General features: G+C 63.6%; 54 protein-coding genes and 1 pseudogene (1 of these 55 cut by a window edge). 28 read left to right on the top strand and 27 right to left on the bottom strand.

Annotation, left to right across the window (positions count from 1 at the left end):
- The 7 genes from fabI to DQW77_RS05855 form a co-directional block, all read left to right on the top strand.
- Window positions 1–760, top strand: partial view of an enoyl-ACP reductase FabI gene (gene fabI, locus DQW77_RS05885; RefSeq protein ID WP_113257272.1) — the 3' portion only. 47 nt of this gene lie to the left of the window's left edge; 760 of the gene's 807 nt are visible here — the last part of the coding sequence; its start codon lies off the left edge, out of view; its stop codon occupies window positions 758–760.
- 10 nt (window positions 761–770) lie between these two features.
- On the top strand, window positions 771–1,259 hold the full coding sequence (gene gpt / locus DQW77_RS05880; RefSeq protein ID WP_113257271.1) for a xanthine phosphoribosyltransferase: 489 nt from the start codon (window positions 771–773) through the stop codon (window positions 1,257–1,259).
- Window positions 1,260–1,265: 6 nt separating this feature from the next.
- On the top strand, window positions 1,266–2,471 hold the full coding sequence (locus DQW77_RS05875; RefSeq protein WP_113257270.1) for an aminotransferase: 1,206 nt from the start codon (window positions 1,266–1,268) through the stop codon (window positions 2,469–2,471).
- Window positions 2,472–2,515: 44 nt separating this feature from the next.
- Window positions 2,516–4,357 carry a peptidyl-prolyl cis-trans isomerase gene (locus DQW77_RS05870; protein ID WP_113257269.1) on the top strand — a complete coding sequence of 614 codons (1,842 nt, stop codon included), beginning with the start codon at window positions 2,516–2,518 and terminating at the stop codon, window positions 4,355–4,357.
- 12 nt (window positions 4,358–4,369) lie between these two features.
- Entirely contained in the window at window positions 4,370–5,881 is a 1,512-nt protein-coding gene (gene trpE / locus DQW77_RS05865) for an anthranilate synthase component I (protein ID WP_113257268.1), read from the top strand.
- Window positions 5,882–5,980: 99 nt separating this feature from the next.
- Complete coding sequence (locus DQW77_RS05860) at window positions 5,981–6,598, top strand: rhodanese-like domain-containing protein (protein ID WP_113257267.1); 618 nt, start codon at window positions 5,981–5,983, stop codon at window positions 6,596–6,598.
- Between the two features lie 40 nt (window positions 6,599–6,638).
- On the top strand, window positions 6,639–7,193 hold the full coding sequence (locus DQW77_RS05855; protein WP_113257370.1) for a pseudouridine synthase: 555 nt from the start codon (window positions 6,639–6,641) through the stop codon (window positions 7,191–7,193).
- A gap of 74 nt (window positions 7,194–7,267) precedes the next feature.
- Here DQW77_RS05855 and DQW77_RS05850 read toward each other — a convergent pair whose 3' ends face one another.
- Window positions 7,268–8,698: a divergent polysaccharide deacteylase family protein gene (locus tag DQW77_RS05850; RefSeq protein ID WP_258523713.1), complete on the bottom strand. Its 1,431-nt coding sequence runs from the start codon at window positions 8,696–8,698 to the stop codon at window positions 7,268–7,270.
- Window positions 8,699–8,834: 136 nt separating this feature from the next.
- On the opposite strand from DQW77_RS05850, the gene DQW77_RS05845 reads away from it, so the two are divergent.
- The 6 genes from DQW77_RS05845 (at window position 8,835) to lexA (ending at window position 13,736) form a co-directional block, all read left to right on the top strand.
- Window positions 8,835–9,416: an aminodeoxychorismate/anthranilate synthase component II gene (locus DQW77_RS05845; protein ID WP_113257265.1), complete on the top strand. Its 582-nt coding sequence runs from the start codon at window positions 8,835–8,837 to the stop codon at window positions 9,414–9,416.
- The gene (gene trpD, locus DQW77_RS05840) at window positions 9,413–10,435 is read left to right on the top strand and encodes an anthranilate phosphoribosyltransferase (RefSeq protein ID WP_113257264.1); all 1,023 of its coding nucleotides are present in this window, start codon (window positions 9,413–9,415) and stop codon (window positions 10,433–10,435) included. Before DQW77_RS05845 ends, trpD begins: the two co-directional genes overlap by 4 nt.
- Window positions 10,432–11,250, top strand: coding sequence for an indole-3-glycerol phosphate synthase TrpC (gene trpC, locus DQW77_RS05835; RefSeq protein WP_113257263.1), 819 nt, complete (start codon window positions 10,432–10,434; stop codon window positions 11,248–11,250). Before trpD ends, trpC begins: the two co-directional genes overlap by 4 nt.
- Before the next feature lie 2 nt (window positions 11,251–11,252).
- Window positions 11,253–11,729, top strand: a complete 477-nt coding sequence (moaC, locus tag DQW77_RS05830) for a cyclic pyranopterin monophosphate synthase MoaC (RefSeq protein WP_113257262.1) — start codon at window positions 11,253–11,255, stop codon at window positions 11,727–11,729.
- Window positions 11,726–12,898 (top strand): gephyrin-like molybdotransferase Glp, encoded by a 1,173-nt coding sequence (glp, locus tag DQW77_RS05825; protein WP_113257261.1) that lies wholly within the window; start codon window positions 11,726–11,728, stop codon window positions 12,896–12,898. Before moaC ends, glp begins: the two co-directional genes overlap by 4 nt.
- A 136-nt stretch (window positions 12,899–13,034) precedes the next feature.
- A complete protein-coding gene (gene lexA, locus DQW77_RS05820) occupies window positions 13,035–13,736 on the top strand; it encodes a transcriptional repressor LexA (protein ID WP_113257260.1) in 702 nt (233 codons plus the stop codon).
- Here lexA and DQW77_RS05815 read toward each other — a convergent pair.
- Window positions 13,730–15,772, bottom strand: a complete 2,043-nt coding sequence (locus DQW77_RS05815; RefSeq protein WP_113257259.1) for a ComEC/Rec2 family competence protein — start codon at window positions 15,770–15,772, stop codon at window positions 13,730–13,732. The two genes, lexA and DQW77_RS05815, sit on opposite strands and share 7 nt — an antisense overlap.
- Window positions 15,773–15,851: 79 nt before the next feature.
- Here DQW77_RS05815 and gltX point away from each other — a divergent pair, with 79 nt between their 5' ends.
- Complete coding sequence (gltX, locus tag DQW77_RS05810; protein WP_113257258.1) at window positions 15,852–17,267, top strand: glutamate--tRNA ligase; 1,416 nt, start codon at window positions 15,852–15,854, stop codon at window positions 17,265–17,267.
- A gap of 70 nt (window positions 17,268–17,337) precedes the next feature.
- A complete protein-coding gene (gene gltA, locus DQW77_RS05805) occupies window positions 17,338–18,633 on the top strand; it encodes a citrate synthase (RefSeq protein ID WP_113257257.1) in 1,296 nt (431 codons plus the stop codon).
- Between the two features lie 58 nt (window positions 18,634–18,691).
- On the opposite strand, the gene DQW77_RS05800 is transcribed toward gltA, so the two are convergent.
- The 10 genes from DQW77_RS05800 to DQW77_RS05755 form a co-directional block, all read right to left on the bottom strand.
- Window positions 18,692–19,471 carry an enoyl-CoA hydratase-related protein gene (locus DQW77_RS05800; RefSeq protein ID WP_113257256.1) on the bottom strand — a complete coding sequence of 260 codons (780 nt, stop codon included), beginning with the start codon at window positions 19,469–19,471 and terminating at the stop codon, window positions 18,692–18,694.
- Window positions 19,472–19,546: 75 nt separating this feature from the next.
- Complete coding sequence (locus DQW77_RS05795) at window positions 19,547–20,026, bottom strand: cytochrome c-type biogenesis protein (RefSeq protein ID WP_113257255.1); 480 nt, start codon at window positions 20,024–20,026, stop codon at window positions 19,547–19,549.
- 5 nt (window positions 20,027–20,031) lie between these two features.
- A complete protein-coding gene (locus DQW77_RS05790; protein ID WP_113257254.1) occupies window positions 20,032–22,014 on the bottom strand; it encodes a heme lyase CcmF/NrfE family subunit in 1,983 nt (660 codons plus the stop codon).
- A gap of 58 nt (window positions 22,015–22,072) precedes the next feature.
- Window positions 22,073–22,657: a holin family protein gene (locus DQW77_RS05785; RefSeq protein ID WP_113257253.1), complete on the bottom strand. Its 585-nt coding sequence runs from the start codon at window positions 22,655–22,657 to the stop codon at window positions 22,073–22,075.
- Window positions 22,648–23,259 carry a holin-associated N-acetylmuramidase gene (locus DQW77_RS05780; protein WP_113257252.1) on the bottom strand — a complete coding sequence of 204 codons (612 nt, stop codon included), beginning with the start codon at window positions 23,257–23,259 and terminating at the stop codon, window positions 22,648–22,650. Before DQW77_RS05780 ends, DQW77_RS05785 begins: the two co-directional genes overlap by 10 nt.
- A gap of 60 nt (window positions 23,260–23,319) precedes the next feature.
- Complete coding sequence (ccmE, locus tag DQW77_RS05775; protein ID WP_113257251.1) at window positions 23,320–23,766, bottom strand: cytochrome c maturation protein CcmE; 447 nt, start codon at window positions 23,764–23,766, stop codon at window positions 23,320–23,322.
- An 18-nt stretch (window positions 23,767–23,784) separates the two neighbouring features.
- Complete coding sequence (argC, locus tag DQW77_RS05770; protein WP_113257250.1) at window positions 23,785–24,813, bottom strand: N-acetyl-gamma-glutamyl-phosphate reductase; 1,029 nt, start codon at window positions 24,811–24,813, stop codon at window positions 23,785–23,787.
- An 85-nt stretch (window positions 24,814–24,898) separates the two neighbouring features.
- Window positions 24,899–25,711 carry a glutamate racemase gene (locus DQW77_RS05765; protein WP_113257249.1) on the bottom strand — a complete coding sequence of 271 codons (813 nt, stop codon included), beginning with the start codon at window positions 25,709–25,711 and terminating at the stop codon, window positions 24,899–24,901.
- A gap of 24 nt (window positions 25,712–25,735) precedes the next feature.
- On the bottom strand, window positions 25,736–26,599 hold the full coding sequence (locus DQW77_RS05760) for a lysophospholipid acyltransferase family protein (RefSeq protein WP_113257248.1): 864 nt from the start codon (window positions 26,597–26,599) through the stop codon (window positions 25,736–25,738).
- Window positions 26,600–26,680: 81 nt separating this feature from the next.
- The gene (locus DQW77_RS05755) at window positions 26,681–30,100 is read right to left on the bottom strand and encodes an indolepyruvate ferredoxin oxidoreductase family protein (protein ID WP_113257247.1); all 3,420 of its coding nucleotides are present in this window, start codon (window positions 30,098–30,100) and stop codon (window positions 26,681–26,683) included.
- Between the two features lie 166 nt (window positions 30,101–30,266).
- Here DQW77_RS05755 and DQW77_RS05750 point away from each other — a divergent pair, with 166 nt between their 5' ends.
- Complete coding sequence (locus DQW77_RS05750; protein ID WP_113257246.1) at window positions 30,267–31,172, top strand: LysR family transcriptional regulator; 906 nt, start codon at window positions 30,267–30,269, stop codon at window positions 31,170–31,172.
- Window positions 31,173–31,465: 293 nt separating this feature from the next.
- On the opposite strand, the gene DQW77_RS05745 is transcribed toward DQW77_RS05750, so the two are convergent.
- The 3 genes from DQW77_RS05745 to prfA form a co-directional block, all read right to left on the bottom strand.
- The gene (locus tag DQW77_RS05745) at window positions 31,466–32,089 is read right to left on the bottom strand and encodes a DUF4167 domain-containing protein (protein ID WP_113257245.1); all 624 of its coding nucleotides are present in this window, start codon (window positions 32,087–32,089) and stop codon (window positions 31,466–31,468) included.
- 244 nt (window positions 32,090–32,333) lie between these two features.
- A complete protein-coding gene (gene prmC, locus DQW77_RS05740) occupies window positions 32,334–33,194 on the bottom strand; it encodes a peptide chain release factor N(5)-glutamine methyltransferase (protein ID WP_113257244.1) in 861 nt (286 codons plus the stop codon).
- On the bottom strand, window positions 33,191–34,240 hold the full coding sequence (prfA, locus tag DQW77_RS05735) for a peptide chain release factor 1 (protein WP_113257369.1): 1,050 nt from the start codon (window positions 34,238–34,240) through the stop codon (window positions 33,191–33,193). The genes prmC and prfA overlap by 4 nt, the downstream gene beginning before the upstream one ends.
- Before the next feature lie 74 nt (window positions 34,241–34,314).
- Between prfA and DQW77_RS05730 the strand changes: the two genes are divergently transcribed.
- Window positions 34,315–34,584, top strand: coding sequence for a hypothetical protein (locus DQW77_RS05730; protein ID WP_113257368.1), 270 nt, complete (start codon window positions 34,315–34,317; stop codon window positions 34,582–34,584).
- On the opposite strand, the gene DQW77_RS05725 is transcribed toward DQW77_RS05730, so the two are convergent.
- From DQW77_RS05725 to DQW77_RS05715, 3 genes are all read right to left on the bottom strand, one after another.
- Window positions 34,525–34,947, bottom strand: coding sequence for a DUF1499 domain-containing protein (locus DQW77_RS05725; protein WP_113257243.1), 423 nt, complete (start codon window positions 34,945–34,947; stop codon window positions 34,525–34,527). The genes DQW77_RS05730 and DQW77_RS05725 overlap by 60 nt on opposite strands.
- 115 nt (window positions 34,948–35,062) lie before the next feature.
- Window positions 35,063–36,049: an agmatinase gene (gene speB, locus DQW77_RS05720; protein ID WP_113257242.1), complete on the bottom strand. Its 987-nt coding sequence runs from the start codon at window positions 36,047–36,049 to the stop codon at window positions 35,063–35,065.
- A 22-nt stretch (window positions 36,050–36,071) separates the two neighbouring features.
- Window positions 36,072–37,235 carry a M20 aminoacylase family protein gene (locus tag DQW77_RS05715; protein ID WP_113257241.1) on the bottom strand — a complete coding sequence of 388 codons (1,164 nt, stop codon included), beginning with the start codon at window positions 37,233–37,235 and terminating at the stop codon, window positions 36,072–36,074.
- Window positions 37,236–37,297: 62 nt separating this feature from the next.
- Here DQW77_RS05715 and mazG point away from each other — a divergent pair, with 62 nt between their 5' ends.
- From mazG to DQW77_RS05700, 3 genes are all read left to right on the top strand, one after another.
- A complete protein-coding gene (mazG, locus tag DQW77_RS05710; RefSeq protein ID WP_113257240.1) occupies window positions 37,298–38,128 on the top strand; it encodes a nucleoside triphosphate pyrophosphohydrolase in 831 nt (276 codons plus the stop codon).
- A gap of 115 nt (window positions 38,129–38,243) precedes the next feature.
- Window positions 38,244–39,185, top strand: coding sequence for a nucleoside hydrolase (locus DQW77_RS05705; RefSeq protein ID WP_113257239.1), 942 nt, complete (start codon window positions 38,244–38,246; stop codon window positions 39,183–39,185).
- Between the two features lie 66 nt (window positions 39,186–39,251).
- Window positions 39,252–40,673: a YdiU family protein gene (locus tag DQW77_RS05700; protein ID WP_113257367.1), complete on the top strand. Its 1,422-nt coding sequence runs from the start codon at window positions 39,252–39,254 to the stop codon at window positions 40,671–40,673.
- 7 nt (window positions 40,674–40,680) lie between these two features.
- Here the strand turns inward: DQW77_RS05700 and DQW77_RS05695 are convergent, their stop codons facing one another.
- A complete protein-coding gene (locus tag DQW77_RS05695) occupies window positions 40,681–41,313 on the bottom strand; it encodes a hypothetical protein (protein WP_113257238.1) in 633 nt (210 codons plus the stop codon).
- A 37-nt stretch (window positions 41,314–41,350) separates the two neighbouring features.
- On the opposite strand from DQW77_RS05695, the gene DQW77_RS05690 reads away from it, so the two are divergent.
- The 4 genes from DQW77_RS05690 (at window position 41,351) to DQW77_RS05675 (ending at window position 45,623) form a co-directional block, all read left to right on the top strand.
- Complete coding sequence (locus tag DQW77_RS05690) at window positions 41,351–42,055, top strand: endonuclease/exonuclease/phosphatase family protein (protein WP_113257237.1); 705 nt, start codon at window positions 41,351–41,353, stop codon at window positions 42,053–42,055.
- A 58-nt stretch (window positions 42,056–42,113) separates the two neighbouring features.
- Window positions 42,114–43,361, top strand: coding sequence for a sodium:proton antiporter (locus tag DQW77_RS05685; RefSeq protein WP_113257236.1), 1,248 nt, complete (start codon window positions 42,114–42,116; stop codon window positions 43,359–43,361).
- A 286-nt stretch (window positions 43,362–43,647) separates the two neighbouring features.
- Window positions 43,648–44,823, top strand: coding sequence for a patatin-like phospholipase family protein (locus tag DQW77_RS05680; protein WP_113257235.1), 1,176 nt, complete (start codon window positions 43,648–43,650; stop codon window positions 44,821–44,823).
- 239 nt (window positions 44,824–45,062) lie between these two features.
- Window positions 45,063–45,623: a YSC84-related protein gene (locus tag DQW77_RS05675; RefSeq protein WP_113257234.1), complete on the top strand. Its 561-nt coding sequence runs from the start codon at window positions 45,063–45,065 to the stop codon at window positions 45,621–45,623.
- A gap of 19 nt (window positions 45,624–45,642) precedes the next feature.
- On the opposite strand, the gene DQW77_RS05670 is transcribed toward DQW77_RS05675, so the two are convergent.
- The gene (locus DQW77_RS05670) at window positions 45,643–45,912 is read right to left on the bottom strand and encodes an usg protein (RefSeq protein WP_113257233.1); all 270 of its coding nucleotides are present in this window, start codon (window positions 45,910–45,912) and stop codon (window positions 45,643–45,645) included.
- A 233-nt stretch (window positions 45,913–46,145) separates the two neighbouring features.
- Here DQW77_RS05670 and gyrA point away from each other — a divergent pair, with 233 nt between their 5' ends.
- Window positions 46,146–48,848: a DNA gyrase subunit A gene (gene gyrA, locus DQW77_RS05665; RefSeq protein ID WP_113257232.1), complete on the top strand. Its 2,703-nt coding sequence runs from the start codon at window positions 46,146–46,148 to the stop codon at window positions 48,846–48,848.
- A gap of 168 nt (window positions 48,849–49,016) precedes the next feature.
- Complete coding sequence (locus DQW77_RS05660; RefSeq protein WP_147094932.1) at window positions 49,017–49,676, top strand: hypothetical protein; 660 nt, start codon at window positions 49,017–49,019, stop codon at window positions 49,674–49,676.
- 9 nt (window positions 49,677–49,685) lie between these two features.
- Here the strand turns inward: DQW77_RS05660 and DQW77_RS05655 are convergent, their stop codons facing one another.
- From DQW77_RS05655 to DQW77_RS05645, 3 genes are all read right to left on the bottom strand, one after another.
- Complete coding sequence (locus DQW77_RS05655; RefSeq protein WP_181711204.1) at window positions 49,686–51,161, bottom strand: carboxypeptidase M32; 1,476 nt, start codon at window positions 51,159–51,161, stop codon at window positions 49,686–49,688.
- Window positions 51,162–51,186: 25 nt separating this feature from the next.
- Entirely contained in the window at window positions 51,187–52,329 is a 1,143-nt protein-coding gene (gene ctaA / locus DQW77_RS05650) for a heme A synthase (RefSeq protein WP_113257366.1), read from the bottom strand.
- A 107-nt stretch (window positions 52,330–52,436) separates the two neighbouring features.
- Window positions 52,437–53,183, bottom strand: a complete 747-nt coding sequence (locus DQW77_RS05645; protein WP_113257229.1) for an RNA methyltransferase — start codon at window positions 53,181–53,183, stop codon at window positions 52,437–52,439.
- Window positions 53,184–53,544: 361 nt separating this feature from the next.
- Here DQW77_RS05645 and DQW77_RS05635 point away from each other — a divergent pair, with 361 nt between their 5' ends.
- Window positions 53,545–54,168, top strand: a complete 624-nt coding sequence (locus DQW77_RS05635) for a thiamine phosphate synthase (RefSeq protein WP_113257227.1) — start codon at window positions 53,545–53,547, stop codon at window positions 54,166–54,168.
- Here DQW77_RS05635 and DQW77_RS05630 read toward each other — a convergent pair.
- From DQW77_RS05630 to DQW77_RS05620, 3 genes are all read right to left on the bottom strand, one after another.
- Window positions 54,165–55,001, bottom strand: a complete 837-nt coding sequence (locus tag DQW77_RS05630) for a 1-acyl-sn-glycerol-3-phosphate acyltransferase (protein WP_258523712.1) — start codon at window positions 54,999–55,001, stop codon at window positions 54,165–54,167. The genes DQW77_RS05635 and DQW77_RS05630 overlap by 4 nt on opposite strands.
- The gene (locus DQW77_RS05625; RefSeq protein ID WP_113257226.1) at window positions 54,998–55,777 is read right to left on the bottom strand and encodes a GNAT family N-acetyltransferase; all 780 of its coding nucleotides are present in this window, start codon (window positions 55,775–55,777) and stop codon (window positions 54,998–55,000) included. Before DQW77_RS05625 ends, DQW77_RS05630 begins: the two co-directional genes overlap by 4 nt.
- 125 nt (window positions 55,778–55,902) lie before the next feature.
- Entirely contained in the window at window positions 55,903–56,085 is a 183-nt protein-coding gene (locus DQW77_RS05620) for a DUF3553 domain-containing protein (RefSeq protein WP_113257225.1), read from the bottom strand.
- A 33-nt stretch (window positions 56,086–56,118) separates the two neighbouring features.
- Between DQW77_RS05620 and DQW77_RS05615 the strand changes: the two genes are divergently transcribed.
- Window positions 56,119–56,715 (top strand): histidine phosphotransferase family protein, encoded by a 597-nt coding sequence (locus DQW77_RS05615; RefSeq protein ID WP_113257224.1) that lies wholly within the window; start codon window positions 56,119–56,121, stop codon window positions 56,713–56,715.
- A 13-nt stretch (window positions 56,716–56,728) separates the two neighbouring features.
- On the opposite strand, the pseudogene DQW77_RS18460 reads toward DQW77_RS05615, so the two are convergent.
- A pseudogene (locus DQW77_RS18460) lies at window positions 56,729–56,839 on the bottom strand (IS5/IS1182 family transposase); the annotation flags it as partial.

The raw sequence follows: 56,839 nt of genomic DNA, 5'->3' as shown, positions 1-56,839 counted from the left end.
GGCCAACGACAAGTCCATTGCCTGGGGCATCGCCAGGTCATGCGCCGAGGCGGGGGCCGAACTGGCGTTCACCTACATGGGAGACGCGTTCAAGAAAAGGGTGCAGCCGCTGGCCGATCAGTTGGGTGTGACACAGCTTTTCAATTGCGACGTTTCCGACCCGGCCTCCATCGACGCGGCTTTCGCGGAAATCGAAAAGACCTGGGGCAAGCTGGATTTCATCGTTCATGCCATCGGCTTTTCCGACAAGTCCGAACTGCGCGGCCGCTACATCGACACCAGCCGCGAGAATTTCGCGATGACGATGGATATTTCGGTCTATTCCTTCACGGCCGTCGCACAGCGGGCGGAAAAGCTGATGACCGACGGTGGCTCGATGCTCACCCTGACCTACTACGGGGCCGAACAGGTGATGCCGCACTACAACGTGATGGGTGTCGCGAAGGCAGCACTCGAAGCCAGCGTGATGTACCTGGCCGAAGACCTGGGACGAGACGGCATTCGCGTCAACGCGATTTCCGCGGGCCCCATACGCACCCTCGCGGCCAGCGGCATCGGCGATTTCCGCTACATCCTGAAATGGAACGAGCTCAACTCTCCGCTGCGCCGCAACGTGACGATCGAGGATGTCGGCAAATCGGCGCTCTATCTTCTCAGCGATCTGGGCAGTGGCACGACCGGGGAAACGCTGCACGTGGACGCGGGATATCACATCGTGGGTATGAAAGCCGTCGACGCACCGGACATCGACGCCACCTGAGGATCACCGCATGACCGATCGGCTGCCGCACGAGAAGGGCTTTCACGTAAGCTGGGATCAGCTTCACCGCGATGCGCGGGCTCTGGCCTGGCGGCTTCAGGACACCGGTTCGTGGAAGGCGGTTGTGGCCATCACCCGCGGCGGCATGGCCCCCGCGATGATCGTCGCACGAGAACTGGATATTCGCACTGTCGATACGATCAGCGTAAAAAGTTACAACCACCAGACCCAAAGCGCCCCCGAAGTGATCAAGTCCCCAGACCCGGATGTCGTGAAAGATGGCGAGGGCGTGCTGATCGTCGACGATCTGGTCGACACCGGCCGAACCCTCGAGATCGTTCGTGAAAAACTGCCGCGCGCCCATGTCGCCACCGTCTACGCAAAGCCCCTTGGGCGCGACCAGGTCGATACCTTCGTGACCGAGGTCAGCCAGGATACCTGGATCTTCTTTCCCTGGGACATGGCACTCCAATATGTCGAACCCTATCGCGGCGCCTGATCGCGAATGGCATGGATTTCCCGCACCGCGACAACCTTCAGCCCACCTGTGATGGAGGCCCGGCGCTGGCTTGACGGTGTGACGCTCGCGCCGGACATGCCGCTCATCAATGTCAGCCAGGCCGCCCCGGTGGAGCCACCGCCGGAACCTCTGCGCCGGGTTATCGCGGAGGCGGCGCTGGAGACCCCGCAGGCACATCTTTACGGGCCCGTGCTGGGCCGGTCGGACCTGCGCGAGGAAGTGGCCAGGCAATGGACCGAAGCCTATGGCGGCCCGATAGGCGCCGACAATGTCGCCATAACCTCGGGCTGCAATCAGGCATTCTGTGCAACGATCGCGTCCCTCTGCGCCGAGGGGGACGAAGTGATCCTGCCGACTCCCTGGTACTTCAACCACAAGATGTGGCTCGACATGACCGGCGTGCGGGCCGTGCCGTTGCCCGCCGGCGCCGGTCTTCTGCCCGATCCTGAACGCGCGGCGGCACTGATCGGGCCGCGCACCCGCGCGATCGTCCTTGTGACGCCGAACAATCCCGGCGGCGTCGAATATCCCGCCGGGCTGGTGCGCGCGTTTTTCGACCTCGCGCAGCGCCGCGGCCTCACCCTCGTCATGGATGAGACCTATCGCGACTTCGATGCGCGGGAGGGCGCGCCGCACGATCTTTTCGAAACCCCCGACTGGGGCGAGACCCTGATCCAGCTTTATTCCTTTTCCAAGGCCTACCGGCTGACCGGACACCGGGTTGGCGCCATGCTGGCGGCGCCCGCGCACCTGGCCGAAGCCGAGAAATTCCTCGATACGGTGACGATCTGCCCGAACCAGCTTGGCCAGATCGCGGCGCTTTGGGGGTTGCGCAATCTTGGTCGGTGGCTGGCCGGGGAGCGGGCCGAGATCCTTGACCGGCGTCAGGCGATCGCCGAAGCCATGCCGGTGCTCGAAACCGAGGGTTGGTCGCTATTGGGGTGCGGCGCCTATTTCGCCTATCTGCACCATCCCTTCGCCATGTCATCGCGGGAGCTGGCACCTCTTCTGGTGCGTGAGGCCGGCATTCTGTTGCTTCCGGGGACGATGTTCATGCCCGAGGAGGATCCGGCGGGCAGCCGTCAGGTCCGGGTCGCGTTCGCAAATATCGACAGGGCCGACATCGGCACGCTGTTCCGGCGCCTGACGGGCGTGGGCTGGCCTCTTGCCCCTGCCGGTGACAGCGCGTAGACAGTTGCGGATCATTCTCCGCGCGCGGACTCACGAGGGCATCAATGGCATCCAACAACGTCTCGAAAACCCTGGTCTGGATCCTGATGGGCCTGTTGATTCTGGGCCTCGGCGGTTTTGGCGTGACCAACCTGTCCGGCACCATCAGGACCGTCGGATCGGTCGGAGACGCCGAGATCACCGTGGACGAATATGCCCGCGCCCTGCAGAACGAAATCCGCGCGCTGGAGGCCGAGCGCGAAGAGCCGGTATCCTTCGCGCAAGCCGAGGCTCAGGGGATCGATCAGAGGGTGCTTTCCCGCTTGATCGCGAATGCGGCGCTGGACCACGAGGCACAGCGGCTTGGCATATCGATCGGCGACGAGAACCTTCTTGAGCAGATTGTCGACATCCGGGCCTTTCAGGGGGTCAACGGAGAATTCGACCGCGAAGCCTATGGTTTCGCGCTGGATCAGGCCGGAATGAGTGAGGCGGAATTCGAGTCAGACATCCGCGCGGAAACCGCCCGGACATTGTTGCAGGCGGCTGTGGTGTCGGGCGTGTCCGCACCGCCGGAGCACACCGAGATCCTGCTGCGTTACCTTGCCGAACGGCGCGATCTGACCTTCGCGGTGCTCGACCGTACGGACCTGGACAGCGAGCTGCCGGATCCCACCGACGCCGACTTGCGGACCTACCACCAGTCACATCTGCCCGATTTCACGACGCCGGAGACGCGCGCGATCACTTATGCGTGGCTCACGCCCGACATGCTTCTTGATACGGTCGAGGTTGACGAGGGCGCATTGCGCGACGCGTACGAGGCGCGCGCGGACGAGTTCCGGCGGCCGGAGCGGCGACTGGTCGAACGGCTTGTATTCGCGGACCGCGCCGCCGCGCGTGACGCGAAGGCCCGTATCGAGGCCGGAGAGACAACCTTCGAGGATCTCGTGGAAGACCGCGGACTGGACCTTGCCGATATCGATCTGGGCGATGTTACCCGCGATGCGCTTGGCGACGCTGCCGAACCGGTCTTCAGCGCCGCAACCGGCGATATCGTGGGTCCGGTCCCAACATCGCTTGGCCCTGCGCTTTTCCGGGTGAACGGCGCGCTGGCCGCGCAGACCACAAGTTTTGACGAGGCGCGCCCCGATCTGCGCGAAGCATTGGCCGCGGACCGCGCGCGCCGCGCCGTGGACGCCCGGATCGAACGGATCGAGAATCTGCTGGCGGGTGGCGCGACCATCGAGGACCTGGCTGCCGAAACGGACATGCGGATGGGGCAGATCGACTGGCATGAGGGGCTCCGCGACGGAATCGCCAGCTACGCGGGGTTCCGCCGCAAGGCACAATCGATCACGCCCGAGGATTTCCCCGAACTGGAGCAGCTCTCCGATGGCGGCATATTCGCGCTGCGTCTTGACAAACTGCGCGACCCCGAGATCCGCCCCCTCGAAGAGGTTCGCGATCAAGTTGAAAGGGCATGGCGCCGCCAGGCGGTGACCAAGGCCTTGCGCGCGCAGGTCGATGCGCGGATCGCGGGCCTTCCGGGGGGCGCGGAGTTCGAGGCGCTGAACCTTGAGGCCACGGAGGTGACCGACCTTACCCGGCGGGGGTTTCAGCCCGACACCCCCCCTGAGTTCATCGACACCGTCTTCGGCATGGAGGCGGGTGGGTTGCGCATTCTGGACGGCGAGGGCCGTGTATTCGTTCTCAGACTCGATGACATCGAGGCGCCCGACACGGATGATCCCGATGTCGGGGCACTGCTCCAGAACCTAGAGGACAGCACCGCCGCCAGCCTGTCGCAGGACCTCTACCAGGCGCTTGCCAACGACATACGCAGCCGCGCCGGAATCGAATTGAACCAACAGGCGTTGAATGCTGTTCACGCAAATTTCCAGTAGGGGATCGCACGGTTGGAACTGACCCCTGGCTTCGCGGATTTCGCCCCGGGCTACGCGGAAGGCCGCAACCAGGTGGTCTATGCCCGATTGGCCGCGGACCTCGATACTCCGGTTTCGGTCATGCTCAAGCTCGCGGGCGCTGGACGTGATGCGTTCATGCTCGAGTCGGTCACGGGCGGCGAAGTGCGCGGGCGCTACTCGATCATCGGAATGAAGCCCGATCTCATATGGCAGTGTCACGGCAATGCCAGCCGCATAAACCGGCAGGCACGCTTCGATCCGGACGGGTTCGAGGATCAGGACGGCGCGCCATTGGACACCCTGCGCGCGCTGATCGAGGCCAGCCGCATCGACCTTCCGGAAGACCTGCCGGCGGCGAGTGCGGGACTTTTCGGATATCTGGGATATGACATGATCCGGCTGGTCGAGCATCTGCCTGATGTCAATCCCGATCCGCTTGGCCTGCCTGACGCGCTCTTGTTGCGGCCTTCGGTCGTCGCGGTGCTGGACGGGGTCAAGGGCCAGGTCACGGTGGTCTCGCCTGCCTGGGTCAGTGAGGGCCAGTCCGCCCGTGCGGCATATGCACAGGCGGCAGAGCGGGTCATGGATGCGGTGCGGGATCTGGAACGTGCCCTCCCGCAAGCCAGCCGCGATCTCGGCGAGGCCCATGAAGACGCGCCGCCAGTGTCCAATTTCACCCGGAAGGCCTACAAACAGGCCGTCGAAAAGGCGAAGGAATACATCCGTGCCGGTGATATTTTCCAGGTTGTTCCCAGCCAGCGCTGGACCCAGCCGTTTCACCAGCCACCGTTCGCGCTTTACCGCAGCCTGCGCCGCACCAACCCTTCGCCTTTCATGTTCTATTTCAACTTCGGCGGCTTCCACGTGGTCGGCGCGAGTCCGGAAATCCTTGTCCGGGTTTTCGGGCGCGAGGTGACGGTCAGGCCGATCGCCGGCACCCGTCCGCGCGGGGCGACGCCGGACCAGGACCGTGAGCTTGAGGCCGAGCTTCTGGCAGACGCCAAGGAACGGGCCGAGCATCTGATGCTGCTGGATCTGGGCCGCAACGACGCCGGTCGGGTCAGCCGGATCGGCACAGTGCACCCGACAGAGGAGTTCATAATCGAACGCTACAGCCACGTGATGCACATAGTCTCGAACGTGGTGGGGGAACTGGCCGAGGATCAGGATGCGCTTAGCGCGTTGCTGGCCGGCCTTCCGGCCGGCACGGTCAGCGGCGCGCCAAAAGTCCGCGCGATGGAGATCATCGACGAGCTCGAGCCCGAGAAACGCGGTGTTTATGGTGGTGGCGTCGGATATTTCAGCGCCGGCGGCGACATGGATGTCTGCATCGCGTTGCGCACCGCCGTGGTCAAGGACGAAAAACTGTACATACAGGCCGGCGGCGGCGTCGTCCATGACAGTGATCCGGAAGCGGAATACATGGAAACCGTCCACAAATCCAATGCGATACGCCGCGCAGCTGCAGACGCGGCCCGGTTCGGGAACGGCGGCAACGGGTAAATCCGGGTTTGACCTGCGTCAAAGATGGGATGGGTATTCACCTTTAGACAGGAATTATTACATTCAATTCCACGAATGTCTTTGGAGAAAGGATCCGCCATGACCAGACGACTAGCACAGATTGCCGCCACGCCGGCCCTTGCGCTGAGCCTCGTGTTTTCCGCCCCGCTGATGGCTTCGGCCGACAATCACGGCGCCGCCATCGAAACCACCGTCACGGCCAAGGAACTGCCCGGCAAGAAACAGACCGAAACCGGCCTATACATCACCGCGGCCGAAAGCGGTGCCCTTCTGGACCGTCGCGATGACGTGGTCCTGATTGATGTCCGGTCACCTGAAGAAACCATGCTCGTGGGCTATCCCGGGGCGGCGGATGTGAACATCCCGTTCAAGCTGATTGACCCGACCCACCCCTTCAACGCGAAGAAGGGGCGCTATGAAATGATGCAGAACCCGTCCTTCATTCCCGCCGCGAAGGCCTATATCCAGGCCGCGGATCCGGAAGCGGTGTTGATCATGTGCCGCTCGGGCGGGCGCAGCGCGCAAGCGGTTGACGCCCTGACAGCCGCGGGGCTGGACCTGCCGCTCTATTCCGTGGTTGACGGGTTCGAGGGCGACAAGTCCGATGCCGGCAAGCGCAGCGTGAACGGATGGAAGAATGCCGGTCTCGACTGGACCTACAAGGTTCGCGAAGGGTACTGGCCCGCCGCCGAGTGACCCCTTGCCAATGCATGGCGCCCTCGGGCATGAGGGCGCCATGGCGCGGCTGATCCTGTTCAACAAACCTTTTGGTGTCCTGTCGCAATTCACCGACAGGGGCAATGCAGGATCGCCGCGCGCCACGCTTTCGAATCATATCGCCTTGCCGGGGGTCTACCCGGCCGGACGGCTGGACCGAGACAGCGAGGGCCTGCTTGTCCTGACCGACGATGGCAAACTTCAGGAGTGGATTTCAAACCCTCGTTTCAAAAAAGAAAAATCATACTGGGTGCAGGTCGAGGGCGTGCCGGATTCCGCCGCGCTGGAGGCCCTGCGCACCGGCGTGACCCTGAAGGACGGACCAACCCGGCCGGTCCGCGTGACGGCCATACCGGAGCCGGATATATGGCCGCGCGACCCGCCGGTGCGCTACCGCAAGTCGGTGCCCGACACCTGGCTGGAAATCACTCTGACGGAGGGGCGCAACCGACAGGTGCGGCGGATGACGGCCCATGTGGGGCACCCGACGCTCAGGCTCATCCGTAACCGTGTGGGCGATTGGTGTCTCGGAGACCTGAAACCGGGGACGTGGCGTCAGGTGAGGGCCCACTGACCCCGCAATGCGTCAAGGTTCCGCACCCGTCGCAGAAGCGACGGGTGGGTGACTCCGACATGGCGCAGCGCACGCTAGTTGCCCGCCCGGAGAACCGCCGAGACGGGGGCGAGCGCGACAGAGGCGGCGCGATCCTGCAAGCCCCAGAGCAGCAGCGCCGAGACGGTATCGGCGCGCAACCGGCCCAGCATGACGATCCCGTCCTCTTCCTGCCGGGCCTTGAAGGCAGCCTGATCGAGAAACCGACGGATCACCGTGGCGTCCTGACCCTTGCTGTCGAAATCACGGAACACGGTCGCCGCGGGCACCCCTTCGCGCTCGGCCAGTTTGCGCGTTGTATCCAGCCCCTCGGGCAGCAGCACCAGCCCATGGCCGGTATCCAGAAGGATCGGCGCGAGTTGCCCGGCGGCTTCACGGGTGGATTGCAGGCCGCTATCCGTCCCCTCCATTACCGCCACTGCGCCCGGCACGGCATCCAGAACCGTCTGCATTGCAACCTCGGCATCGGCGGCCGCGGCGCCTTCGGGAAGGTTGGCCATGACCAACACCTCGAAACCCGCCTCACGGTAGCGTTGTGCCGCGGCTGTCGCACCGCCCCATGAGGCGTCGACTGCGAAGCTGAGCGGATACGGGAAGCTTTCCAATGCCTCGAACCCGATCGGGCTGTCGCCGTTGTCGATGAGAATGATCGACATCAGCGGCTTGCCTTCCGGATTCTCGAAAGGGGCGGCGTTGACCTCGATCGCGGGACGCCGTGAAGAATCGTCACGCGCGGCGTCGGCATCCTCGGCGGGATCTTCGCCCACTGTGGGCAACCTGTCGGTCACGACATCCGTCGCCCCTTCTTCATCGCCGGAGGGTTCCGCCTGCGTCCCTGCGCCCGCGGCGTCCGACTCGTCCGGCGCGGTCGCAGCGGGGGCCGGAGGGTCGGCCACATCTTGATCGGGCGCATCTTCACCCGTGCCCGCCGCGTCCTCTTCCGGGTCACGGGGCGGATCGGGTTCGGTTTCGCCGAATGCGCTGACCTCGGGGGTCACCTCGGGCGCGGCCGGCTGGGCCGGGTCGGTCGAAATGTCCGGGGCGGTCTCGTCCTCGGGTATCGACGGTTCCTCTGCCTGCGGGCTTGGCAGGACGGGCGTGTCCGAGCCGGGATCGAGCCCGGAATCCGCCGCCCCGGCGCCCGGCGCCGAAAGCCCGTCCGTATCCTCGCTGGTCACCGGCCGCTCTGCCGGGTCCGTATCCGCGCCCTCCAACGAGCTGAGGTCGTCCGGCGCGGGGGCGTCAACCTTGGGCATCTGCCCCGGCTCGACACCGTCTTCGGCGCGGGGGAGATCGGCCTCGCGGTCCTCGCGGGCGCGGTCGAACTCGGACCCGGCGGGCACTCCGAGCGCCACCGCCTCGGGCTGACCGGAGCCCGGAATATCGGTCATCAGGGATGCCGCGCCCAGCACGAGGCCCGACACGACAACCCCGGTGAGCATGCCTGAAAAAACTCCGCTAGCCACTCATTTCGCTCCCTGAACTGCCTTCGCCCCATACATGCGCCCCTTGACGGTGCCGCGCAAGCCTGAGCAAGTATATCGCGACCATCCCCCGGGCCTCCAGCCCGCATTGCACCACATTCCACAAGGAACCGGCAAGATGCTGCTTCTGATCGACAACTATGACAGTTTCACCTACAACCTCGTGCATTACGTGGGTGAGCTGGGCGCGGATGTCACGGTAAGGCGCAACGATGCGCTGGATGTGCAAACAGCGATGGCGATGAAACCGGCCGGCATCCTGCTGTCGCCCGGCCCCTGCACCCCGAACGAGGCGGGAATATGCCTCGCCCTGACCGAGGCGGCGGCGGAAACCGGCATCCCGCTGCTGGGTGTTTGCCTTGGCCATCAGGCGATTGGACAAGCCTTTGGCGGCAAGGTCGAGCGGCATACCGAAATCGTCCACGGCAAGATGGGCCGCATCCGGCATGCCGGTGAAAGCGTCTTTGCCGGCCTGCCTTCGCCGTTCGAGGCGACACGATATCATTCGCTGGTGGTGGCGCGCGACGGGTTTCCCGATTGCCTCAGGATAACGGCGGAACTGCAGGACGGCACGATCATGGGAATTTGTCACCGCGAGAAACCCATCCACGGTGTGCAGTTTCACCCCGAATCGATCGCGTCGCAGCACGGCCATGCGCTGCTGCGGAATTTTCTCGATTTGATGAAGGTTCCGGCATGAGCGACAGCCTGAAGCCCCTGATCGGAACCGCCGCCGAAAGGCCCCTCACACGGGCCGAGGCCGAAGCGGCCTTCGAGGCACTTTTCGAGGGTGAGGCCACCCCGGCGCAGATGGGCGGCTTCCTGATGGCGCTCAGGACGCGGGGCGAAACGGTGGACGAATATGCTGCTGCCGCCGCGGTGATGCGCGCCAAGTGCAACCGCGTTACCGCCCCGGCCGGCGCGATGGACATCGTCGGGACCGGAGGCGACGGCAAGGGCACGCTGAACATCTCGACCGCGGCGGCCTTCGTGGTGGCCGGCGCAGGTGTGCCGGTTGCCAAACACGGCAACCGCAACCTCAGTTCCAGATCAGGCGCCGCGGACGCTCTGACGCAGATGGGCATCAACGTCATGGTCGGCGCCAAGCTGGTCGAACGGGCGCTGCGCGAGGCGGGAATCGCCTTCATGATGGCGCCGATGCATCACCCGGCCATGGCCCATGTAGGGCCGGTGCGCACCGAGCTGGGAACACGTACCATCTTCAACATTCTCGGCCCGCTCACCAATCCGGCTGGGGTAAAGCGTCAGCTCACCGGCGTTTTCACCCGCGACCTGATCCGGCCCATGGCCGAGACGCTGGCCCGGCTGGGAAGCGAACGCGCCTGGCTGGTGCATGGCGGCGACGGCACCGACGAATTGTCGATTGCCGGACCAAGCTGGATCGTGGCGCTGGAAGAGGACGGCAGCCTGCGCGAGGCAGAACTGCACCCCGAAGATTTCGGCTTGCCCGTGCACCCTTTCGACGCCATCCTCGGCGGCAGCCCGGAAGAGAACGGCCGCGCCTTCCGGGCACTTCTGGACGGGGTCCCGGGGGCCTATCGGGACGCGGTCCTGATGAACGCCGCTGCCGCCCTGGTCATCGCGGGTCGCGCCGACAATCTGGCGTCCGGTGTCGAACAGGCAGCTGAAAGCATTGACAGCGGCCAGGCGAAAGAGCGCGTCGCGGCGCTGGCCCGTATCACTTCGGAGGAGACATGAGCACACCCTCGATCCTCGAAAACATCAAGGCCTACAAACTGGACGAGATCGCCGCCGCGAAGGCCGAGACGCCTTTGGCGCAGATCGAGGAACGTGCGCAGGCGGCCGGGCCGGTGCGTCCTTTCGCGGAGTCGCTGCTCCATGCGTCCAAGCAAGGTTACGGGCTGATCGCGGAAATCAAGAAGGCCAGCCCGTCGAAGGGGCTCATCCGCGAGGATTTCGATCCCGAGGCGCTGGCGCTGGCCTATGCGCAAGGTGGCGCGACCTGCCTGTCGGTGCTGACCGACAGGCCCAGCTTCCAGGGGGCACCGGAATTCCTGATCCGGGCGCGGGACGCCTGCAGTCTGCCGGTTCTGCGCAAGGATTTCATGTATGATCCCTACCAGGTGGCCGAAGCCCGTGCCTGGGGGGCCGATTGCATTCTGATCATCATGGCCAGCGTCGATGACGCGCAGGCCGCCGAACTCGAAACGGCGGCAGGCGAATGGGGGATGGACGCGCTTGTCGAAGTGCATGACCGATCGGAACTGGACCGCGCACAGGCTCTCGGATCGAAGCTGATCGGGATCAACAACCGCGACCTGAACACCTTCGAGACAAGCCTGGACACGACGCGGACCCTGTCCAAGTTCGTGCCCCCGGACCGGATCGTCGTGTGCGAGAGCGGCCTTGAAACGCGCGAGGATCTGGCCGACATCGCCATGTACGGGACGCGCGTGTTCCTGGTCGGGGAAACCCTGATGCGGGCCGATGACGTGGCACAGGCGACACGCGACCTCCTGGCGTCACCACTGACCGCGCCCGGAGGCATGTGAACGTGGCCGACCTGACCCACTTCGACGCCAAGGGCGATGCCCACATGGTCGATGTCTCCGACAAGGCGGTGACAGCGCGTGTGGCTGTCGCGGCGGGCCACGTGAAAATGGCGCGCGAAACCTACGACATCATATCGCAAGGCCGGGCAAGCAAGGGCGATGTCCTTCCCGTGGCGCGGCTCGCGGGCATCATGGGCGCCAAGAAAACACCCGAGCTGATCCCCCTGTGCCATCCGCTTCCAGTGACCAGGGTGGCGGTCGAACTGACGCTGGACGAGACCCTTCCCGGCGTACGCATCGAGGGCACGGTCAAGACCACCGGACAAACGGGCGTGGAGATGGAGGCGCTGACAGCTGTCTCGACCGCGGCACTGACGGTTTATGACATGGTCAAGGCAGTTGACCGCGCGATGGAGATCGGCGGCATCCGGGTGCTCCTCAAGGATGGCGGAAAGTCCGGCCTTTACGAGGCCTCATGATAAGCGTCGATCAGGCCCTGGAGCATCTTTTTTCGCTGGTGGCGCCCTTGGGGGCCGAAGCGGTGCCATTGGCGCAGGCGGCCGGCAGAGTGTTGGCACGGGACGCGGTGGCGCGGCGCGATCAGCCGCCCTTCGCGGCCTCGGCCATGGACGGCTACGCGGTGTCAGGGGCCTGTGCCGACCCCGGTGCGCGCCTGCACGTGATCGGCGAAGCGGCGGCCGGGCACGGATTCGGGGGCCGGGTCGGCGCCGGAGAGACGGTGCGCATCTTCACCGGCGCGCCGCTGCCCGCGGGTGCCGACCGCGTGATCATCCAGGAGGACGTCACGCGCGCCGGCGACATGATCACGCTGGGGACTGAACTGGACGGCGGCACGCATGTCCGCGCGGCCGGCGGGGATTTCCGGGTTGGTGACCGGATCGAGGCGCCACGGATGCTGGGCCCGTCCGATCTCGCGCTTCTGGCGGCAATGAACATCCCCGAGGTGCCGGTCACGCGGCGGCCCGAAGTTGCGCTGATGTCCACCGGTGACGAACTGGTGATGCCCGGTGAGGAACCGGGACCGGACCAGATCATCGCGTCCAACACGTTCGGTCTGAAGGCCATGCTCGAGGGGATCGGCGCACGGGCGCGCATTCTTCCGATCGCGCGCGATACGCGCGCCTCCCTGACGGCGGGATTCGACCTGGCCGCGGGCGCCGACCTCGTGGTGACGATAGGGGGCGCTTCGGTGGGAGATCATGACCTTGTCGGCGAGGTTGCCGAGGAAATGGGGATGCATCGGGCCTTCTACAAGATCGCGATGCGCCCCGGCAAGCCGCTGATGGCGGGACGGATGGGCGATGCGGCAATGGTTGGACTGCCGGGCAACCCGGTTTCCGCGATGGTGTGCGGGCATGTGTTCCTGGCACCGATGATCCGCGCGATGCAGGGGTTGGGCGCCGAACGCTCTTCGCGCCTGACGGCGCGCCTCGCCTGCGACATGCCCGCCGGCGGACCGCGCGAGCATTACATGCGGGCGACGCAAGAGAATGGGGCGATCACCCCCGCGCAACGCCAGGACAGCGCTTTGCTGTCGATTCTGGCGGACGCCAACGCGCTTCTGATACGCCCGGCCTCGGACCGGCCCCGCAAGGCCGGGGAGATCATGGAGTACATCGCGCTGTGAGCGGTCGCGCGTCGGCGGGACAATCCCTATTCGGCGCGTCAGCTTCTCAGACCTCAGCAGTTATCCACAGGAACGGTTGACACAAAAAGGGAACATGGATAGAACAAAAGGATACCCAATCGGGGAGGAGTGAGAGATGCTGACCCGGAAGCAAATGGATCTGCTGGATTTCATCAACAGGCGTGTGCAGCGTGACGGTGTGCCGCCCAGTTTCGACGAAATGAAGGAGGCGCTGGACCTGCGCTCGAAGTCCGGGATTCACCGGCTGATCACCGCGCTTGAGGAGCGCGGGTTCATCCGCCGCCTGGCGCATCGCGCGCGGGCGTTGGAGATCGTGAAACTTCCCGAAAGCCTGGGCGGCAGCGCACCGGGCGGTTTCACCCCGAAAGTGATCGAGGGGAACAAGCCCGAACCGGGTCGCCCGGCGAACGCCCAGCCTGTCGAGACCGCGCATGCGCTGGAACTGCCCCTCATGGGACGCATCGCCGCCGGTGTGCCGATCGAGGCGATTGCGCATGCCTCTCACAACATCGCGGTGCCGGGCGCCATGGTCGCCGGACCGGGCGAGCATTACGCGCTTGAGGTCAAGGGCGACTCGATGATCGACGCAGGCATCAACGACGGTGACGTGGTGGTCATCCGCGAGACCAGTACCGCCGAGAATGGAGATATCGTTGTCGCGCTGGTGGAAGAGCAGGAAGCGACACTGAAACGGTTTTTCCGCCGCGGCAGCACCATCGCCCTGGAGGCCGCCAACCCCGTTTACGAGACCCGTGTCCTGCCCGATGACAAGGTACGGGTGCAAGGGCGGCTCGTGGGTCTGATCCGCACTTACTGAGATGTCCGCGCGGCTGGCGTGTTCCAGAGCCGCGCACCTGTAACCTCGCGGGCGGTGATCGCGCGCAGGCGGCCTTCGGGCCCCTTGTGAAGGGCCAGGGCACCGGTCTTGCGCAAGAGGCCGGGATGCAGCACCCTGCACTTCAGGTCCGGGGGCAACTCACCCTCTGGCGGGACGGTATTCATCACCACCCAGGCGGCGCCGTCGCACCCGGTAAAATCGCGCGCAGCCCGCTTGCCGCGCAGCGCCCTCACCTTGACACCGCTTGTTGACACCGCCGGCCAAAGGGCCGCCGCGTCCTCCTGAACAGCGGGATCGCCGTCGTTCTCCAGCCAGTTGGCGGCAACGAACCCCGCGCCGCGCGGTTTGCTGAGGGCGCGGCCCTCCGCCGTCATCACCCCGACAAGCGCCCCGCTATCGGCGATCAGGATCTCGGGCCTTTCGGTGCCCGACCAGAGCCATATCGCCACCGCCGCCGGGACCAGGCCGGCCAATCGCGCCCGGCCCTGCCAGAGGACAAGCATCAGCGCGCCGGCGGCCAGCAGCGGAAGCACCGGCGACTCCGGGCTGGGCACCGTTCCGCGTGCGCCGTCCAGCCCCGAGACCCAATCCGCCACCCCCAGGATCCAGCGCAACCCGAGACCCATCACCCAGAGGGGCAAGGCGTGCAGGCCAAGCGGCAGCAACGCCGCCGCCGTCAGTACGGCGGGCATCACCAGAACCCCCATCAGCGGCACGCTCAGCAGGTTGGCCACAAGCCCGAAATGGGCGATCTGGTTGAAATGCGCCGCGGCGACCGGTGCCGTGGCAGCGCCTGCCACGAATGAGGAGATCACCACCGCCACTGGCGGCCGCAACCAGCCGGGTCCAAGCGGGACGCGCCGGTCGCGCAGCCAACCGAATACCGCAACCAGCCCCGTGGTGGCCGCAAACGACATCTGGAACCCGGGACCAAGCAGCGCCTCGGGCCGCAGGATCAGGACGATGATCGCGGCCACGGCCACCGCGCGCAGGCTGAAGGCGCGGCGGTCCAGCAGCACGGCCCCCAGAACCACCGCCACCATGACGAAAGCGCGTTCTGTCGCCACGTTGCCCCCGGACAGGGCAAGGTACCCGGCCGCGACCACAAGCGCGCCCAGGGCCGCGATCTTCTTGCCCGCCACCCGCAGGCCGACAGGCGGAATCGCGGCCAGCAGGATACGCAGCGCGGCGAAGACAACCCCGGCCAGAAGGCCCATATGCAGCCCGGAAATGGCCAGAAGATGGGCAAGATTGGAGATCCGAAGTGCCTCCAGTGTCTGCTGTGCGATGCCTGACCTGTCTCCGGTCATGATCGCGGCGGCGAAGGCGCCTGCCTCTCCTGGCAATGCGACCTGAACGCGCGCCGATATCGCCCTGCGTGCGGTGAAAACCGGTTGTTTGCCATCCGGCGGTTCTAGGCTGAGCAGGGGACTCCTTGTATACCCCACCGCCCCCAGGCCCTTGAACCAGGCGTGGCGCTGGAAATCGAAGCCACCAGGCTCCACCGGTCCGCCCGGCGGCGAGAGATGGGCGGTGGTCATCACCGTCATGCTTGGCAACGGGGTGATGAATCCCTGCTGGCCATGCAGGGAGATGCGCACATGTTGCGGCGTGCGTTCCGGAGACACGTTGCGCAGCACCACATTGTCGAGGGTCAGGCGCAGCGCGTCCGACCCGGAGCGATCCATTTCCACGATCCGCCCTTCCACCGGGCCGTAATAGCGCCACTCCAGAACCGGCGCGGCCACGTTATTGGCCCGGCCAGCTGCGAGATTGACGCCCGCAGCCACGAGCGCCGCAGCAATGAAAAGCGGCGAGAGCGCCTCGGACACGCGCCGTGAAAACACCCAGAGGACCAGCGCAGTGGCGGCCAGCAGCGCGTAAGTGCCTGCGGCGGGTTCAGCGGGAAGTGAGAAATATATGCCCACCCCGGCCGCGAGAAAAACCGGAACCCAGGGAAAGAGATGCCCGCGTTGCGCCGCAATCACGGCCGTCGCGTAATGCCACAGCGCCACGTCTTGTTTCCCCTCCGGCGGGCCGATAGACAGGCCGCGATGCTACGTCCGTCAAGGTTACCGAAAGGTTAAACACCGTATGCCCCAAGAGGTCGTGACCCGATTTGCCCCCTCGCCCACCGGTTTCCTGCATATCGGCGGCGCGCGGACGGCGCTTTTCAACTGGCTTTATGCGCGCGGCCGCGGCGGGCGCTTCCTGCTGAGGATCGAGGATACGGATCGTGCCCGGTCCACCCCGGAAGCGACCAAGGCGATCCTGGACGGGCTGGCGTGGCTCGGCCTCGATCACGACGGCGAGGCGGTGAGCCAGGCCGCACGTGCGGAACACCACCGCGAGGTGGCCCTGCAGATGCTGGAAACCGGACAAGCCTACAAGTGTTATGCCAGTTCGCAGGACATTCAGGAATTTCGTGAAAAGGCCCGTGCCGAGGGGCGGTCAACGCTTTTTGAAAGCCCCTGGCGCGATGCCGATCCGGCGCGCCACCCGCCCGGTGCCTCTTATGCGATCCGCCTGCGTGCACCGCGCGAGGGATCAACCCTCATTCATGACGAGGTCCAGGGCAGCGTGACGTTTCGCAACGATCAGCTGGATGACATGGTATTGTTACGCAGCGATGGCACACCCGTTTACATGCTTGCCGTGGCCGTGGACGATCATGACATGGGCGTGACCCATGTGATCCGTGGAGATGACCACCTCAACAACGCCGCGCGGCAATCGCTGATCTACACCGCCATGGGGTGGCCATTGCCCGTATATGCGCATATCCCGCTCATTCACGGGCCCGACGGCAAGAAGCTGAGCAAGCGGCACGGTGCCCTGGGAGTTTCCGAATACCAACGCATGGGGTACCCGGCAGCGGGCATGCGCAATTACCTGGCCCGACTGGGCTGGAGCCATGGCGACACGGAATTCTTCACGGACACCGACGCACAGGCCTGGTTCGATCTGCCCAGTATCGGCAAGTCGCCGGCGCGCTTGGACTTCAAGAAGCTGGACAACCTGTGCGGTCAGCATATTGCTGCAAGCGAGGATGCTGCACTGCTGCAAGAACTGGACGAATTCCTGGCAATTACGGACCACGCACCGATCGAAGGCGTTAAACGGGATCGAATGCTGGCGGGGATGTACTGCCTGAAGGAACGCGCCAAGACATTCTTGGAACTTATTGAAAAAGCAAGATTCATCCTTACAGACAGACCTGTTGAACCTGATGAGAAAGCCGCCGCGACGCTGGATGATGTATCCCGTGGTATACTGAATGAATTGACGCCGCGCCTGCAAAATGCTAACTGGACCCGCGAAACACTGGAAGCGGAGGCGACCGGATTGGCCGAGGCGCACGGAGTGAAGTTCGGCAAACTCGCGGGGCCGATGAGAGCCGCGTTGGCTGGTCGCACCGCCACTCCCAGCGTATTTGACATGATGCTGGTGCTCGGCCGTGACGAGAGCATTGCCCGGCTGAACGACGCTGCGGCCGAAGCCGGGACTTGACCTGCGGCACGGCAAACAGAAACAATCCGCCCAACGCCAAACGTGCCGGGGCCAGTGAAGGAGGATACGCATGTCCGAATCCAAGAAATCCGCAACGCTTGCGATAAACGGAGACAGTTTCGAGCTTCCGGTCTATTCGGGGACCGCCGGTCCGGACGTCATCGACATCCGCAAACTGTATGCTCAGGCCGGGGTTTTCACCTACGATCCCGGGTTCACCTCCACGGCGAGCTGTGACAGCACGATCACATTCATCGACGGTGACAAGGGGGAATTGCTGCATCGCGGATACCCCATAGATCAGCTGGCCGAGAAATCCCATTTCCTCGAGGTTTGCTACGTCCTGCTTTACGGTGAACTGCCTTCCGCCGCGCAGCTCGAGGATTTCGAGAACCGCGTGACCCGCCACACGATGCTGCACGAGCAGATGATGTACCTTTTCCGGGGGTTCCGTCGGGACGCGCACCCGATGGCGATCATGGTGGGAGTGGTCGGCGCGCTTTCGGCTTTTTATCATGACAGCACGGACATCTCGGATCCGTGGCAGCGCGAGGTCGCGTCGGTTCGGATGATCGCCAAACTGCCGACCATTGCCGCGATGGCCTACAAGTATTCCATCGGCCAGCCCTTCGTCTATCCGCGCAACGATATCGACTACGCCTCGAACTTCCTGCGCATGTGTTTCGCGGTGCCGGCCGAGGATTACGAGGTCAACCCGATCCTCAGCCGCGCGATGGATCGTATCTTCACGCTCCATGCCGATCATGAGCAGAACGCCTCGACGTCGACCGTGCGGTTGGCCTCCTCCTCGGGGGCGAACCCGTTTGCCTGCATCGCCGCCGGCATCGCCTGCCTGTGGGGTCCGGCGCATGGTGGCGCCAACCAGGCCTGCCTCGAAATGCTGCGCGAGATCGGCACCCCCGATCGCATCCCGGAATTCATCGCACGGGCCAAGGACAAGGACGATCCGTTCCGCCTGATGGGGTTCGGCCACCGTGTCTACAAGAATTTCGATCCCCGCGCCAAGGTGATGAAACAATCCGCCGACGAGGTCCTGGATCTGCTCGGTGTCGAGGACAACCCGACGCTGCAGGTCGCTAAGGATCTGGAAGCGGCGGCGCTTGCGGACGACTATTTCACCGACAAGAAGCTGTTTCCGAATGTGGATTTCTATTCGGGAATCATCCTTGAGGCGATGGGTTTCCCGACCTCGATGTTCACACCTATATTTGCGGTGAGCCGAACTGTCGGTTGGATTTCCCAATGGAAAGAGATGATCGCCGATCCGCAACTCAAGATCGGCCGCCCGCGCCAATTGTATCACGGCGAGACGTTGCGCGACTACGTGGATATCGAAAAGCGCTGAGCCGAGCGAGCCGGCCCGGCAAGAACGGACCACGCCGCATCGGGTTCCGGTGCGGCGTTCAACGCCCTTCGAACCGCGCCGCGCGCTTTTCCAGGAACGCGACCACGCCCTCCTTGAAATCCCGTGTCTGGCCACAGGCCCCCTGGAAACGGGCCTCGAGATCAAGCTGAGCATCAAGGCCGTTTTCCCAACTGCCGCGAATGGCCTGGCGCGCCATGAGATAGGTCTGTGTAGGGCCCGCTGCCAGTTGCGCCGCGCGGTTCTGCCAATGTGCCTCGAACGTGTCGTCGGGCACCGCCTCCCAGATCATGCCCCAGTCGCTGGCTTGCCGGGCGCTGATTGGTTCGGCGAACAGGGCAGCCCCCATTGCCTTTGCCGCCCCCATCTGGCGCGGCAACCAATAAGTACCGCCGGCATCCGGGATGAGGCCGATCCGCGCGAAGGCCTGCACGAAATACGCGGAATGCGCCGCGATTACCACATCCGCCGCCAGCGCAAGGTTGGCCCCTGCCCCTGCCGCCGCCCCGTTCACGGCGCTGATCACCGGCACCGCGCAATCCGAAATGGCGTGCAGCATGGGCACGTATTCCTCACGCAGCACCCTTTCCAGATCCATGTTCGCAGCCGTGGCGCCGTCGCTGAGGTCCTGCCCGGAACAAAAAGCCTTGCCGTTGCCCGTGATCACCAGCACCCGCGCGTTTTGCCCGGCGTATCCGGCCGCGTCGGTGATCTCGGCCCGCATCTGTGTGTTGAGCGCATTCATGACGTCAGGCCGGTCAAGCCGCAAGGTGGCGATATCGTCACGGATATCCACCGTGATTGTCTGGTAGTCCTTCATGATGTCAGTTCCTTCTAGCCCCCGCAGGGCATGGACCAAGGCGCATTCCGGAGCGCCGGGCGGCGTCAACGGGGATCACTTGTCGAGGATCTGCCCGAGGCGGGCCTTCTCGGCGGTACTCAGCCCCTCTTCGTCTCCGGTGCCGGCGGCGGTCCGGCGGCGCAGATAGAATGCCGCGATCCCGCCACCAAGAACAAGCATAAGGGGCCCTGCCCCCCAGAGAATCCAGTTGGCGCCGTGCCGGGTGGGTGTCATCAGCACGTATTCGCCGTACCGGGCGACGAAAAAGTCACGCACCTCGGCGTCGGTTGCGCCTTCAGTCAGGAGTTCCCGCACTTTCACCCGCGCGTCAGAGGCCCATTCGGCATTGGAGGAAGCGATCGATTCAGATCGGCACTTGACGCAACGCAGATCGTCATCCAACTCCTGTGCACGCGCTTCCAGAACCGGATCATCCAGCATCTCGCCGGGTTCCACCGCTCCGACGGGGAGGACAAGACCCAGCAGAAACGTGCCGGCCACGAGCAGGCGGATACAACACAGCATACGCGTCATCCCGGTCATTCCGCGGGCACCGGCGGTACGGCTTCCGACTTGCGCGCGCCGGCCGCGACCCTGTAACGCCGGTCACTGAGGCTGAAAAAACCACCAAGCGCCATGAGGATCGACCCGCCCCAGATCCAGTTCGCAAGCGGCTTGTAATAGCTGCGCATCGCCCAGCCTCCGTTTTCCTGCGGATCCCCGATCACGACATAGATGTCGCGCAGGAATCCATTGTCGATCGCCGCCTCGGTCGTGGGCATCTGCGCCACCGGATAAACCCGTTTTTCAGGGGTCAGGTCAGCGATCCGGGTGCCATCCTTTGAAACCGTCACATCCGCCATGGTGGAGATGTAATTCGGGCCCTGCACGCGCTCCACCCCTTCGAGGGTCAGGGTGTAGCCGGAAAATGCGAAACTTTCACCTTCCTGGACCACGCGGATGTCCTCGGCTTCCCATGCCATCAGACCGGCGATGCCCGCCATGGTCACGCCAAGCCCGCCATGCGCAACCGCCTTGCCCCAATCGGCGCGTGGCAAACGACCAAGGCGGCGCAGACGACCTGCGATCGGTCCCCGGCCGGTCCGGGTCCAGATGTCAACCGCCGCGCCCGACACCAGCCATGCCCCGAGGGCAAGCCCGACCGGTCCAAGCGCGCTGCGCCCTGTCTGCATCGCCCAGGTCAGAACGCCTACGGCCAACGCCAGCACCATCGCGCCCCGCAATGTGCGCAGCACCCTGCCCGGCTTGCCGCGCTTCCACGGCATCATCGCGCCGAACGGCAGCAAAAGCCCAAGCACGACCATGAAAGGCGTGAACGCCATGTTGAAGAACGGCGGACCGACCGAGATCTTGCGCTCGCCCGACGTGGCAAGTTCGATCACCAGCGGCCAGATTGTTCCGACGAATACGATGAAGGCCGAGACGGCCAGCAACACGTTATTGGCCACCAGCATGGTTTCACGGCTGTTGATAGCAAAGACGCCACGGGCCTGCATCATCCCGGCCCGGGCGGCAAAAAGCGTGAGGCCGCCCAGCATGAAGACCGCGAGTATGCCGAGAAGGAACACACCGCGCTCGGGATCGTTGGCAAAGGCATGCACGGAAGTCAGGACGCCCGATCGGGTGATGAAGGCACCGACCATGGAAAAGCCGAAGGCGATTATGGCCAGAAGCACGGTCCAGCTTTTCAGGCTTTCTCTTTTTTCGACCACGATGGCCGAATGCAGCAAGGCCGCAGCGATGAGCCAGGGCATGAAAGATGCGTTCTCAACCGGATCCCAGAACCAGAACCCGCCCCAGCCAAGCTCGTAATAGGCCCACCAGCTGCCAAGGCCGATGCCGATCGTCAGGAAGACCCAGGCGGCAAGGGTGTAAGGCCGCACCCAACGGCCCCAGGCCGCATCGACACGTCCTTCGATCAACGCCGCGACGGCAAAGCTGAAGGTCATAGAAAGGCCCACGTAACCGAGGTAGAGAAACGGAGGGTGAAACGCGAGCCCCGGATCCTGCAGCAACGGGTTGAGATCCTGCCCGTCGAAGGGGGGCACCGCCAGCCTCTCGAACGGGTTCGAGGTGAATATGATGAAGGCGAAAAAGGCCACGCCAACCATCGCCTGCACACTCAGGACACGCGCCCGCAGGCCGGGCGGAAGATTGCCGCCGAACCATGCCGCCATCGCACCGAAAAGCGTCACGATCAGCACCCACAACAACATCGAGCCCTCATGGTTACCCCATGTGCCGGTGATCTTGTAGAGCATCGGCTTGGCGGTATGACTGTTGAGGGTGACCAGCCGCAACGAGAAATCCGACGTGACGAAGGCCCACATCAGCGCGCCGAATGCAAACGCCGTCAGCAGGAACTGTGCCGTGGCGGCCGGATCAGCCGCTGCCATCCAGCCCGGCCATCGTTTCTGTGCCCCCACAAGCGGAACCACCGCCTGGAAACAGGCGACCAGAAAGGCGAGGATCAGCGCGAAGTGCCCGAGTTCTGTAATCATGCCCCGAGTATAGAGCGTGAACGCACATGCGCCAACGAAGAAACCGGCCCTGAGAGGATCACATTGTCGCGGGGCGGCCCCGTCTGCGCCAATCTTCCAGCGCCGGATTCGCGTCCTGCGCGATGACCGACAACGTCAGATCCGCGTCGCGCCCGGTTTGCGCGGCGCCGGGGCTGTCATGGCGAAGCGCGTGCAGGTTGCGGATGTTCTCGGCCACCTGCGGGGCATGGGCCATCGTTGCGGCAATCGAACGTTGGAATTCCTGCCCCTTCACCTGGTGCCTGGCCCCGAAATAGAAGCTGACGACCGCGCCCAGAAGCCACCAGAGTGGCTCGGGCACCAGCGCCAGCCCCTGCATCCGGGCGGCAAACCAGACCGGATCGGTCATCGCCGCACCGAACATTGCCAGCACCCCGAAGGCCATCGCCGGGCGTGGCAGGCGGTTGAGGGCGTCGACCAGGCGGTCAAAGCGCCCGCGGCGCGGCGCAAACTCGGCCGCGAACTGCGCCAGAGCGGCCCGCCGGTGCCCGGCATCGCGGGCGGACTCCTGCTCGGCATTGACGCGGAAGACTTCGGCCGTCTCGGCAATCATGTTGCGGCCGCCACCGAAAAGCAGCCCGAAGAGTCGTTCAATCAGTCCCATTGCGCCACCCTGTCCCGAAACTCGTCTTCGCCAAGATGCCAGCGCGGCGCGATGAACTCCTCCGCGCGGCGGATCCATCCGCCCTTGCCGCCGGCACGGGTGCGCGCGAACTTGCGCAAGGCGGGCCGCGCATCGGCAAGGCGCAGGTAATAATTGCGCCGCGCGATACCGTAGGCATCGGCAATGTGACCGGGCGCCGCACGCGCCGCCGATCGCGCCGTTCGCGCGGTTACCGGTCCGATCACCCCGTCGACCGCAACCTCCTGATCCATCCGGCGCAGGAGCCGCTGCAGGATCTTGACCGCATTGGACCCGGCATTGACATACATGTCGAAGACGCTCGCCTGAAGCACACCCGGCAGCAACTCGATACCCGGCCGGCGAAAGTAATGTTCTATGAACAACGTTTCGGCCCGTCCGGGGGTCATGCGGCCAAGATCATCCGTGTCGACATCCCCGTCCCCGTCCAGATCAAGGCGCAGCCGCCGCAGTGTATGGATGGTGACGCCATGCTTCGTGGCGCCACCGGGATCGTCGGGATCGTCCACGAACCCGCCCTCACGCGCCACGATTTCCCTTGCGATTTCGGTGACATCCTTCATCGGCTACATCCTGCGCTACCACTTGCGCAGAAGGCTGGAGAGGATGGATTAACGACGTCCTTAGCTGCCGCCCGGTTCCTTGTAGACACCCTGTTTCTTGAGGCTGTCCACAACTTCCTTGGGCATGTAATCCTCGTCATGCTTGGCAAGGATTTCGGTCGCACGGAACACGCCGTCTTCAAGGGTGCCGGTGCCGACCATGCCCTGATTCTCCTCGAAAAGATCCGGCAGGACACCCCGATAGGTGACCGGCACCGTGGCGCCGCCATCGGTCACGCTGAAGCGGATCGTTTCCCCCTCTCCGCGTTTCAGGCTTCCCGTCGCGACCAGGCCGCCGATGCGAAAAACCTCTGTCGGCGCGGGCGGTTCGGCGATCACCTGGCTGGGGGATCGGAAGAAATTGATCCCGTCACGCATCGCATATCCGATCATGGCGGTGGCCGCGATCAAGGCCACGACTGTCACCAGTATCACCTGAACGCGGCGCTTTTTCTTGAGGGATTTCATCGCTTCGTCTCTTGCGGATCAGGGAAAGACCGGCGCCATCATCAGGCCAGTCGTCTCGTCCATACCTAACATCAGATTGGCATTCTGCAAGGCCTGCCCGCTTGACCCCTTGGTCAGGTTGTCAAGCGCCGCGATCACGATGGCCCGGCCGGCGATACGATCCTCGACAACACCGATATGGCAGAAATTGCTGCCGCGAACGTGCCGGGTGCTGGGATACTGCCCGAAGGGCAACACCTCGAGGAAGGGTTCGTCTTCGTAGGCTTGAACAAGGGTTTCGTGCACCGATCCCGCGTTGCCGCGGACATAGACAGTGGCAAGGATACCGCGATTCGCAGGGATCAGATGCGGCGTGAACTGCACTTTCACCTCGCGTCCGGCCAGTGCGGTGAATTCCTGGTCGAACTCCGCAAGATGGCGGTGCGTACCGCCGGCGCCATAGGCATGTGTCCCTTCCGAAAGTTCGGCATGCAGCAGGTTCTCCCTGAGGCTGCGCCCGGCCCCGCTGACCCCGGTCTTGAGATCGATGATGATTTCGTCAAGGTCGATTGCACCGGCGTCGACGAGCGGGCGCAGCGCATACTGCCCGGTCGCCGCGTTGCACCCGGTTCCGGCAACCAGACCCGCGCCCCGGATCTCGTCGCGGTAGAACTCGGTCAGACCGTAAATCGCCTTCTTCTGCAATTCCGGCGCGGCGTGCGGAGTGTCGTACCATTTTTCATAGACAGCCGGATCGCGAAGGCGAAAATCGGCACTGAGGTCAACCACCTTCAGACCCTTGGGCAAATTGCGGATCACCTCCTGACTGGTCTTGTGGGGCAACGCGCAGAAGCACAGGTCTATATCACCAAAGTCGATTTCCGCTATGGTCAGCATGCGCGGCAGGGCAAGGTGCCGCAAATGCGGGAACACCTCTTCCATTTCCACGCCGGCACGGGAATTGGCCCCGAGCGCGGCAATGCGCATTTCCGGATGCGTTGCGATCAGGCGGACAAGCTCGGCCCCCGTGTAGCCGGAGGCACCGAGTATCGCGATCTTGTGAGTCATGTGGTGACCTTTGCCGTGGCTTCGGACCAAGGGTTTAGGCAAAACACGGACCCACTGCAATGCGGGCGCAACGCGGGATTGCCGCTCAGGCCTCGTGAAACTCGATCTTGCGACGCATGAACTGGGTCGCACGGTCCGAGACCGTCTTCGGATCACCCGTGGTCAGGCACATCGGGATTTGCCCCGGGCCGGCCATTTCGGGATGCCGTCCCAGGTAATCGGCAAGGCTTTCTGCAACAATCTCTGCCTGGCTGTAAACCTGCACGTCCGGGCCAAGCGCGGCCTTGAACGCATCTTCCATCAGCGGGTAATGCGTACAGCCAAGAATTGCGGCTTGCGGTTTCGGCATTTTCCGCTTGAGGGCATCCACATGGCTGCGAACCAGCGCTTCGGCAAGGATCATGTCGCCCTCCTCGATCGCGTCCACGACCCCGCCACAGGCCTGCGCCTCCACGTCCACACCGATGGCGCGGAAAGCCAGTTCGCGCTGGAAGGCGCGACTTGATACGGTCGCCGGCGTGGCAAAAAGCGCGACATGCTTCACCGCCACCTCGCGCGGCGGCGAGTTGTCACCCCACTGCCGTTCCGTGAGCGCCTCGATCAGGGGCACGAAGACGCCCAGCACCCGCTTGCCCTCGGGCAGGCCGGACTCCTGCATGCGCCTGAGTGCCGCGGCACTGGCGGTGTTGCAGGCCAGCACCACCAGGTCGCATCCGGCCTTCCACAGCCGCTCGACCCCTGCCCTGGTCAGATCGTGGACATCATCCGCCTCGCGCACGCCGTAGGGCGCATGGGCATTGTCGCCCAGGTAGACGAAAACCTGATCCGGCAGGCGCTTCTGCACGGCGTCCAGCACCGTCAGGCCACCCAGCCCGCTGTCGAAGATACCTACCGCCATATCGTTTCGCGCCCCGGCGCGCCCCTACTCGAATTCGTGGCCGATCCGCCCGGGATCAATTGGCCGCGGGGAAAGCTCATACGTCTTGTGGCGCAGGAAATCCATCAGCAATTTGGAGTCCTTGGCGCGCGCCTCCAGAGCGGCCCGCCCTATGGGCTCCCCCACCACCACGCGCACCGAGGTGTCCACACGCTTGCCGAACTCCTTGATCATCAAACCCATGCGAAGTGTATAATGCAGGTGGCTGGCAATCTGGAACAGGCGGCTGGTGTGACCGTCAAAGAAGATCGGCACCACTGTCGCGTTGGATTTCGCCACCATCCGCGCCGTAAAGCCGCGCCAACCCGGATCGAGGGGCTGTGCGAAAGGTTTCGTCGCGGTGGACACGGTGCCGCCCGGAAAGATCCCGATAGCGCCGTCGTCGCCAAGATACTCCAGCGCCGTTTTGCGGGTCTGCAGATTCAGCTTCACCGCTTCCTTGTCGTCGTCAAAGCTTATCGGGAGGATGATGCGGTTAAGATCCTCGGCCTTGCGGAACACCTGATGCGCGAGAATCCGGAAATCGCCGCGCGTCTGGCTGAGGATGTGGCCCATCATCAGCCCGTCGAGGATTCCGTAGGGATGGTTCGCAATCAATATCAGCGGGCCGTCCCGCGGGATGTTGGCCAGGCTGCCGCCCACCACGTCGAGGGTCAGGCCGTAGCGTTCGACCATGACTTGCCAGAAGCTGCGCCCGCTGGCCACTTCCTGCTCGTAGCCGCGGGCGCGCTTTATCAGGCGGATGCGCCCGGTGAGGTTTTCCATGGTCCGGATCATCGCCCGCCCGCTGCGGGTCTCGGCCGAATAGGAATAGCTGATGTCGCGGGCGATGTGCCGTTCGTGGCGCATTCTGGTCGTCCTTCGAGCGAGTCGCTGGTTCTTTAAGTGTGTGCGACGCTTCTGACCAGAGTGAGTGAAACTTTTGTGACGTCATTGCGCCGCGCGCGTCACCTCCTCGCCACCGGCGCGGATTGTAGCCAACAATTCCTCGCGCCGCTTGGCCGCGTGGGCCTCATTTTCGGCCTTGACCGGACCGAAGCCGCGTATTTGCAGCGGCAGCTCAGCCAGCGCCACGATGGCGTCGTGCGTCAACGCGTCATGCAGCGGCAGGATTTCTTTCATGTCCGCCTCGAACTGACGGATCAGCTTGCGTTCCATGCGCCGTTCAGAACTGAACCCGAAGATGTCAAGCGGTGTGCCCCGCAGCACCTTCAAACGCGCCAGAACCCGCAGCGGACGTTCCAGCCATGGCCCGAATTCGCGCTTTCTGGGGCGTCCGTCGGGCCCCTTGCCGGTCAGGACCGGCGGGGCAAGGTGAAAGGTCATCCTGAAATCGCCATCGAACTCTTCTCGTGCCTTCTCGCGGGTTTTCAGCAGCAGGCGCGCCACCTCGTATTCGTCCTTGTAGGACAGAAGCTTGTGATACCCCTTGGCGACGGCCTCCTTGAGCTCCGAATCCTCGATCGCCTCAACCATCCCGCGATAACGACGGGCCAACCCCTTGCCTTGATAAGCCTTCAGGTGATCGGCACGGTGGGCGATTTTCTGGTCCAGCGATCCGGGCTTTTCCACGACCGAGGGTTCCAGCAGCTTATCCGCCTCGGCGGAATGCAGCACCGCCCACCGGCCGATGGCAAAGGCGCGCTTGTTGCGTTCGACCGCCGCGCCATTCATCGAAATGGCGCCTTCGATTGCCTCGAGGTTCAGCGGAATCAATCCGCGCTGCCATGCCGCGCCGAATACGATCATGTTGGAAAAGATGGAGTCCCCCATCGTCACGCGGGCCAGTTCCGAAGCATCGAACAACTGCACATCGTCCTTCAACCGGGCCGTCAATGACAGTTCCAGCCGCTCCGTCGGCAGACGGAATTCGGTATCGCGGGTGAAATCGCCGGTCATCGTCTCGTGGTTGTTGACCACGGCGCCGGTGCGGCCCCGGCGCGTCAGCCCGAGGGTCTTGGCCCCCGCCGACACCACGAGATCCCCGCCGATCAGCGCGTCGGCCTCGCCGATCGCCACGCGGATGGCGCTGATGTCCTCGGGGGCCTCGGCGATGCGGCAGTGGATATGTACCGCGCCGCCCTTCTGCGCCAGACCCGCCATTTCCATCATCCCGGCGCCCTTGCCGTCAAGCTGTGCCGCCTGGGCCATGACCGCGCCGATGGTCACCACCCCGGTGCCGCCAACCCCGGTGATCACCACGTTATGGGTGCCGCGGATCGCGGGCAGGTCAGGCTCGGGAAGGTCGGGCAATTCCAGATCCGTCGTTTCCTCCTTGCGAAGCTCGGCGCCTTCCAGCGTCACGAAGGACGGGCAAAACCCCTTGAGGCAGGAAAAATCCTTGTTGCATGCGGACTGGTCGATGGCGCGTTTGCGGCCCAGCTCGGTTTCCCTTGGCACGATCGCCACGCAGTTGGACTGAACCCCGCAATCGCCGCAGCCCTCGCACACCTCGGGATTGATGAAGACCCGTCTGTCAGGATCCGGGAAATTGCCGCGCTTGCGGCGGCGGCGTTTCTCGGCCGCGCAGGTCTGCACATAAATAATGGCGGAAACGCCCTTGATATCCTTGAATTTATCCTGAACTTTCGGCAATTCCTCGCGGGGATGCCAACCCACGTCCTGAGGGAAATCCCGGCGCGCGGGTTCTTCTTTCTCGTCAAAGACCACGGCAATGTGCTCAACCCCCATCGCCCGAAGTTCATGCGCGATCCTGTCGGGGCCGAGGCCGCCTTCGTTTGTCTGCCCGCCGGTCATTGCCACCGCGTCGTTGTAGAGGATCTTGTAGGTGATGTTGGTTCCGGCGGCCAACGCGGCGCGGATGGCAAGGATCCCGGAATGATTGTAGGTGCCGTCACCGATGTTCTGAAAAACATGATCGCGGGTGGAGAACGGCGCCTCCCCGATCCAGTTGGCACCCTCCGCCCCCATGTGTGTGTACCCGCTTGTCTCGCGGTCCATCCACATGGCCATGATATGGCACCCGATCCCGGCATAAGCGCGGCTGCCATCGGGCAGGTTGGTCGACGTATTGTGCGGACAACCCGCGCAGAAATAGGGCAGCCGGGTCGCGATCTCCTCGGCATTGTCGGATTTGCGTGCCTCTGCAATATGCGAAAGCGCGGCCTTGACGCTTTCGGTGCCACGCCCCTCCTCGGTCAGGATGGTGCCGATCTTCTCGGCGATCATCACGGGGTCCAGCGCCATGCGGGTCGGAAACAGCTCCTCGCTGTGCATGGAGCCCGCGCCCCCCTTGTACCAGCCATAGACCCGCCGCCCGCGCCGGTCATCGAAAATCGCCTCCTTGATCTGGATTTCGATCAGCTTGCGCTTCTCCTCGACGACGACAATCAGTTCCAGGCCCTCGGCCCAGTCGTGAAAGCCCTTCATGTCCATCGGGAAGGTCTGGCCAACCTTGTATGTGGTCAGGCCAAGCCGCTCCGCCTCGGTCGCGTCGATGCCCAGCATGTCCAGCGCATGCTCAAGGTCCAGCCAGTTCTTGCCGGCCGCCACGAACCCGATCTTCGCGCCCGGCTTTCCCCAGATGCGATTGTCGATCTTGTTCGCATGTGCAAAGGCTTCGGCGGCAAACCTCTTGTGGTCGATCATCCGTGCTTCCTGCGGAATCCAGTGATCTCCCAGACGGATGTTGAGACCGCCCTCGGGCATGTCGAACTCCGGGGTGATGAACTGCATCCGGTCCGGGCGGCCGTCCACCACACTCGTGACTTCCACCGTGTCCTTCATCGTCTTGAGCCCGCACCAGACACCGGCGAAGCGGCTCAGGGCCCAACCGTAGAGCCCGTAATCAAGAATCTCCTGAACGCCGGCCGGGCTGAGCACCGGCATGTAGGTATCCACCAGAGCCCAGTCCGACTGATGACAGGTTGTCGAGGATTCGCCGGTATGGTCATCACCCATCGCCATCAGGACACCGCCATTGCGCGATGTCCCGGCCATATTGGCATGCCGCATCACGTCGCCCGAGCGGTCGACACCCGGCCCCTTGCCGTACCAGAGGCCAAAAACACCGTCGTAGCGGCCTTCGCCGCGAAGTTCTGCCTGCTGGCTGCCCCACAGGGCCGTTGCCGCCAGATCCTCGTTCAGCCCCGGCTGAAAGGTGATATCCGAGTCTTCAAGCCATTTCGCGGCCCGCGTCATCTGCAAGTCCACCGCGCCGAGCGGAGAGCCACGGTAGCCGGTGACGTAACCGGCTGTCTTCAAGCCCCTCGCGCGGTCGCGTGCGGCCTGCATCAGCGTCAACCGGACAAGCGCCTGCGTTCCATTCAGCAGGACCGGCGATTTTTCCAGATCGAAGCGATCGGTCAACGATATTGTCGGAGTGGTCATGGAAGCCCTCCCAAGAAGACATATATGCAAGTAGGTGACACAATAATAGGTCACATGTTGTGACCTATAAAGGGAAATTTTATCCGGCGGAGTGGCTTCGACGTGCCAGCACAGCGTTTTTTTGCTATTGCTCTCCGGGTGACGGATTTAGCGGAAAGTTTCAGGGATGGATTGGGACAAACTCAGAATATTTCATGCCGTCGCGGATGCCGGGAGCCTTACCCATGCAGGTGATCTGTTGCATTTGTCGCAATCGGCTGTCTCCCGGCAGGTGCGGGCACTGGAGGAATCACTCAATGCCACCCTCTTTCACCGCCATGCGCGCGGTCTGATTCTCACTGAACAAGGGGAATTGCTGTTTGACGCGACACGCGCGATGATGAAGCGCCTCGACGCTGCCACCGCACGCATCCGCGACAGCGAGGAAGAGGTTTTCGGCGAACTTCGCGTGACCACCACGATCGGGTTCGGCACTCTCTGGCTGGCACCGCGCCTGCCGCAACTTTACCAGAAATATCCTGACCTCAAGATCGACCTGATGTTGGAAGAGCGGGTTCTCGACCTGCCCATGCGCGAAGCGGACGTGGCGATCCGGATGAAGGAGCCCAGCCAGGCCGACCTGATCCGCAAACGCCTGATGAGCGTTCACATGTGCCTTTACGCCACGCCCGCCTATCTGGCCGCCCATGGCACGCCGCAAGGTACCGCGGACCTGCACCGTCATCGCCTGATCTGCCAGAACCCGCGGTCGGCGCAGGTCGGCGCCGGGGCAACCCTGGTGAGCGAACTGATGACCCACGACATCCCCTCCCTGTTGACGGTCAACAACTACTTCGGGGTGCTTCAGGGGGTCCTGCACAATCTCGGAATCGGTGTCCTGCCCGACTACCTGACCCGTGACTTCCCGGATCTGATCCGGGTTCTTCCTGAAGTTGAGTCGGTCGAAGTGCCGGTCTTCCTTGCCTATCCGGAGGAGCTGAGACACTCGAAACGGGTTTCGGCGTTCCGGGACTTCGTCCAGGAAGAGATCATGGCGTATCGCAAAAGGCTTAAGGAACAGGCGCTTGGCTGAATTCTGATGCAGATATGCATCATTTGCATACCGGCAATGCTGCAAGTGCAGCGAATTTCCCTTGATCGTTCATGAATGTGCTAATATTTCACCATTCGACGGTGACGCGCACAGCGCTCATCTTCATACCTCCCTGTTGGACTATGGCCGAGCTTAGTGCTCGGCCTTTTTTTTCGGCAGGTCCTTTTTGGGAAGGTCATCTTGCGCACAGACGTGCGCGGTGGACTCGCACGCTTTCGATATCGTTCATGCCGGGCGTGAACAGGATTCTCGGAAATCAGGCGCGTTACGCGTCATTCGGCCGCTTCGGAGGGAGGGGGACCGTCACCATCCTCATCATTTCCGGCGCTCTCGCCACCGCCGCCCGATTCGTCCGCCTTGCCCGACGCGGCTGCGCCCTTGCCGCCCTTCTGCTTGGCACGGGGTTTGCGGGGCCGCTTCGGCGCGTCGGATTTGGGGGCGTCCGATTTGGGGGCATCGGATTTGCTTTCCGGCGTTTCGACCAGATGTTCGCCCTCTTCCGCACTGCTGTCCATGACCTCGGGTTGCGGTGATTGGCCGGGGTCGTCCGTACCGTTTGATTCCCGCTCCTGACGCTTGGCGCGTTCGCGGTCACGCTCTGCCTGGCGTTCGCGGTTCTCGCGCTCCTGCTGCTCCCGCTTCGCCTCCTGTTCCTTCTGGGCCGCGCCAAGAAGCCTCAGGTAATGCTCCGCGTGCTGCTGGAAATTCTCGGTCGCGACACGGTCGTTACCAAGCTGCGCGTCCCGCGCCAATTGATTGTACTTCTCTATGATCTGCTGCGGCGTGCCGCGAACCTTGCCCTCCGGGCCTGAACTGTCGAAAACCCTGTTTACGACATTCCCGACAGACCGGTTGCGGTTCGACTTGTTACGCGAACGTGACTTCGATGGTCTCATGTTCTAGCTGTTAGCCCTGTACTCAAAGCGTCGCCCTATCCGCTTGGCGCCTCCTGCGCCGTTAACAAGCGGTCCGCGACATGTGATGGCTTAGCGTCGCGCGGGACCACCCTTCGGATATCCACCGCTGCAACACCCTTCACTAAACATGCCATACCGCCCGGCACAAGAGCAAACCGAGCAAATCCGCGCCGCAGCGTCGTTTTTTGCCCGGATGACACGGATTTTCGCCGTTTGCGACCATTCAGCAGCCGCTCCAGCGTCCCGTCACGACACGGTCGCGGCCATCAAGATCCGCGTAAACGTGGATATCCCGCGCACCCTGCTGTTCAAACAACGCCGCTACCGCATGCCCCTGTGTCGGCCCGATCTCCACCATCAGGCGTCCACCGGGGGACAGATGCGTCGCAGCCCCCGTCACGATGATCCGGTAGGCATCCAGCCCGTCCTCTCCGCCTTCAAGGGCGACACGGGGTTCGAACCGGCGCAATTCGGGCGCCAGGGCCGCCATCTGCGATGTCGCGATATAGGGCGGGTTGGACACGATCAGGTCAAAGCGGCCCTCGACATCATCGAACCAGTCGGAAATGCCAAGATCCGTCCGCGAGGTCAGTTTCAGAGTGGCGGCATTGCGCTCCGCCACCGCCAATGCGTCGCCCGAAAGGTCGATGCCGGTCCCGCGCGCGTGCCGTCGCTCGCACAGCAGTGTCAGCAGGATACACCCTGTCCCGGTGCCCAGGTCGAGCACCGTTTCAAAATCCGCCCCGAGCGCCTGTACGACCAGGGTTTCGGTTTCCGGACGCGGATCCAGAACCGTGGGCCCCACCTCGAAGCTGCGTCCGAAGAACTCCCGCCGCCCGATCAGATGCGACACCGGCTCGCGCAGGGTGCGCCGTGCTATGAGGCGGTCAAACTCCCTGGCGCCCTCAGGGCTGCAATCCTCAGGCAGAAGCAGGATCAGCCGCCCCGGATCAACGCCGGCCGCATGGGCAAGAAGACGCCGCGCGTCTCCCGCCGCGCCCGGCACACCCGCCGCCTCCAGCCGCGCCGCCCCCTCGCGCAGGAGTGCCGCCCAGCAACGGGGTTCACTTCGCACCGCGTTCATTCGTCCATCTCGGCCAGAAGCGTGGCCTGTGCATCCGCCGTCAGCGCGTCGATCACGTCGTCCAGGTCCCCGGCCATGATCTGGTCAAGCTTGTAGAGTGTCAGGCCGATGCGGTGATCCGTCATCCGGCCCTGCGGAAAATTGTAGGTGCGGATGCGCTCGCTCCGATCACCCGACCCAACCTGAGCGGCGCGCACGGCGCTGCGGGCGCTGTCGGCGCTCTGCCGCTCCATGTCGTAAAGCCGCGAACGCAGCACCTCCAGCGCGATTTCGCGGTTGCGGTGCTGGGATTTCTCGGAAGAGGTCACGACAATGCCACTGGGAATGTGGGTGATACGCACCGCGGAATCCGTGGTGTTGACATGCTGACCGCCTGCCCCCGAGGCGCGCATCGTGTCGATGCGCAGATCATTGGGGTCGATCCGCACGTCCACATCCTGCGCCTCCGGCAGGACAGCGACGGTGGCGGCGCTGGTATGAATGCGGCCGCCTGACTCCGTTTCCGGAACCCGTTGCACCCGATGCACGCCACTCTCGAACTTGAGCCGCGCGAAGACATCCGCACCCTTGACATGGGCCACGGCCTCACGGACGCCTCCCAACTCGCTCTGCTGCATCTCCACGAGGTCAAAGCTCCAGCCCCTTGCCTCGGCATAACGCTGGTACATGCGCAGCAGATCGCCCGCGAAAAGGGCCGCTTCCTCGCCCCCGGTGCCGGGCCGGATCTCGATGATCGCGGGGCGGCGATCGGCCTCGTCACGCGGCAACAGCGCCATCTGCAACTCGGCCTCCAGCTCGGGGCGGCGCGCATGGAGCGCCTCCAGCTCCTCCTCGGCCAGCGATTTCATTTCCGGGTCGGAACGCATCGCCTCCGCGGCCTCGATTTCTTCCAGAAGAGTCCGATAAGCGGCAATTCTCTCGACCACCGGGCGCAGTTCGGCATACTCGCGGCCAAGCTGCGCGATATCGCCCCCGCCCGAGGCCATCTGCGCTTCGAGATACTCGAAACGCTCGACGATCTGATCAAGCCTGTCCATCGGAACCATGCCGCGCATGTCACCCATCGTCACCGATTGGTCAAGCCTGAGGTATGTGCTATAATGGCCGCATGATCGCACGAATGTCCCTTTTCCTGCTTCTGGCGTCTCCGGCGTTTGCCGATGCCAACATCGGCGGAAAGACCGTGGATTGCTATTGCACCGACCGGCAGGGTGACAGGATCGAACTCGGCCAGACCATCTGCATGCAGGTGGATGGAAGGATGTTCATGGCCCAGTGCCAGATGTCTCTCAACAACCCCATGTGGCGCAAGGTGGCCGATGGCTGCCTGTCATCCACCCTTCCCGAAGCGCTCCAGCCAGCCGTCGATGCGGGCAGCGTTGACTCCTAGGTCGGAGCGCCCGAACCGCAGGCGGCCATAGATCTCGATCTGTGGTCCCGAGAGGCGCACCGTGGTGTAATCGGGAAAGCCGAACAGCACCGACCGTGTGACATAAGTGATCTTGCCCTCGTCCACGGAACCGGCCAGGAGCTTGGTTCGCGGGGTATCGCGGATGATCGCATCCAGCCGCGAAAGCCCGTTTTCCCCGGCGCCGACAATCCGCATCGCCCCGCCTTCGAGATCGCGATTGGTGATCCCGCCCGGCATGCGGTGCCAGGTCTCCGGGTCGGTGGGGGCAAGCCGGACATAGGCAGCGACCCCCAGAAACAGCACCAATATCCCGACAACCGTCCACGAAAACCAGCGGATCATGCCCGACTTCCTTTCACTTTATCCACAGGCTGCACAAAATATTGTGGATATCTTTGACGTAATGCCGAATGACATCGTTGGAGTGCGTTGCGCCGGATCGGGGTCACCCGCCCCGTCATCCTGCGGCTGCGCCGCTGCTGCGGCGTCGCGTCCATCCCCAAAGGCAAATCAGTTCCATCGCCACATGCGCCCCGGCCACCGCCGTGATACCCGAGGGATCGAAAGGTGGCGACACTTCCACCACGTCCCCGCCCACCATGTTTATACCGGCAACATCGCGCAGCAGGATCGCCGCCTGTCCGCTGCTAAGCCCGCCCCAGACCGGCGTGCCGGTGCCCGGCGCGAAACCGGGGTCAAGGCAGTCGATATCGAAACTGACATAGGTCGGCGCATCGCCGAGGATCCGGCGGATCCGTGACGCGCAGGCGGCCGGACCGTCCTCGTGGACCTCCCGCGCATCTATCGTGTGAACGCCCAGATTGTCGGCATTCACCGTGCGGATACCAACCTGAACCGACCGCTCCGGATCGACCAGCCCTTCCTTGACCGCCTTGTAGAACATCGTGCCATGATCCACACGCGCCATGTCGTCATCAGGCCAGGTATCGGAATGCGCATCGAATTGCAGCAACGAAAGCGGCCCGAACTTTTCCGCATAAGCCCTTAGAATCGGAAAAGAAATATAATGATCTCCACCCAGTGTCACGCTTGCTGCGCCTGCCGCCAGGATCGAGCGGACATGATCACGCAGCGCATCGGGAAAGGCGGGGATGTCGGCGTAATCGAAGGCCAGATCACCGTAGTCCACGATATTCAGTTCCTCCAGCGGGCTGAAACCGGCCCAGCCGTAAGGCGGATCGCAGGTCTGCAACGCCGACATTTCGCGGATCGCCCGCGGTCCCAACCGTGTGCCGGGCCGATTGGTGACAGCCTGATCAAAAGGCACCCCTGTCACGGCCACGTCAACACCGGCCAGGTCCTTGCTGTAGCGTCGGCGCAGGAACGAAGGGGCGCCGCCAAACACGTTCTCGTGGCTCAAACCGCGTGAGCTTTGCCGCGTAAATGCTTGATCTACCTGATTGGCTGCATCCTTCAATGCCATATCACCCTCCCCGCATCACATGTCAGCCCACCGGTGCCGCGCGTTCGACCATCCGGGCGAAGAACGACGCGCCGACCGGCGCGACAGCATCGTTGAAATCGAACCCGGCATGATGCAGGGGCGCGGCCTCGCCCTGTCCAAGGAAAAGAAACGCGCCCGGGCGCGCGTTCAGCATGTAAGAGAAATCCTCGGCGCCCATCTCGCGCTCCCGATCCGTGATCACCGCCGCCTCGCCGGAAATCCGGCGCGCCACCGCTGCGGCGACTTCGGTGCAGGCCGGATCATTGAGCGTGGGCGGGTACCCTTGTTCGATCTCCACCCGCGCGCTGACCCCGTAAGAGGCCGCCTGCCCGGCCACGACCTCGCGAATGCGGCGCAGTGCCATGGCCCGAATATCGGGATCGAAACTGCGCATCGTACCGTTCACATAAGCGGTTTCGGGCACGATATTCTCGGCGCTTCCGGTGTGGATCTGGGTGATTGACACGACCAGATCCCTCAACGGATCAAGATTGCGGCTGATGACCGATTGCAGCGCCTGCACGATACCGGCCGCGGCGACAACCGGGTCGCGGGTCTGGTGCGGATAAGCGGCATGTCCGCCTTGCCCCTCGACATGGACATGCAACGTGTCCACCGCGGCCATCAGTGGGCCCGACGCCGTCTCGAAACTGCCCGGCGCGATACCCGGCATGGTGTGCAGGGCATAAACCTCGTCCACGCCGTGCCGGTCCAGAACACCATCCTCGACCATCAGGCGGCCACCGCCCGGGCCTTCCTCGGCAGGTTGGAATATCAACACCGCACGGCCAGCGAAATTGCGAGTCTCGGCAAGATATTTCGCCGCCCCGAGAAGCATCGTCGTGTGTCCGTCGTGCCCGCAGGCATGCATGCAGCCCGGCACCGTCGAGGCGTATTCCAGCCCCGTCGACTCGAGGATCGGCAGCGCATCCATATCAGCGCGCAGGCCCGTCACGGGCCCCTCGCCATGCCCTTCGATCACGGCCACCACCCCAGTGCGCGCGATACCCGTCTCGATCGTTTCGATACCGAACTCCTGCAACCGTGCGACCACGAACTCTGCCGTCGCATGGCAATCGAGGCCAAGTTCGGGATGGGCATGGAGATGCCGCCGCCAAGCCTTCATCTCGTCCTCGAACCCGGCGATCCGGTTGATTACGGCCATGTCTGGACTCCCGCTGCTGCGCGCTTCAGGGTTCACTCAATCCCAAAGACGGAGCGACTGCAATGCCCGACGATCCGACGCCTCCAAACCGTACCGGCCCCGCAGCGATGGATCGGCTTCTTGACGTGATGCGGCGTCTGCGCGACCCCGAAACCGGCTGCCCCTGGGACATCGAGCAGGATTTCGTCACCATCGCTCCCTACACGATCGAGGAGGCATACGAAGTCGCCGACGCGATCGAACGGAGCGATTGGGCCGATCTGCGCGGAGAACTGGGTGATCTGCTTCTGCAGGTCGTGTTCCATGCCCAGATCGCCAGCGATCGGGGGCTGTTCGCCTTCGAGGATGTTGCCGATGACATCGCCGCAAAAATGGTCGCGCGCCACCCGCATGTTTTCGGTGACGAAGACCGCGACAAATCAGCGGCACAGCAGACCCGCGACTGGGAGGCGATCAAGGCCGCCGAGCGCGCGGCCAAGTCACAGACCGGCGTGCTTGACGGGGTCGCCGCCGGCCTTCCGGCGCTTTTGCGTGCGGTGAAATTGCAGAAACGCGCCGCCCGCGTCGGCTTCGACTGGCCGGATTCGGAGCAGGTGCTCGACAAGATCACCGAGGAGGTCGCGGAACTGAACGAAGCCGCGGAGGCCGGAGCCCGCGATCAGATCGCCGAGGAGTTCGGTGATTTGCTTTTCGTGATGGCCAATCTTGCCCGGCACATGAACATTGATCCCGAAGCCGCGCTTCGCGGCGCCAATGCAAAGTTCACCCGCCGCTTCGCCGCGATCGAAACGGCCCTGTCGCGCGACGGGCGCACGCCGGAAGAGTCGGACCTTGCGGAGATGGATGCGCTCTGGGACGCGGCCAAGATCCGGGAACGCGCGGAAAGGAAATGACCGGCGCCTTGCGGACAAGCGCGCACCGGCCCCCCAACGTGCGGCGCACATCCACCGCGACGATGGACTATTGCACCACGTCCATGCATCCTGATCCCGAAAAGGAGAATGTCGCATGAGCGCGCGCAAGATCATCATTGATACCGATCCGGGACAGGACGATGCGGTGGCGGTGCTTCTTGCACTGGCCAGCCCCGAAGATATCTCGGTCCTCGGTATTACCTGTGTTGCCGGCAATGTCCCGCTTGATCTGACCGCCCGGAATGCCCGCATGGTCTGCGAACTGGCCGGCAAGACCGATATTCCCGTGTTCGCAGGGTGTGACCGCCCGATCGCCGGTGCTCTGATCACCGCCGAACATGTACACGGCAGAACCGGGCTTGACGGTCCGGACCTGCCGATGCCGAAAATGCCCCTGCGCGACCGGCACGCGGTGGATTTCATCATCGACACGCTGCGCACAAACCCACCGGGCACCGTGACGCTCTGCGCGCTCGGGCCACTTACCAACCTCGCCACCGCCTTCGAAAAGGCGCCAGATATCGTTGAAAGAGTTCAGGAAATCGTGCTCATGGGCGGGGCCTATTTCGAGGTGGGCAACATCACCCCGGCCGCCGAATTCAACATCCACGTCGATCCGGAGGCGGCGGCGAAGGTCTTTTCGGCGGGCATGTCGCTGGTGGTGATGCCCCTCGACGTCACGCACAAGGCGCTGGTCACACGCGGCCGAAATGACGCGATCCGCGCGCTCGCCACGCCCGTCGCCATCGCGGTCGCAGAAATGACCGATTTCTTCGAACGGTTCGACAAGGCCAAGTACGGCAGCGAGGGCGCGCCACTGCACGATCCCTGCGTGATCGCTTATCTCCTGCGGCCCGATCTTTTTTCCGGGCGGCATGTCAACGTGGAGATCGAAACCGTCTCGCCCCTCACCCGGGGCATGACCGTTGCGGATTGGTGGGGTGTGACCGACCGTGCGCCGAACGCTTTGTTTGTGGGCGATCTGGATGCAAATGGATTCTTTGCCCTTCTGACCGAACGGTTGTCCCGCTATTGATCGTTGATTTCGCCCTGCTATCCTTGTGCCTATGGCAATTGCGCAAAGATGTCTTACCTTGCGGTCATGACCCTGAGCATCCCGTTCGACAACAGCTATGCGAAGCTGCCGCCCAAGTTCTACGCGCGGCTCGATCCCATGCCGGTTCGCCAACCCCGGTTGATCCGTTTCAACGAAGCGTTGGCCGAAGACTTGGGGATCATGTCGGGCGATTCTTCCGAGTTGGCGGAAGTATTTGGCGGAAACCGCCCTCCGCACGGTGCGGCACCCCTGGCGCAAGCCTATGCCGGCCACCAGTTCGGCGGTTTCTCGCCGCAGCTCGGTGACGGTCGCGCAAACCTTCTGGGCGAGGTCGTGGACCGCGACGGCCGGCGGCGTGACATCCATCTCAAGGGCTCCGGTCCGACACCGTATTCAAGGATGGGTGACGGGCGCGCATGGCTTGGCCCGGTGCTGCGTGAATACGTGGTATCCGAGGCAATGCACGCCATGGGCGTTCCCACCAGCCGTGCACTGGCCGCCGTCGCCACCGGAGAACCCGTATACCGGGAAAATGGCGCCATGCCGGGCGCCGTCCTTACCCGCGTCGCATCAAGCCACATCCGCGTTGGAACATTTCAGTTCTTTGCCGCGCGCCGCGACACCGAAAGCCTGAAGGCGCTCTTCGAATATACGCGAGACCGCCATTATCCCGACTGTGCCGATCCGGCGGAACTGTTGCAGGCAGCCATCGCGCGCCAGGCCGGGCTGGTGGCGCAATGGATGGCGGTTGGCTTCATCCACGGCGTGATGAATACCGACAACACTGCCCTTTCGGGCGAGACAATTGATTATGGCCCCTGTGCCTTCATGGATGTCTACCATCCCGTCACGGTATTCAGCTCGATCGACGCGCACGGGCGCTATGCCTATGACAACCAGGCCAACGTGATCGTCTGGAACATGGCGCAGCTTGCCTCCTGCCTCGTGTCTCTCATGCCTGACGAGAATGTCGCGGTCGAGGAATTCACCCGCATCGTTCACGACATGCCCGCGCAGATCGAGGCCGAGCGCCTGCGCCTGTTCGGCCGCAAGATCGGCCTTGCCTCCCCGGGCCAAGAAGATGCCGCCCTTGTTGACGGGCTGCTGGAGGCGATGGCCGCGCAGCAAGCCGATTTCACGAACACCTTCCGTGCCTTGGCAACCGGGGGGGCACGCGATGAGTTCACGGATCCGACCGTGTTCGACAAATGGGCCGAAGGCTGGCAGCAGCGCCTCGCGCAAGAAACAGGAAGCACAGAGCGCATGCTGGCCGCGAACCCGGCCTACATCCCTCGGAATCACCGCATCGAACAGATGATCGCGGCCGCCGTTGCCGGGGACCATGCGCCGTTCGAACGGCTGCTGGCCGTCCTTCAAAACCCCTACGAGACACAGGATGGTGCCGAGGATCTGACCAGGCCGCCGGAACCATCGGAAGTGGTTCACCAGACATTCTGCGGCACCTGAACGCGGGCTATCTGCGTCGCTTGAAGTATCTCGGATTGCGGCGGATGAAGTCGTCGATGATCGCACCCAGCCCGCCACGCGCCTGTCCACGCAGATAAGCGAATCCCGTGCCCGCCCCGACGGCTGCGCCGATCATGTTGACAATCAGGTCGCCCATCGTGTCCAGAAGACCGGTTCGCTGCATGTTGGTTTCGAAGAGTTGATCCACGGCAAACTCGAAAAGTTCCCACAAAGTGCCCATGGTCACCGCGAAACAGAACGCGAAAAACGCAAGCGCCAGCGGTGGCGCGGCGTAGCGATCGCCCTGGAACATCATGAAAACCAGGACAAAACCGATCATCCCGAAGCCCAGTGCCGATCCCGCATGCATGGCGATATCCCACCACCAGAATCGTTCGTAGAAGCTGAAGACCTCCCCCAGAAACAGTGTTGCCCCGATGAATATCAGAATGGCGGCAACGAAACTCGGCGGCACGTAGATTTCGGCCCAGCGGGCTATCACCACCGGCACGACCGACAGCACGAGTGTCGCCAGCGCCACGAAGGCCAGTGGCCAGCGGCCGGCCAGGACGGCACCGAACGCCACGACCAGCAGAACGGACCACAAGATCCGTGCCAGCCAGGTCTGCTCGGAAAACATGCGCGACACCTCACAGGTCGGCGGTTAGGGTTGCATCATGAGCCTACCGGTTTTTCGCGTCGCAAGCTACAACCTGCAGAAATGTATCGGCTGGGATCTGCGCCGTCGCCCGGATCGCAGCCTCAAGGTGATCGAGGCGACCGGCGCACCCTTGGTAGTCCTGCAGGAAGCCGACAAGCGCCTGCCGCCGCGCCCGGCCGCGCTGCCGCACGACCTGCTGGAAGCCCATGGATGGCGTGCCCTTCCCTTCGGTGCGCCGGGCGGTTCTTTGGGATGGCACGGGAACGCAATGATCATGCGCCCGGATCTCGGGATCCGTGATACCGCACATATCGAGCTTCCCGGGCTTGAACCCCGCGGGGCGGTCTGTGCTGACCTAGAAACGCCGGTCGGCCCGCTGAGAGTGCTGGGTCTGCACCTGGGGCTTGTACGGCGTTACAGGATCTTGCAACTCACCACGATCATCCGTGCCCTTAGGGACCTGCCACAGCGCCCCACGCTGCTGGCCGGGGATTTCAACGAATGGGGGGCCGGCCGCGACCTTCAGGCGGTGCTGCACGGCTTCAGGCTGATCTCCCCCGGGGCGAGTTTTCCCTCGCCCCGACCTGTTGCGCCGCTCGACCGCTTTGCAATCGGCCCGGGGCTTACGCTGCACGACAGAGGTGCCCTGCGCAGGAGTCCGGCGCGCGTCGCCTCGGATCACCTGCCTGTCTGGGCCGAGATTGCTCCGGACCGGCCATAGACGCTGGCGGGACAGTCACACAGATGCTAGCAGAGGCCGAAAAGGGAAAGGGCCGGCGATGACGATACTCCAGATCACTTCGCTGCTGATCGTGCTGGCCGGGCTTTTCGGCGCGATAAATTACCTTTTCCTGAAACTGCCGACTGCGATCGGAATCCTTCTTGTCGCGCTTCTGTCCTCGCTGGGGGTGATGGGGCTGGACATGGCGGTCCCGTCGCTCGGGATGGCTGCCGCGGTCCGCACCGAGGTGTCGGGTATAGAGTTCTCCGACGCCCTCCTGGAGGGGATGCTGGGCCTTCTCCTGTTCGCCGGCGCGCTGCATGTCAGGATCGCGGATCTGCGGGCGCAGTGGCGTCTGGTCTTTCTCATGGCCACCATCGGCATCGCGCTTTCAACGGTGATCGTGGGGGTGGGGTTTTCCTGGCTGACGGGCATGCCTCTGCTGGTGGCCCTGGTCTTCGGCAGCCTCGTCTCTCCCACCGACCCGGTTGCGGTTCTGGGCGTCCTTCGAGAAGCCAACCTACCCCGATCCCTGGAAACCAAGATCGCCGGCGAAAGCCTGTTCAACGACGGCGTCGGCTACGTGGTCTTCCTGGTGCTTGTCGGAATGGCCTTTCCGGAGGATGGCAGCCAAGCCGGCGGCCTTGCGGACGCCGCAAGGCTTTTCGTTCAGGAGGCACTCGGTGGTGCAGCGCTCGGGTTGATCCTGGGATGGCTCACCTTCCGGATAATGCGCCGTATCGACGATTACTCACTCGAGGTGCTGCTGACGCTCGGGCTTGCGTTCGGCGGATACGAGCTTGCCGTCTACCTGCATGTATCGGCGCCGATAATGGCCGTCTGCGCCGGGTTGCTGATCGGAGATGTGGGCACCCGCCACGGCATGAGCGAGCAGACCCGCCACTACGTCGAGGCATTCTGGAAACTGATCGACGAGATCCTCAACGCGGTGCTTTTCCTGATGATAGGGTTCGAGGTCTTCGCCATTGCCTTCGAAGCCGAATTCCTGATCGCCGGCATGTTGTCCATCGCGCTGACGCTGCTGGCGCGTCTGGCGGCGGTGGCGGTGCCGGTGTTGCTTCTCAAACCCTTCCGGAGCTTTTCCAGCGGGGTGATCCCGATCATGACATGGGGTGGCCTGAAGGGGGGCATTTCGGTCGCGTTGGCCCTGTCCCTGCCAGAAAGCGACTGGAAGGCGCCGATTCTGACGGCAACCTACATGATCGTCATCTTCTCGATCATCGTGCAGGGCCTTACCGTCACGCGTCTGGCCAACCGGATGGGACGGTCCCCCGAAATGGTCTGAGCGTGGCGCGGAGCCCGGGACCAAACCCGTCGCCCGCCCTGCCCCCCGCGACACCCGGTCACGGGCCGATATGCCGGGCGACGATTTCGTGAACGCTTCGGGCCTCGACTGAAAGCGCCGAGGCGGGCATTCTGACGCGGCGCAATCCAGCGTTGCACGATGGTCGAAAGGAGCCTCATGCCACCACACCAGGCGCGCGATCCGGTCGGAAACGGCCACCTGCCGGGCACCCAAACACCCGCACAGGGGAGCAGAGACGCGTTTGCCCGGCCTGACAGAGGGTGCGATGCCTGACAGGCTCCGTCAAAGCCGTGCCCGAACCGGGCTGGTCCTTCAGGGTGGCGGCGCCCGGGGCGCGTACCAGATCGGCGCGCTGAAGGCGATCGCCAAACTGACCGCCCCCGAACGGGCGCCATTCCCGATCATCTGCGGCACATCAGTGGGCGCGATCAACGCGGCCCCTCTGGCCGCCTCCGCGCAGAATGTTCGCCGTGGCGTGGCCCGTCTGGAAACGGTCTGGCGCGGCCTTCATTGTTCATCGATCTACGATACCCGCATGCGGGCGATCATGGCCACAAGCGCACATTGGCTGTTCACACTCGCCCTCGGGGGGCTCGGTGTCGGCAACCCCTGCGCGCTGCTGGACAATGCACCACTGGGTAATCTGCTGAACCGCGAATACGGGCGGGACGGACTTAGGCGCGCCATCGATTCAGGCGCGCTGCGGGCGTTGTGCATCACCGCTTCAAGCTATGGCGGCGGACAGGCGATCAGCTTCTTCGAGGGAGCGCCGGATATCGAGGAATGGGACCGCGCCCGCCGTCATGGCCGGCGCACGGAAATCGGTGTGCCCCATCTCATGGCGTCGTCCGCCCTGCCCTTCATGTTTCCGGCCGTGCGTATCGACGACGAGTATTACGGCGACGGGGCGCTGCGTCTGACCGCCCCCTTTTCCACCGCGATCAGGGTCGGGGCGGACCGCCTGCTGGTGATCGGGGCACGCGACAGCCTGGACCCCGTGGACGGCCCGGGCGGCGCCCCTGAATATCCATCCATAGGTGAGATGGCAGGGCATGCCCTGGACATCCTCTTCAACGACAACCTCGACGCGGATCTTGAGCGGCTGAACCGTGTCAACCGTACCCTCGCGCTTCTTCCCGAGGATGCCCGACAGGAAACGGACCTGAGGGTGATCGACACCCTGATGCTGGAACCGTCCCGCGACTTGCGCGACATCGCGGCCGAGCACATGCAGGAAATGCCCACCACGATCCGCCTTCTGTTGCGCAGCCTGGGAAGCTGGGGAAGCAACGGCCGGCTGATCAGCTACCTTCTTTTCGAGCCGGGGTATATCGGCGCCCTGATCGACCTTGCCTATGATGACACGATGCGGCGCGCGGACGAAGTGCGCGCCTTCTTCGATCGCCCGGGCTGTGAGGACACGGCGGAACGCGGCGGTTAGGCCGGGTTGCTCCGGATCGGCGCCCGGGCGGACGCGTGCCCGTCTCCGGACCGTTTCCGATTGAATGCAACACGCTATAGCAGCGCGTCGAGCCCCGTTCATCGTGGCGGCAGTGTGCGCAGGATATTGCCATCGCGACAATCCTTCGTGACAGTCAAGGACCACGCCTCTATAGTTACGTCGAAAACGGTCGGGGAACAGACCGGCGGGCATGTCAGGCAACGAGACGGGCAAATATCATGAACAACATAACCAGACGCGGATTCACCCTTGGTGCTCTTGCGGGCGTGCCGGTTCTGGCCGGTTGCGGCAATGGCGTCGGCAGCAGGGGCCCCCAGAAGATCGACGCGCGTGTCGATGCGACCGTGAACTACCTCTATTCCAATTATCCCAACACCCGGACCCTTGCGGACAAATCGGCGGGCATGCTGGTCATGCCGCTGATGACAGAGGCGGGTTTCGGCTTTGGTGGCGGGTATGGCCGCGGGGCGCTCAGGATCAACGACACGACCGTCGATTACTACTCGGCCACGAAAGGCAGTTTCGGCCTGCAGATCGGGGCGCAGCAATTCGCGCATGTCCTTTTCTTCATGACAGAGGACGCGCTTCAAGGGTTCCGCCGGTCTTCCGGCTGGGCCGCAGGGGCGGATATCGAGTACGTGTTCCGCGACGTGGCAGAGAACCTGCGCGCCGAAACCACGACCTCGATCGCGCCCGTGGTGGCAGTGATTTTCGGTCAGGCGGGGCTGCTTGCGGGCGTTTCGCTGGAAGGGATGAAATACACCCGCATCATACCCTGAACCGGCAGCCACACGACGATCAGTGTACGGTGAATTCCCCGATCATGTTGCGCCATTCCCCCGGTGCAACCTGCTTGCGGTGACTGAAGCGAACCGAGTGCAGCGGTCCGTCTATCTTGTTCTGCCAGAATTCAATGAACTCGAAAAGACGGGGATGGTCCGGGGCGAGATCATATTCCTGCCAGATGAAGGTATTCAGCACATGCGCATGGTCCGGCATGTGGTAAAGGAATTCCGCCGTTGTCAGGCCATAGCCCTTGAGCATCAATTCTGTTTCGGACCGCTCCATTCTCGAACCTCCTGTTGTCTGCTCCGTCCCATGATGCCCGATTGGAATTACTTTGCAATGAAAACAATATGTTATCACGGGGCCCAGGTGGCTGCCAATCGCTCCGCGCGGTAGCCATTGCAGGCAACATCAAGGCTCTGATATAGTCCGGACAACAAGATGTAGAACATATGCGCGGGACTGGCAGCAACGTGAGCGATACTCCACAACCTCCTGAAAATCCTGAAGAAAACATGCCCGAACGGCCCGTGTATGACGGTCCCTCCATTTCGATTTCAGAGGAAATGAAGGCGTCCTACCTTGATTACGCGATGAGCGTGATCGTCTCCCGCGCGATTCCGGACCTGCGTGACGGTCTTAAGCCGGTGCACCGGCGCATACTCTATGCGATGCACGAAACCGGCAACACCCATGACAAGCCCTACCGCAAGTCCGCGCGTCCGGTGGGTGACGTGATGGGCAAGTATCATCCCCACGGTGACAGCGCCATATATGACGCCCTGGTGCGGATGGCGCAGGATTTCTCCATGTCGCTGCCACTCCTCGACGGCCAGGGCAATTTCGGCTCGATGGACGGGGACAATCCCGCGGCGATGCGCTATACCGAAGTCCGCATGGATGCGCCCGCGCAGGCCCTTCTGGCCGATATCGAAAAGGACACCGTCGACTTTCAGGACAACTATGACGGCAAGGACCGGGAACCGACGGTCCTGCCGGCCCGGTTTCCCAACATGCTGGTCAATGGCGCCGGCGGCATCGCGGTCGGCATGGCCACCAACATCCCGCCCCACAACCTTGGCGAGGTGATCGACGCGACACTGGCCCTCATAGACGATCCCGATCTGGATTCGGCCCAGCTCATCACCCACATTCCCGGCCCCGACTTTCCCACCGGGGGCATCATGCTTGGCCGGTCAGGGGCACGGAAGGCCTATCTGGAAGGACGCGGCAGTGTCATAATCCGGGCGCTCAGCCGGATCGAGGAACTGCGCAAGGACCGTTATGCGATCGTCATTGACGAGATCCCCTACCAGGTCAACAAGTCCGCGATGATCGAGAAGATCGCCGAGGCCGCCCGCGAAAAGAAGATCGAGGGAATCGCCCACGTGCAGGACGAAAGTGACCGCAACGGCGTGCGCGTGGTCGTCGAACTCAAACGCGATGCGACCCCTGATGTGGTCCTCAACCAGCTTTACCGATTCACCCCGATGCAGACATCCTTTGGCTGCAACATGCTCGCCCTGAACGGCGGCCGGCCGGAGCAGCTTACCCTGCGCCGGTTCCTGACTGCCTTCATCTCGTTCCGCGAAGAGGTTGTGGCGCGCCGCACCGCCTTCGAGCTGCGCAAGGCGCGCGAGCGTAGCCATGTCCTGTGCGGGCTCGCAGTCGCGGTCTCGAACGTGGATGAAGTGGTGGCGACGATCCGCGCCTCGGCCGATGCCGCGGAAGCCCGCGAAAAGCTGATGACCCGCCGCTGGCCGGCCGAAGACATCCTGGAATACATCGCCCTGATCGACGATCCCAAGCACCGGGCAAACGAGGACGGCACCTACAATCTCAGCGAAACCCAGGCCCGCGCGATCCTCGACCTGCGGCTCCAGCGGCTGACCCAGCTGGGCGTGCGCGAGGTTACCGACGAGTTGCGCGAGCTTGCGGGAAAGATCAAGGATTACCTTGCGATCCTCGCCAGCCGGGACCGGATCATGGCGATCATCTCGGACGAACTGCACGAGGTGAGGGAAAAATTCGCGGTGCCCCGCCGGACCGAGATCGTCGACTGGTCCGGTGACATGGAAGACGAGGATCTGATCGAGCGCGAGGATATGGTCGTGACGATCACCCAGGGGGGCTACATCAAACGGACCGCCCTGGCCGATTTCCGCGCCCAGAAACGCGGCGGCAAGGGCCTTTCCGGCATGGCGACCAAGGACGAGGACGTGGTCACCACGCTTTTCGTTGCCAACACCCATACCCAGCTTCTGTTCTTCACCACCGACGGAATGGTCTACAAGCTCAAGACCTGGCGGCTGCCGCTTGGCGGGCGCACCTCGCGTGGCAAGGCGATCGTCAATATCCTTCCGATCCCTTCCGGCGTATCGATCGCAGCGGTGATGCCTGTCGATCGGCCGGAAGAGGAGTGGAAAGAACTCCAGATCGTCTTCGCCACCAGCGCCGGGGATGTGCGCCGCAACGCGCTTTCGGATTTCACCAACGTCATGCGCAACGGCAAGATCGCGATGGAACTTCCCGAGGGTGTCGAACTGGTCAACGCGCGGATCTGCTCGGAAGACGATGACGTGATGCTTGTCACCGATTCCGGCCGGGCCATCCGTTTCCCCACGACAGAGGTGCGGGTGTTCAAGGGGCGCAAATCCACCGGCGTCCGTGGCATTCGCCTGCAGGATGGCGCAAGGGTGGTATCCATGTCTGTGATCCGCCATTTCGAGGCCACCTCGGATGAACGCACGGCATATCTGAAGATGCGCCGCGCAGTGGCCGGCCTGGCGGACGAGGCCGAAACCGAGGATGAGGAAAGCACGCAGGGCGGCTCCATTTCCCCTGAACGCTATGCTCAAATGTCAGCCGCCGAAAACCTGATCCTCACGATCACGGCCAAGGGCACCGGAAAGCTGAGTTCAAGCCACGATTACCCGGTGCGCGGGCGCGGCGGGCTGGGCGTCCAGGCCACTGACCGGGCGATGCGGGGCGGGCCATTGGTAGCGTCCTTCCCGGTCGAAATGGATGATCAGATCATGCTGGCGACATCGCGCGGACAGTCGATCCGCGTTCCGGTCGACGGCATATCCTTCCGGTCACGCAGCGCGGGCGGTGTGAAGGTTTTCAACACCCGGGCCGGAGAAGAGGTGGTCAGCGTGGCCTGGATCGCCGAACAAGGGGGCGACGAGACCGGAGACGACAGCGCCAACGACACATGACGCCACCGAAAGGACCCGGACAGCAAGCCTCGTTCCCGACAGGCCACAAATTGTCTCGTTCCAGCCCGTTTTCACCATCCCGCCGCACCATTTCTGACGAATTTGAGCGCGATCCTGCATGTCGCGCCGGTCGTTCGTTCGGCCGTGCAGGTGGGTGACTCTCCCGCCATGTTGACCGCAAGGGAACTGACCGGGGTGACTACCGTGGACCATCTTGACGAACGCTGGATCAACCAGACCGGGCAGAACATCATCCGGGTTGTCATCGGATCGTATTTCACCGCCGTTTCGCTTGATCTGATCTCTGGCGTTGACCAGCGCGCCCTGTTCGCGACGGTCCTGGGTCCCGAGAGTGCCGATCTGATCGGGTCCGCATTATTGCTGGGGCTGAGTGTCGCTTTCATGATCGGCGTCACGCTGCGCCTGACCGGATTGATGCTGGCCCTGTTTGTTTTCACATCCAGCCTGATCCAGAATTTCCTCGCCTTCGAGATCAACAACATTTCGGATTTCTGGCGCGATCTGACGCTCGTCTGCGCGGTGATGATGTCCTATTCGTTCATCACCGCCAAGGCCGAGCGTGAAGCCTCCATCGTTTCACGCACCGTCCGTCCGCAACGCACCGCTCTCGGGGAACGGGCCAGGCGCTCCCTTCAGGCCGAGATCCGGGCCGCGCTTGCGACAGGCGGAACCCGGGCCGCGAATGAGCCCGGTGCGCCGGATGACGATGGATCCGGGGAAGAGAGGGCCGCCTGGCCGAGCGAGAGGCCCGCGGATACTGGCGGCACGCAGGCAAGCAACGACGAAAACATCTTCGTCAAGATCTGAGCCGGTCATTCAGCCGCGGTGAAGAGTGCCGAATTTATCCGATAGATAACCCATGAGCGGCCCCTCGTCCGCAGTCGTGCCGCACGCGCGTTCGATAAGGTCTCGCGGTTCGTGCAGCCCGCCATGACGCTGCACGTTTTCCCGCAACCATGCCGTGGCCGGCCCGGGGTCACCCTGCGCCAGATGCGAATCGAGATCCGGAACCGCCCGTCTCAACGCCTCGTGCAGGGCCCCGGCATAGATATTGCCCAGGGTGTAGGTCGGGAAATATCCGAACAGCCCCACCGACCAGTGAACATCCTGCAGACATCCCAACGAGGCACGCGGCACCTCATAGCCGAAATCGGCCTCGAAGCGATCATTCCAGGCCGCCTCAAGATCATTCACGGCCAGATCACCGGACACAAGGGCACGCTCCAGGTCAAATCGCAACATGACATGCAGGTTGTACTGAACCTCGTCCGCCTCGGTGCGGATATAACCACGATGCAGGCGGTTGACCGCGGCATAAAAGGCCTCTTCGTCCGGTGCGCCCGGATCTCCGAAGGTGTCACGCATCTGCCCGTAAAGCCAATGGCAGAAGGGGCGGGACCGGCCCAGTTGATTTTCATACAGGCGGCTCTGGCTTTCATGAACCCCCATCGAGACGCCCCGCCCGACCGGCGTGAAGGCGTAATCGGCCATGACCGCCTGCTCATAGCAGGCATGCCCGGTTTCATGAATCGTCGAGTAGAGGCAGTTGAATGGATCATCGGGGCTGCAGCGGGTGGTTATGCGCACATCCGTGCCCGACCCGCTGGAAAATGGATGAACCGCCTTGTCAAGACGACCACGATCCATGTCATACCCGAATGCGATCGCCAGTTTCCGCGCCAGCGTCAGCTGCGCAGCCTCGTCAAACCGGCCCCTGAGGGGCGGCGCCTCGACCCCATCCAATGCCGCCTCCCGCAGCGCAACCAATCCGGGCCGCATTCTTGCAAAGCAGGCGTCTATACCCTCCGCGCTCGCGCCGGGTTCAAAATCGTCAAGAAGGGCATCGTAGACGTCTCCGCCATCCGCAAGCGCCGCGCCCTCCTCGCGCTTCAGGGCAACGACCTGTTCCAGAACCGGAGCGAACCCTTTGAAATCATCCGCGGCGCGGGCATCGGCCCATTGCCCCTGTGCCCGGCTGGCCAGGCTGGCAAGTGCCGATGCCAGATCGCCCGGCACCCGGCACAATCGCTCATGACTTCGCCGGATATGGCGCGTCTGTGCGCGTGCCACCTCATCAAGCGTATCGGGCTCCGCGCGTTCCAGCCATTCACTTATACGCGGATCAGTCCGCCTTGCATGAATCATTGCCCTGAGGGCGCCGATTTCTTCGGCCCGTTGCGCCGCGGACCCCTGCGGCATCATGGTTTGCTGGTCCCAGGCGAGACGTCCGGCCACCAGGTCCAGCGCCTGGGTCCGGCGTTCATGTGCCATCAGATCCTCGTAAGCGGACAATGCCGCGCTATCGGAAACATTCATTTCACTGGTCCCTCACAGATTGCGACATCGGATAACGGCTCAGGAACCGCGTCCGCAGAATCAAGACCCAGACGACGACACCCAGAAGCTGGTGCAGGATCGCCACCTGCCACGGCGCCGCGGTCATGACGGTCACGACACCCAGCACGATCTGAGCCAGCAACGCCACAAACGCCATGTTGAAAGCCTGTCGCGTGGCCCGATGGGCACTGCCCTTTCCCCTGAGCCAGACGACAACGGAAAAGATCAAAAGCAGATAGCCCGTCATCCTGTGGATGAATTGTACGGTCCCGGGGTTCTCGAACAGGTTTCGCCACCACGGATCCAGCACCCAGATGTCCGGCGGCAGAAACGCCCCGGCCATCAGCGGCCAATCGGTATAACCGCGTCCCGCGTCGATACCGGCAACCAGAGCCCCGATCAGGATCTGAACGAAGGTGAAGTGCAGCCAACCCGTCGACAGCCTGACCAACCGCGTCTCACGGTTGCGACGGGCCTGCATGAGATCACGCTCTTCACGCCCCAGTAGAAAGACATACCATGCAATCAGCCCGAGAATCACGAAGGCGAGCCCCAGATGCACCGCCAGCCTGTACGAGGCGACATCAAGCATGGCCCCCGAAAGCCCCGAGGAAACCATCCACCATCCGATGGCCCCCTGGACGCCGCCCAGAAGACCCGGCAACAGGAGCCGCCCCGTCCAGCCCGCGGGAATCCGGCGCAGCACGAGGAACCCCAGGAGTCCGGCCGCCCAGACCAGCCCGATCAACCTGCCCAGCTGCCGGTGGCCCCACTCCCACCAGTAGATCACCTTGAAGTCCGACATGGTCATCCACGAGTTCTGAAGCCGGAACTCCGGGATTTTCTTGTACTTTTCGAATTCCGCCTGCCAGGCCGCGTCGCTCATCGGTGGCAGGGCGCCCGTCACCGGCTTCCATTCCGTGATCGAAAGCCCGCTGTCGGTCAACCGGGTAAGCCCGCCCACGGCGATCATCGCAACGACCAGCGCAAAGAGGACCATCAGCCAGATGCGGACTGCCCGGCGCGCCCCGCGCCGGCCGCTGTCGATAAGGCCGCCCGACGGCCCCGTGGCCTCGGGCGTCTCGTCGCCGACCTCTTCGAAAATGTTGCGTTTGTTGCTCATCCAGCCTTCTCCTGCCTTGCAACCGCGAAAGTAGATCGGGCCGCGCGCGCCTTCAAGCGCCACGGAGCGTTTCGACGCCTCGTCATATGGGCCTCTCACGCCGCGCGCTACTCGTCCCGTTCCTTCCACCGCACCATCTGCCTCAGCACACCATGGAGCATCTGCACGTCGGAGCGGGTCAGCGGTAAACGCGACCACAGGTTGCGCAGGTTGAGCTTCATCCCCGCCGCCTTCTGCTCGGGAAAGAAGAAACCGGCGGTTTCAAGGCGCTCCTCGTAATGCGTTGCCAGCTTCTCGATCTCCAGGTTGCTGGCCCAGTCGGAGCCGGCCAGTTCCATGCGTTCCAGCGGCGCGGACCCTTTGGCGCGCTGCCATTCATAGGCCGTCAGCAACACGCATTGTGCCAGGTTCAGGCTGGGAAAATCCGGGTTCACGGGCACGTTGATGACGGCATTGGCGCGCGCGATATCCTCGTTCTCCAGGCCCGCGCGTTCCGGGCCGAACACCACCGCCACGCGCCCGCCCTCGGCGATCAGCCTCGCGGTCTGCTGCATGGCGCCCTCCGGTGAAAGGACCGGCTTGGTCAAGCCGCGCGCGCGTGCCGTGGTGGCGAAGACATGGGTGAACGGCGCCAACGCCCTGGCGGTATCTTCGGCCAGAACCGCCTCGTCCAGCAGCCTCCCGGCGCCGCTGGCCATCGCCACGGCCTTCTGGTTGGGCCAGCCGTCGCGCGGGGCGACGACATGCATCCGGTCCAGCCCGAAATTCCACATGCCGCGCGCTGCCGCACCGATATTCTCGCCCATCTGTGGACGCACCAGCACGAAGGCTGGTTGCTTGATGTCTGTCGGCATCCGTCTCTCCCTCGACATGCGTCTCTTATGCGAGGATCAGGGCGCGGGAAAGTCCCGCGCGCGCATTCTTCGGTTTCGCTGTCTCCCGCATGACGCGAAAGCCTGCTATTGCCTCCCCGGCGAACGAGACGGAGACGGCGTATGGCCTATGACGAGGGACTTGCCGAGGTGATGCGTGATGACCTTGGCGCACGGGACGGGATCAGCGAAAAGAAGATGTTCGGCGGGATCGCTTTCCTGCTCAACGGCAACATGGTGTGTGGCGTCCATGGCGGCGGCGAACGCCGGACGCCTGCCGCCGAAGTAGACGTTCCGGCCTTTCCCCGGTATAGGGGCGCGACCACCCAGAAGGAACGCCGCGATGGCCGAAACCGAGCAACCGCAGATCTACCTGATCACCCCGCCCGACCCCGAACTGGTACGCTTTCCCGCCCTTCTGGCAGCGGTTCTCGACGCGCATGAAATCGCCTGCCTCAGACTGGCCCTCTCCAGCCATGACGAGGACCGCATCGCGCGCATTGCGGACGCTTGCCGCGAGGTCGCCCATGCCCGCGACGTTGCCGTGGTCATTTCCAGCCATGTGATGCTGTCGGAACGCCTGGGCCTGGACGGGGTGCATCTGGATGATGCCGCCCGCTCGGTGCGCGCGGCACGCAAAACGCTGGGTCGCGATGCGATCGTCGGGACACATTGCGGCGCGTCGCGCCACGATGGCATGAATGCCGGTGAGGCCGGAGCGGACTACGTGAGCTTCGGACCGGTGGGTGAAACCACGCTTGGAGACGGGCGCCGCGCCGAGGCCGAACTTTTTGAATGGTGGTCGCAAATGATCGAATTGCCGGTCGTGGCCGAGGGGGGGCTGACCCCTGATCTGGTCGCCGAACTGGCCCCGGTGACGGATTTTTTCGGTGTCGGGACGGAAATTTGGTCCTCCGATGATCCGGCGTCGGCGCTCGGGGCGTTGATAGCAGGGCTTCGCGGTTAATCTGCGAGACGACGTTCTGGCGGCATGCCCGCGCGCACAGCAGCTTCGCAATGCGTCGCAAGCGCTTTTCGGCCCGGAAAATCCGATACGTCCACCGGCGCATGATAGACCACCGTCACCGCACCGCACCGCGCAGCCGACAGCACTTTCAGCATGTGGCTGCCGAAGGACATGTCTCCCCACCAGCCGTAAAATCGTGTATCCTGCCCACGCGGTGCTTGATAGATCACGCTCACCGGCTGGACCCGCAGATGGTCGCGCAACCCTTCCGCAAAGAATGCCTGAAACAGCGTTGACCGGAACGGCAGGACCCGCAGACCGTCGGTCGAGGTGCCCTCGGGGAAGAAAAGCAGCCGGTGTCCGGCCTGCAACCGACCCTCGAAAATCTCTGTCTGCCGACGAGCCTGCCTTGGATCCCGATCGATGAAAACGGTTCCGGTCAAGCGCGCCAGAAGCCCGATTCCCGGCCATCCGGCCACCTCGGACTTGGACACGAAATAGACCCGTTTGCGCGCATTCAAAGCGAAGATATCGAGCCACGAGGAATGATTCGCCACCACCGCCCCGGCCCCGAGCATCGGACGGCCCTCCATGCGGTGCGCGAGTCCCAGAACCACGAGTGTCGCGCGGCAAACCGCCTGGGTTATATAAGGTGTCACCGGACGCCGCAGGCCGCACAGGAGGCTTTCGGGCGGGCGCAGGGCGGCGGTCACGAGCACACCCGTCAAGAGGATCACGCACATGGCCATCATCCGGCTTCCCGCGCGTAGCCAGCCGGCCACGGTGATCCGCACCTCGGGCGGTGCATCATCCGGGGACCACGTGAAGCTCACACCTCCGCTCTCCCCGCATAGATGCTGCGCCGGATCTTGCTCAATCGCTCGGTATCCATGACAAGACAGACATCCGTGGTGTTGAATTCCCGGTCCACATAGGCCCCTTCCCCGACGGCGCCCCCGAGGCGCAGATAGGCCTTGATCAGCGCTGGCACCTGCAGCATCGCCCTACGGCGGTCCAGCGCGTCTTCTGGCAGAAGGTCCATGCGCTGAAAATGGTCCGGCAGCGCCCGGACCCGAAGGTGCTCGGGCGCAAGGTGCCTGTGATGAAGCAACGAAAGCGGGCTGGCCAGCGCGCCGGGATCGGTGCCATGGAAACTGGCAACCCCGAAAAGAATACCGATCCGGTGTTCGGCTACATAGCGGGCCAGCCCCTGCCACAGGTGATACATGCCGGGTCCGCCACGATACGTCGTGTCAAGACAGGAGCGCCCGAGTTCCATCAACCGGCGCCCCGACGTTTTGAGAACCGACAGATCATACTCATCCTCGGAATAGAAGCGCCCGAGCCGCGCCGCCTGATCGTCCCGCAGAAGCCGGTAAACGCCGACGACGCTGTCCATCGGGTCCGGTCCGCGCGTTTCATCAATCAAGAGAAGGTGATCGAAATCGGGGTCGAACCTGTCCTGCTCCAGCCGCGCACCATGATCGACGAGAGGTCCGTCGCCACCAAGTTCCTCGACAAAAACCCGGTAGCGCAACCGTTGGGCCGCGCGGATCTCGGACATGCCGGCCGCCAGCCTGACAACGAATTGCGGATCGTTGCGTTCCATCGCCCCTCCCGGGCTACGCCTGTTCAGGTTCTATGGAAGCGGGGCGTCGAAAGCAACACGACGGCCCGGCCCTGACAATGAGAAATACACCACTTCAGGTTGTATTAATCATATGGTAACCTTGATCATGGATCAGTGACGGGCAGAAGCGCGATGCGCGCGCCGTCGATGACAACCTTGCCGACTTCGGGGAAATTCACCGTGATCTTGCCGGCGACATTGGACTGTACCTGCCCGACGCCCCAATCCGGGTTCTGCGGATGCTCAACCCGCATACCGGGTTCCAGAATGGCGTTCATATCGTCCATCGACCGGGCCTCGCCTGATCCTGCAGGCCGGCCATGACCGATCCTGACAGGAAATTCGCCGCGCTCATCACCTCGCGAATCTGCCATGACCTTATCAGCCCGATCGGCGCCATCAACAACGGTCTGGAACTGATGGCCCTGGCCGGTGCAAGGGAGGGGCCGGAACTTTCCCTGGTGTCCCAGAGTGCCGCGGCGGCGGATGCCCGGGTAAGGCTGTTCCGGCTGGCCTTCGGCCAGACCACGGGTGAGGAGCCTGTCAGCGCCGCGGACATGCGCAGCATCCTGGGCGGTGTCTATCACGGCCCCCAGCAAGCGGAATGGCACATCGAAGAACCGTTGCCGCGCAAAATCGCCCAGGCCTGCCTTCTGGCCATGATGTGCGCCGCGGACTCGATCCCGGCACAGGGCCTCCTTCTTGCCGAAGGCAACGGGGCGGCCGTCCGGATCACGGCCCAAGGCACGCATCCGCAACATACACAGGCGCTTTGGGACCTGCTGGATGGACGGCCGGCCCCGCCGGAGCTTTCACCCTCGAAGGTACAATTCGCGCTCCTCCCAGCCCTGCTGGCGGAAATCGGACGCCACGCCTCGCACAGCCCGACCGGCAACGGCGTTCGAATCGAGTTCTAGGCGGCGTCTGCATTTAGCTGATCCAAGCCATTGCGCATGCGAGATCAACGAAGGCTTTGAATGAGCTGACGGATTTCTCGCAACGCAATGCGATCCTGCGGAAGCGTTTGATCTTATTGAAAAA

The organism is Roseovarius sp. TE539 (genome assembly GCF_003298505.1).
In the GTDB taxonomy this organism is placed as follows: domain Bacteria; phylum Pseudomonadota; class Alphaproteobacteria; order Rhodobacterales; family Rhodobacteraceae; genus Roseovarius.
This window is presented reverse-complemented; position numbering and strand designations above follow the sequence as displayed.

Coding starts and splice junctions, on each gene's coding strand:
- glp (WP_113257261.1), top strand. CDS start 11,726: ATGATAAGCGTCGATCAGGCCCTGGAGCATCTTTTTTCGCTGGTGGCG.
- lexA (WP_113257260.1), top strand. CDS start 13,035: ATGCTGACCCGGAAGCAAATGGATCTGCTGGATTTCATCAACAGGCGT.
- DQW77_RS05875 (WP_113257270.1), top strand. CDS start 1,266: ATGGCATGGATTTCCCGCACCGCGACAACCTTCAGCCCACCTGTGATG.
- DQW77_RS05755 (WP_113257247.1), bottom strand. CDS start 30,100: ATGACCACTCCGACAATATCGTTGACCGATCGCTTCGATCTGGAAAAA.
- DQW77_RS05625 (WP_113257226.1), bottom strand. CDS start 55,777: ATGGAACGCAACGATCCGCAATTCGTTGTCAGGCTGGCGGCCGGCATG.
- DQW77_RS05670 (WP_113257233.1), bottom strand. CDS start 45,912: ATGGAGCGGTCCGAAACAGAATTGATGCTCAAGGGCTATGGCCTGACA.
- DQW77_RS05870 (WP_113257269.1), top strand. CDS start 2,516: ATGGCATCCAACAACGTCTCGAAAACCCTGGTCTGGATCCTGATGGGC.
- trpC (WP_113257263.1), top strand. CDS start 10,432: ATGAGCACACCCTCGATCCTCGAAAACATCAAGGCCTACAAACTGGAC.
- DQW77_RS05675 (WP_113257234.1), top strand. CDS start 45,063: ATGAACAACATAACCAGACGCGGATTCACCCTTGGTGCTCTTGCGGGC.
- gltA (WP_113257257.1), top strand. CDS start 17,338: ATGTCCGAATCCAAGAAATCCGCAACGCTTGCGATAAACGGAGACAGT.
- DQW77_RS05785 (WP_113257253.1), bottom strand. CDS start 22,657: ATGGGACTGATTGAACGACTCTTCGGGCTGCTTTTCGGTGGCGGCCGC.
- DQW77_RS05725 (WP_113257243.1), bottom strand. CDS start 34,947: ATGATCCGCTGGTTTTCGTGGACGGTTGTCGGGATATTGGTGCTGTTT.
- DQW77_RS05730 (WP_113257368.1), top strand. CDS start 34,315: ATGTCCCTTTTCCTGCTTCTGGCGTCTCCGGCGTTTGCCGATGCCAAC.
- DQW77_RS05780 (WP_113257252.1), bottom strand. CDS start 23,259: ATGAAGGATGTCACCGAAATCGCAAGGGAAATCGTGGCGCGTGAGGGC.
- DQW77_RS05790 (WP_113257254.1), bottom strand. CDS start 22,014: ATGATTACAGAACTCGGGCACTTCGCGCTGATCCTCGCCTTTCTGGTC.
- speB (WP_113257242.1), bottom strand. CDS start 36,049: ATGGCATTGAAGGATGCAGCCAATCAGGTAGATCAAGCATTTACGCGG.
- DQW77_RS05795 (WP_113257255.1), bottom strand. CDS start 20,026: ATGACGCGTATGCTGTGTTGTATCCGCCTGCTCGTGGCCGGCACGTTT.
- DQW77_RS05715 (WP_113257241.1), bottom strand. CDS start 37,235: ATGGCCGTAATCAACCGGATCGCCGGGTTCGAGGACGAGATGAAGGCT.
- DQW77_RS05620 (WP_113257225.1), bottom strand. CDS start 56,085: ATGGACGATATGAACGCCATTCTGGAACCCGGTATGCGGGTTGAGCAT.
- DQW77_RS05695 (WP_113257238.1), bottom strand. CDS start 41,313: ATGTTTTCCGAGCAGACCTGGCTGGCACGGATCTTGTGGTCCGTTCTG.
- DQW77_RS05685 (WP_113257236.1), top strand. CDS start 42,114: ATGACGATACTCCAGATCACTTCGCTGCTGATCGTGCTGGCCGGGCTT.
- DQW77_RS05700 (WP_113257367.1), top strand. CDS start 39,252: ATGACCCTGAGCATCCCGTTCGACAACAGCTATGCGAAGCTGCCGCCC.
- DQW77_RS05635 (WP_113257227.1), top strand. CDS start 53,545: ATGGCCGAAACCGAGCAACCGCAGATCTACCTGATCACCCCGCCCGAC.
- DQW77_RS05765 (WP_113257249.1), bottom strand. CDS start 25,711: ATGGCGGTAGGTATCTTCGACAGCGGGCTGGGTGGCCTGACGGTGCTG.
- DQW77_RS05845 (WP_113257265.1), top strand. CDS start 8,835: ATGCTGCTTCTGATCGACAACTATGACAGTTTCACCTACAACCTCGTG.
- prmC (WP_113257244.1), bottom strand. CDS start 33,194: ATGAACGCGGTGCGAAGTGAACCCCGTTGCTGGGCGGCACTCCTGCGC.
- argC (WP_113257250.1), bottom strand. CDS start 24,813: ATGACTCACAAGATCGCGATACTCGGTGCCTCCGGCTACACGGGGGCC.
- DQW77_RS05760 (WP_113257248.1), bottom strand. CDS start 26,599: ATGCGCCACGAACGGCACATCGCCCGCGACATCAGCTATTCCTATTCG.
- DQW77_RS05800 (WP_113257256.1), bottom strand. CDS start 19,471: ATGAAGGACTACCAGACAATCACGGTGGATATCCGTGACGATATCGCC.
- trpD (WP_113257264.1), top strand. CDS start 9,413: ATGAGCGACAGCCTGAAGCCCCTGATCGGAACCGCCGCCGAAAGGCCC.
- gyrA (WP_113257232.1), top strand. CDS start 46,146: ATGCCCGAACGGCCCGTGTATGACGGTCCCTCCATTTCGATTTCAGAG.
- DQW77_RS05745 (WP_113257245.1), bottom strand. CDS start 32,089: ATGAGACCATCGAAGTCACGTTCGCGTAACAAGTCGAACCGCAACCGG.
- DQW77_RS05645 (WP_113257229.1), bottom strand. CDS start 53,183: ATGCCGACAGACATCAAGCAACCAGCCTTCGTGCTGGTGCGTCCACAG.
- ccmE (WP_113257251.1), bottom strand. CDS start 23,766: ATGAAATCCCTCAAGAAAAAGCGCCGCGTTCAGGTGATACTGGTGACA.
- gltX (WP_113257258.1), top strand. CDS start 15,852: ATGCCCCAAGAGGTCGTGACCCGATTTGCCCCCTCGCCCACCGGTTTC.
- ctaA (WP_113257366.1), bottom strand. CDS start 52,329: ATGAGCAACAAACGCAACATTTTCGAAGAGGTCGGCGACGAGACGCCC.
- DQW77_RS05615 (WP_113257224.1), top strand. CDS start 56,119: ATGACCGATCCTGACAGGAAATTCGCCGCGCTCATCACCTCGCGAATC.
- DQW77_RS05705 (WP_113257239.1), top strand. CDS start 38,244: ATGAGCGCGCGCAAGATCATCATTGATACCGATCCGGGACAGGACGAT.
- DQW77_RS05680 (WP_113257235.1), top strand. CDS start 43,648: ATGCCTGACAGGCTCCGTCAAAGCCGTGCCCGAACCGGGCTGGTCCTT.
- mazG (WP_113257240.1), top strand. CDS start 37,298: ATGCCCGACGATCCGACGCCTCCAAACCGTACCGGCCCCGCAGCGATG.
- prfA (WP_113257369.1), bottom strand. CDS start 34,240: ATGGTTCCGATGGACAGGCTTGATCAGATCGTCGAGCGTTTCGAGTAT.
- DQW77_RS05660 (WP_147094932.1), top strand. CDS start 49,017: ATGTTGACCGCAAGGGAACTGACCGGGGTGACTACCGTGGACCATCTT.
- DQW77_RS05860 (WP_113257267.1), top strand. CDS start 5,981: ATGACCAGACGACTAGCACAGATTGCCGCCACGCCGGCCCTTGCGCTG.
- DQW77_RS05690 (WP_113257237.1), top strand. CDS start 41,351: ATGAGCCTACCGGTTTTTCGCGTCGCAAGCTACAACCTGCAGAAATGT.
- DQW77_RS05855 (WP_113257370.1), top strand. CDS start 6,639: ATGGCGCGGCTGATCCTGTTCAACAAACCTTTTGGTGTCCTGTCGCAA.
- DQW77_RS05750 (WP_113257246.1), top strand. CDS start 30,267: ATGGATTGGGACAAACTCAGAATATTTCATGCCGTCGCGGATGCCGGG.
- gpt (WP_113257271.1), top strand. CDS start 771: ATGACCGATCGGCTGCCGCACGAGAAGGGCTTTCACGTAAGCTGGGAT.